This is a genomic window from Methanolobus mangrovi (genome assembly GCF_031312535.1).
GTDB lineage: Archaea > Halobacteriota > Methanosarcinia > Methanosarcinales > Methanosarcinaceae > Methanolobus > Methanolobus mangrovi.
Genome location: NZ_CP133594.1, coordinates 1,210,835 through 1,268,505 on the forward strand (window position 1 = coordinate 1,210,835; position 57,671 = coordinate 1,268,505).

The following is a 57,671-nucleotide window of genomic DNA, read 5'->3' on the forward strand; positions in this document are numbered from 1 at the left end:
GATATTTTCATTTTCTTTCGGGCGTGCAAGGTCTATTTCCTTGTGCGCAGTATTGACGTCTCCGCATATTATAAGCTTCTTACCTTTGGATTTGAGGGTATTGGCATACTCAAGGAAAGCATCATAGAATTCCATTTTGTATTCGAGCCTTTCATCGGATGCTTTTCCGTTAGGGAAGTATATATTAAAGAGAACAAAGTCCCCGTAATCAGCGATCTGGACACGTCCCTCAGTATCGAACTTATCAATTCCAAAACCACATTTAATATCGACAGGTTCTTTTTTAGTATAGAGTGCCACTCCGCTGTATCCTTTTTTCTGAGCAGAGGCAAAATAGTTGTGATAACCATCAACTTCAAGCAGTTCAGGGGGAAGCTGGTCCCTGTTGGCTTTTGTCTCCTGGATACAGAGTATATCCGGCCTTTCCTCATTAAGCCAGTCAAGAAAACCTTTTTTGTGAACCGCCCTGATGCCATTAACATTCCATGAAATAATCCTGATCTTGCTCATTCTATGCCTCCGGGAATTTGAAGAGTATTTGATAACTTATCTATTAAGTATCTTGCTCAATTGAGTACGTTTTCCCGGTTCCGGAGATTTTTTATTCCTGACAAGGAAAAATACAATATATAGTACTAAATAAGTTAAGATATTAAATGAGAATAAACTTTAAATAATAATAATTATTAGTTAGGATATGTTCTTACATAAATTATGCCAGAACACGAAAAACATAAAAGTGGGACAAAAATGAAACAGTCAGACATCAAGTACACAAACCAGCGGATCGAGATCCTGGATTTCCTCAGGGAATTTGATGGTCATCCTACCGTAGATGATGTCTATGAGGGAGTAAGGCAAAAATTAACACGGATCAGTAAGGCCACCGTTTATAATAATCTGAAATTTCTGGCCGAAAAGGGACTGATCAAGGAGGTGAACGTTAAGGGGGTTTCAAGGTTCGAATCCAATCTAATACCTCACCATCACACAATTTGTCTGGAGTGTGGAGAAATACAGGACTATGAATCGGAAGAGCTTAGCGAATATGCCATGAGCATAGCAAAAGAGATAGATGATTTCAAAATAGGATCGACAGACACTAATTTTTATGGTATATGCAAAAAATGCATGGAGATGGAGTAATATGGATGAAGAAATAGTAACAATGCCTCTTATAGGCGACGACGCACCGTCATTTAAAGCAAAAACAACAATGGGAGAAATTAATTTCCCTAATGATTACAAGGGGAAGTGGGTAATTCTTTTCAGCCACCCTGCTGACTTTACACCTGTATGTACAACCGAATTCATGACCTTTGCAACTATGCAGGAAGAATTCAGGGCCTTAAATACAGAACTTATCGGACTTTCCATCGACAGCATATATGCACACATTGCATGGCTACGGACGATCAAAGAAAAGATCGTGTACAAGGGAATGAAAGATGTCGAAGTGAATTTCCCGGTCATTGAAGATCTTAAGATGGATGTTGCAAAGAAGTTCGGAATGGTACAGCCAAATGCATCAGACACCCAGGCTGTAAGAGCAGTATTCATGATGGACCCAAAGGCAAAGGTAAGAGCGATCCTCTATTATCCACTGTCCAATGGAAGGAACATGGACGAGATCAAGAGACTTATCCTGGCAATGCAGAAGTCAGATGCTGAAAATATTGCAACCCCGGCCAACTGGCAACCAGGCGACGACGTAATCATTCCACCACCAGGATCATGCGGATCTGCAAAGGAAAGAGTTGAAACCGAAGAGGAAGGAAAGTACTGCCTTGACTGGTTCATGTGTCTCAGGAAACAGTCTTAAATACGAAGCTAAGACATTGTTCATAGGTGATTATTATGGGAACAAAAGGTGTTGAAATACTTGATCTAGATGTCAACGAATTGATTGGTTTACTGAACAAGGCACTTGCAGACGAGTGGCTTGCATACTACCAGTACTGGATTGGTGCAAAAGTAGTCAAAGGCCCTATGAGAGAAGCTACTGTAGCCGAACTTCTCCAACACGCCACAGATGAACTGCGACATGCTGATATGGTATCCAACAGGATAATACAGCTTGGTGGAACACCGGTCCTCTCTCCAATGGACTGGGAAAAATTCAGCAACTGTGGATACGAATCTCCTGAGGATCCATTTGTGAAAAAGATCCTTGCACAGAACATCAAAGGAGAACAGTGTGCAATCCAGGTGTACAACTCCATACTCGGAAAGGTCAAGGATAAGGACCCTGTTACATACGAAATGGTATTACAGATCCTTACCGATGAGATCGAGCACGAAGATGACCTGCAGGCCATCATGGAAGATATCGAGCTTATGCAAAGAATGGATTAACCATTCAATGGTTGGATAAGATTGGCATTTCCTGTTCCCGTCAAAGGGGATAGGAAATGTTCATTTACTTTTTTAATACTGTGCATTGTTGCACACGTGTTAACATTTTATAATACTGCCAGAGAGTAGTGTTTTTTCTACACACACCTCAGTTTCCGTATTTTTTGTATTTGCGATAGATATATTTAGAAGAATGTTTGTTAGATTTAATCATTAAATAACCGTGTAAAAATAAAGATTTTCTATCAGAACTATCTAATGTAACATCCAATAACACATTTATTGCACTATTCAAGAATCACGGAGATAACATGCATCTCATCATAGCAGAGAAACACATTGCAGCAAAAAGGATAGCAGCGATCCTGGCCCCCGGGAAGACCAAACAGGTTCGTGTAAGCGGAGTGGATACCTATGAATATGAATCCGAGGAAGGAACAAAGATATTCATAGGACTTAGCGGTCACATAGTTAAACTGGACTTCCCAAAAGCCTATAATAACTGGCAAAAAGTAGAGGCTAAAGAGCTCATTGACGCAGATGTAATCACGACTTCGACACAAGTGAAAATAGTAGCTGCACTGAAAAAACTGGGAAAAACAGCTACAAAAGTAACCATTGCAACTGACTACGACAGGGAAGGAGAACTCATTGGAGTTGAAGCCCTGGACATAATAAGAGAAGTCAATCCTGATGTAGTATTTGAACGTGTACACTACAGTGCCATTACCCCAAAGGCTATTGACGATGCTTTTTCAAACCCCACCAACGTTGACTTCGATCTGGCAGATGCCGGACATTCACGACAGGTTATAGACCTAGTGTGGGGAGCTTCAATGACCCGTTATATATCTCTTGCTGCCGGGCGCCTTGGGAAAATGTTCCTTTCTGTAGGAAGGGTTCAGTCACCCACTCTTTCACTAATAGTGGAACGTGAGAAGGAAAGAGATGCTTTTATCCCAAGGCCATATTGGGAACTATCAGCAATGCTGGAGAGCAAAAGCGGAGTGATTTTTAAGGCAGAACATCGTACAAAGCGCTTCTGGGAGAAAGCAGAAGTAGATGCTGCAATGGGAAATGTCTCTGTAGGTGATGATGCTCTTGTGACAGAGCTCACTACTTCCGAGAAGATAGACAAACCGCCAACGCCTTTCAATACTACAGAATTCATCGGTGCTGCTAGCTCCATCGGTTTTACAGCCGCTAATGCAATGAGAATTGCTGAGACACTTTATACAAACGGTTTCATCTCATACCCGAGAACCGACAACACCGTCTACCCTGAAAGTTTGGATCTCAGAGCACAGATAGAGATATTCAAGACCGGTGCTTTCAAACAATATGCACTCAAATTACTTGAAAAAGAAGAACTTGTCCCAACTAAAGGCAAGAAAGAAACAACAGACCACCCCCCTATCTTTCCTGCATCCCTTGCGAAAAAGTCAGAAATGAATGAGCAGGAATGGAAACTTTATGAACTCGTGGTCAGGCGCTTTTTTGCGACATTTGCAGACCCGGCCAAATGGGAGACCATCAGGTCAAAGTTCGATATAAACGGAGAGGATTTCAAAGCAAATGGTGCAAGACTCGTTGTTCCGGGATGGAGATGGTATTATCATTACAATGCACCTGAAGACAGGCTGTTACCAGAGCTGAACGAAGGCGATAAGCTCAAAGTGGACAAAGTGGAAGTTGAAGCTAAAGAGACACAACCACCCGGAAGATACGGCCAGGGCAGACTCATTAAGATAATGGAAGATATGGGACTTGGTACCAAGGCAACACGCCATGAGATCATCAGCAAGCTCTATTCCAGAGCATATGTGCATGGAAACCCCCTGCAACCTACAAAGACCGCAATTGCAGTTGTGGATACCCTTGAAACGTTTGCACCTACGATGTCCAAACCAGACATGACAAGTAAACTTGAAGCTGATATGGACAGGATAGCAGAGGGCGAGATACCGGAAGACGAAGTGTTGAATGAATCCAGGGAAATGCTAGGACTAATATTCAAAGAACTTGAAATAAACAAGGAAGATATCAGCGAATCACTGCGTGCCGGTCTTCGTGAGGACAAGATTATTGGCGTCTGTTCTAATTGCCAGTCTAACCTCATGGTAATGAGATCAAAACGAGGATCTCGCTTTATAGGATGTGACGGTTATCCGGACTGTACTTTTGCATTGCCATTACCACGATCTGGGCAGGTAGTGGTTACGGATAAATTGTGTGAGGAACATGGAATGTACCACATACGCATCATAAATTCAGGAAAAAGACCCTGGAATCTGGGATGTCCTCATTGTAATTTCCTTGAATGGCAGAAATCGCAGGAAGAAGAAAAAGAGAAGAACGGTACTGACAAGGAACGTCCGAAAACCATCAATGATATATCAGGAATTGGAAAAGTTACTGCGGAAAAACTATCCGATGCCGGAATTTGCAATGTGAATGATTTGTGTACAGCAGATGCTGTAGAACTTGCGAAAGTTACAAGTATACCTGTTAAGAAAATAAAGAACTGGCAATCTGAGATTGCATAGGAGGAGACAGGTATAATGGAACTGGAATTCAAGGGTGCATGCAGGGAAGTAGGAAGATCGGCAGTTCTTGTCGATGATAAACTGATGATGGATTACGGAGTATCTCCAGGAGAACACGTAAAGTACCCTTTGAATGGGGCACGTCCTGAGGCTGTGCTTTTATCGCATGCACACATAGACCATTCCGGTGCAATTCCAAATCTCATGGACCTTGAACCTGATGTCTACATGACACCACCTACTTTTGATTTGACACATATGCTGGCAAAGGACACATTGAGAATCGCAGAAAGAGAAGGAGAGATGCCAATATATGATTCCATTGATCTTTCAAAGTTTGCCCATCAGACAAAACAGGTGGATACAGGAGTTAAATTACACGTCCACGGATACGATGTTGAATTCCTTAGTGCAGGACACATACCCGGTGCCTCAGCAATCCATGTAAGGGATAAAGAGAATAAAAGCCTGTTCTATACAGGAGACATCAATACTGATGATACACGACTGGTTCTCGGTGCAATTGACTTTCCGGATTCAGACATACTGATAACCGAGAGCACATATTTTGGGGATGAACACCCACCGCGCAAGGAAGTTGAAAAAGAATTCATAGATTCCGTCCAGGATACACTTAACATAGGAGGCAGTGTCGTAATTCCTGCTTTTGCCATCGGGAGAACACAGGAAATACTAATGCTCCTGGATGCATACGGCATCAGGGCCTATGTTGACGGAATGGGCGTAGAGGCATACAAGATAATGTTAAGACACCCTGAATACCTGCATAATCCCACGCACCTTAAAAAGGCATTTGATAATGCAACCCTGGTAAGTGGTCACAAGAGAGATAAGATAAAACTTGAATCTTCAGTAATTGTAACTACGGCCGGAATGCTCAATGGCGGACCTGTGCTCTATTACATAAACAAACTGTACAAGGATCCAAAATCTAAGATAATACTTACAGGATACCAGGTAGAGGGCACCAACGGCAGAATGGCAATGGATACCGGCAACATAGACAATGATGGAATTATCCAGCATCTCAAACCAAAAATAGAGCAGTATGATTTTTCCGCCCATTCCGGGGACAGGGAACTCAAAGAAATGGTAAGGGATTTCTGTAACAGGGGAACTGAGCATGTCTTCACAATGCATGGAGATAACTGCGAAGGCTTTGCAGACTGGGTTAAAGAAGAAATAGGCGTTGAGGCTTTTGCACCTGAATTAGGTGAACGCTTTACTATATAAAGTAAAACTTGAGGCAATTTTTAGTTTACAGATAGGAAGAACTTTGATATTTCATATCATCGTTCATCTTTTTTGTATTTCCCATTGCAGTCTTCAGATTTTCTATTGCGTCACTGTGTTCAGGGTCTATTTTAAGGACTCTGGTAAAACACTCTGCAGCATCCTCATATTGACCGAGGCTAAAGTAAGCAAGTCCTTTTTTGTGCCACACGATTGCAAATTTATTATCCAGTTCAATTTCCTTGTGAACTCTGCTGTAGCATTCGATGGCTTCGTTATGATTGCCCATCAGTTCCAGAATATCACCTTTGTTTATCCATGCATTCTCATTGCCAGGGTCAAGGGCAAGTATCCGATTATAACATTTAATGGACTCTTCATATCGACCGATATTAAAAAGACCCACACCCATATTGCATAGAACATCAACATCATTTTTATTAAGAAAAACAGACTTCCTGAAGCACTCCACCGCTTCTTCATCCCTACCTATAAAAGAAAGTGCTATGCCTTTATTATTCCATACAAGCGCCATTGCCTCATTGCTCCAAAGTTCAGGATCCAGATGCTCATACTCCAGTATAAGCGAAAAATACTCAATCTTCTCTTCCGGATCTTCGGCATCAAATGCTAATTTGAACCATTTTTCCGGTTTATCGGGATCCATCCAGCTAACCAACTCCAGAACAAATAACACAGTATAATGTCATGTTTATACAGTATATTCTAAATTTTTATTTTTCCTTAATGCACATAACATATTAATTAAGTTATCGAAATTATTCGGATACTATAAATAGAAATGGCAACAATAAAAGAAAAAATTAGTTAAAAATGAATTTTATAAGTATATGAACGATCAACACACTAACATTTAGCCTTCAGATTTTTTCGCATATCATCTACATGCATAAGCCTGTTAGCATCTATACCCACCAAGCACATGCCTTTTTTGTCCATTGCCCATACATAATAATTATCGTCCAGGTCATCTGGAATCTCCTCAGATGGCAGTTCGGCAGGGCTAATACTACATGCCTGAAGACCTGGATATTCATCAGGATTTAGTTCCATTATTGTAACCACTTTCTTTAGCAGTGATAACAGGACATTTATATCTTCATGATCCCACTGCCGGATCCTTTCGCACAGCAGAGATATGAGAACTTTTGCCACACCGATGTTTGAGATTATTTTATTGGAAAGACATAGGGACGCATTGTCATATTTCACATTGTCATTTGGTCCCCTGAAGCAGAATATGCCTTCTGTGACCAATGTATCAAGGTCCAGTGGCTCTTCTGAAAATGTTATCGCATTCTCCACGGTCTCAACGTCGATATCATACTCTTCCGCAATTCTCCAGATCGCTTTTTCTATAACAATACCATGATCTATCATTTTGACACATCCCTGCTGGCAGAACAATCAGATATCATCCAGATTCCAGTTATCCAGTTTTACCATATCTGATGGAGTATTTATGTTGACAAAACTTTTAAGGTCTTTGTCTATTTTTTTCATTGCAGCAGCATCCAGATACATAACATCTTCCAGAGAAGATACCGGAGCAAGTATGCTCCTGTATCCATCATGCATGGCAGATTCAATTGCCTCAAGCATCTTATCCCTGCGATATACAGAATGCAGCGGCTCCTTTGTACCATACTCACTTATGGGTATCAAAGCATCATGTTCCCCCACCATATCAAACATCATATCAATTAATCGCCCGTTAAGAAATGGCATGTCACATGCTACTGTAAAAACATAGTCACCGCAAGCCTTCTCAAAACCTGCAAGCATTCCTGCAAGCGGACCTGCGTTTCGTATTTTATCGGTTACAACTTTCCTATCCCCCAGATATTCGGAAAAGTGCTCCACCTGTTCATCATCCCTCAGTGATACGATAACCTCATCTGAGACATCTTCAAGTACTGCCAGAGTACGTTCCAGCAAAGTAGTATCCTGACAGACCATCAATGCTTTTTCCCTGCCATCAAGACGGGTTCCTAAACCACCTGCCAATAATAGTGAAGACCGTATCATAAATATTAACCTCTCATTCGTTTTCCTGCAAGAATCACATCTATGCAAGTCCTCTTCTGCGTTCACTCCTGTATTCTTCCAGAATGGACTGGACCTGCTTATGCTCTTTTTCCTTACGCCGCTCATCGGCTCCTTTTTGCCATTCTGCTATCGCACTCTTAAGTATTTCCGGATTCACAGAAGCGAGATCACCGATGAGATGAATCTGTATATCTTTCAATACGGGAACCTCACCATCATAAAAGAATTCCAGTGCCCCATGTGGCATATCCTCACTTATGATAACTGCCCTTACCTTAGATTCGACAAGCAATGATGCAGTTACAGGACCTCCACCACTTGGGTCTTTCAGGTATATCACATCATTTTCCTTGATACCATAGAGCTCCTTTGTGTGTTGAATCGCTTCCCTGGTAAACGATGAGATCACTTTTACCGGAAGACCTTCACCCTTCACTTCCTTTTTGCGTATCTGTTTAAGGCTTTTATTCTGATTACGCTGGTTACGCAAGGATTTTTTCGTTTTACTAAGTTCCTTATTGAGACGCTCAATTTCGTTGTCCCTTATCTGCATCTCTTTTTCACGCCTGATCTGACGGTAAGTGGAATTTTTTACCTTCTTGATGCGCATTTCCAGATGTTCGATAAGCCTCTCCTTCTGCCCACTCTCGTATTTCAGTTCGGCAACATACTCTTTTAGCTGCTTTATCTGGGAATTCCTATTACTGAGCTCACCACGCAGCTTTTTTATTTGTTCATCCACATCTGAAGGTTCTTCTTTTTGTGGTTCTGGTTCCGGTTTTATCCTTACCTTTATCCTTGACTCGGCTGCAACTTTTTCAATGGCCTCTTCTATGGAATCACCATTGATAACATGGAACTTTATATTGTCAACATCAAGATATTTAGGAGCCCTTTTCTCAATCCTTGAGAATACATTTTTGTACGCCTTGTATGCGGATAATGCCGCAGTGAGTGAATCACGCTCATGGTCATTGGAATATCCGAATTGCCGGGCGATTGCGATCTTATCTTCAGACCTTATTTCGCCGCCCGGAGTCCAGGCAACCGCATTGAAACTGCGACGTATCTTTTCAACGGCAGATGGAACAGGATAGACATCTGTGGCTACAAGTGCAGGTTTTCCGTAATCGGATATCAGCCTGACAACCTCATCGTGCGATATACCACGTGTGCTATCAGAAAGAAGCAGTTCCCCGTCAAGAGATAGAATGGCAATTCCTACTGTTGTGCCGGGGTCGATTCCAACGATAGTATATTTACGTCCTGCTTTCTTGATTGGCAGGTACTGGATCTTGTCTCTTTCAACACTTTTGACAGTGACCTGTACATCAGCGTTTGCAGATGGTTTGACCGGTACACGTTCACGTTTTGCATTTACAGTATATTCTGCCCTGACATAACCACCGAAACCTTCAGTGATATGTTCGGAGAAAGCGAAACCTGTTTCCCGGGAGAATTTACGCAGGGTGTTCTCGACCTCCCTGCTCTTTTCCCTGACAGCACCGTGTACTTTCCTGCGATAACGGTTCTGGCTCCATCCACCTCTGCCAAGGGAGCGGGCACGACTTACTTTAATACGAGTGATGTCTTCAAAAAGAGATACTTCAACACCTACACCAAGGCTTGCAAGAATTGCACATGCTTCTGCTTCCTGATTCGGGTCGAACTGGTTTAAGGAGAGGCCGTGTTCCTGAGCCAGCCGAAGCAGCGGTTTCTGGCGAATACCTCCGGTAACCTGCACCAGTTTTGTATTCTCGGGGAGTTTTTCAAGAAAGTGTATTAATTCATTTTTATTTGCAGCAAGCTCAAAAATGTTATCAACTGCAATATAATCAGGACAATCTTTGTTCAGCATCCGGAGTATCCTGTGTAACCGGACCATAGTATAATGGTTTATTTCGCCATCCTTGAGAACGGCAACGGCATACCTGGGAACTTCCTGTGCCCTGGAAGAACCCTTTGCTATGTCAATGCCGTATATGACACCGTTTTGCATACAGTTTATTTTATGTCGTTACTGAGATATATCTATGACTCCACACCGCTTTTTATTTTTGATATGACCTCATCCAGATCCACTATTATATTGTATTTGCGCTTGAAGTGCGTGAGTACGTTGGAAACATCCCTTTCAAGCAACTCATCCGCATGAGGATGGCTTATTTCCACGCACTGCGGCCAGTCGATGAACTGCACTCCGCCATCGATAACAAATATGTTATATTCACTAAGATCAGAATGAATGTAACCTTTTTCATAGACTATGGCTACCTGCCTGAGTATCTCGTCAAGGAACCACTGTGGTTCCGCAAGCTTTGTTCTGTAGAGGAGGGTGCCTTTTGCAACTTCCATGACAAGAGCATGGCGATTGCTGTCTATTAATTTTGGAACCGACACATCAGGATAAAGTTTCCTTATGATCTCAGCCTCTCTTTTTGCTGCAAGCCTTGCTGCATATATCCAGGAAAAGTGTTCCTTCCCCTCAAGATGAGAGCGTGACCTTTTAACACTCTTAAAACTGGTCCTGCCTTCCCTGTGGAATTTCAGTATAACGCCCTGAGGTTCCCCCAGACCAAGTTCTGGTTCCCTCACCGCCTCATGGACCACAGATTCCTTTCCAACGCCTATCTCATCACCAATGGCACTGATGACTCCCTTTTTGACAAATGCATTAAGAGCAAGGGTATCGTAGCCATCGAAGTATATCTGATAACCTTCATATGGCTGGTTGGTACCGATAACCAAATTGTTCCTTATAAGTGACTTCAGCTTATATTCAAGAGATGAATACGGCAGCCGGGTAAACTTCATTAGCTCCTCCACCGGCACCCATTCAAAGTTCTTCATGCCAAGCTCAATACCAGTAAGAATGCGCAGGTCTTTGCTATCCATTTTTTTGAATAACTTCACAACGTCGTCTATCATTTGCTTTCTAATTGCCGGGATGGTTTAGATTGTTTGTGGTAGATTGGAATTTAAAAATGAAAACAAAAAAGAGGAGGAAAATAAAATATGAAGGAAAAACTACTCGAACTTCCCCCATGCCTCTTCCTCGACCCGCCTGATAATCTCTTTCAGAGGCAGACCTACCTTATCGGCAACCTTACGGCAGTCCTCATACTCAGCAGACATGTGTAATATCTCACCGGCTTTATCCTGTGCGATCTTCACCGCAACCGTGAACTCCTCGCCTTTGAGCGTGATGGTGACCTTATCCATCCTGCGATCAGCAACGAAACGATGTGCCGTTGGTATCACACGTATGCCAAGAGTACCGGTCTCTTTCATCATTTCCCTGGCAACACTTTCACTGTTCTCAGCTTTTGTAATTACCTTGATGATATGACCGGACCTGCCTTTCTTCATGATGGTAGGTGTGATTGCAACATCCCTTGCACCTGCCGCCAGAAGTTTATCGAACAGGTTCCCCAGAACCTCACCTGTAACATCGTCCACATTTGTTTCCAGAACTTCAATACGGTCCTTTGTGAGTATATCACTGGTCTCCATTAGCACAGTACGCAGCACGTTGGGATCTTCAGTATCCGCATCCCCTGCACCATAACCAACTGAAAGGACCCTGCCCTTTGGAAGGTTCTCCAGAGGTTTTGCAAAATATGATAATAAAGCGGCACCCGTTGGTGTGAGTAATTCCCTGTTACCCATTCCGTATGACAGAAGACTGCCTGACCTGAGTATCTCAAGGGTTGCAGGTGCCGGTACTGCCATTGAACCATGTGCTGCCCTTACTCTGCCACCACCCACATTCACCGGAGTACAGAATATGGAATCTGCACCGATCTCATGGATGGCTGCACAGGAACCGATAACATCAGCAAGGGCATCGTTCTGTCCGACCTCATGGAAATGGATCTCTTCCAGTGACTCGCCGTGGACCTTTGACTCCGCCTTTGCCATTATCTCAAAAACATCAAGGGCACTTTTCTCCACCCGTGAAGGAAGTCCGGCAGCTTTGATGATATCTACAAGCTCATGATAATGTCGTGAATGTTCCTCATGTGGTACATGTATATGAACATCAGTAGCATCGATACCTTTCTTGTTCACCCGGTCCACAGAGACCGATACGTCTACTGCGGATTCGATGATCTCACGTATCTTTGAGCCATCAGCACCAAGATCGATGAGACTTCCAAGTATCATATCTCCGGCTGCACCTGAGAATGGATCGAATATAAGGGACTTCATGTAATCATTTCCAAGTTGTATATTTCAAACTATAAACATTAAACAAGTGGTTACTCCGGAGGTTTAGTATTCCTTGCCTCAGCAACCCTGTTGGCTATCCTTGCTGCAAATGATCCGGCAACGAATCCTGCATCGATATTCACCACAGACAGCACTGAGCATGACTGTAACATCGAGAGCAGAGCAGCTTCACCCTTCGCACCGGCACCATAACCGGTAGATACAGGAAGCCCGATTACAGGGACATCCATAAGACCTGAAACAACGGTCGGCAGGGTACCTTCCCTTCCGGCTGCCACAACGATGGAATCCGGTTTCTTCTCCCGCAATACCTGCATCTCATTGACAAGCCTATGGAATCCGGCAACTCCTACATCATAGATAGCGATTGTCTCACAACCCATCTCAGATGCCACCATCCTTGCTTCTTCCGCAGCATCGATATCAGCAGTACCGGCAGTGATTATTGCTACAACGCCACCGGTCCTTGGCACCGGAGCTCCATTATGGACCACAACACCTTTTGAATGAAGGTCCCACTCAAGTTCTTCTGAGGAGAAACTTTCCTGGATCATTTCTCTGTGAGCATCACTGAGCCTTGTTATTAGCACCCTTCCACTTGCAGCAACCTGGACCTTTGATATTTTCACTACATCTGCAGGGTCCTTGCCCTCTGCAAGGATAGCTTCCATGATCCCTGTACGATGCTTGCGGAAAATGTCTATTTTAGCAATGTCTGTGACCGGGACATAGCCCATTGAACGGATATCAGATTCTGCAGTTTCAATATCAAGTTCATTATTTTTCAGCTTATCTAATATAGTTTTAAGATCCATTTGTTTCACTTCTGCATTGGATAACTAATATAATTAACTGAACGGAGATATTCGACTTTCCACATTGTCTATCGCTCATGGTTTTTAGTTTCCGTGGGCTTTTTCAGCGAATCGGACTCCCATCTCAAAGGCTTTTGCACAATCCTTCGGGAATTCCTCGTCCCGTTTCCTGGCTTTTTCGTCAGCATTGAAAGCTGTTGAAACGTATTTGGAGTAATCATCGAACTGATACGTATCGAATGTACATAGTGATTCTGTATATCCGAAAAACCTCTGTATCTGCATTTCCATGTTCCTGAAAATAGAAGAATCATAACCCAGCATTTTCATCTGCTGCTCGTCAACATTCATGGTGTAAATAAAAGCAGTAGCTGTCTTTTTCTGACAATGCGCAGAGTAGTTTTCATCATATACAAGGTACTGGAAAAACAATCTTTCCAGAAAAGACCTCATCTCTCCAGTCACATCACCGAAGTAAATAGGAGAACCAAAAATAAGAACATCAGCTTCTTCTATTTTCTCAAGGACATCCTTCAGGTCATCCTTCATGGTGCAAATGCCATTTTGGAAGCCTACTTTCTTGCAGGCAAAACAACTGATACAGCCTTTGAAATCCAGATCATAAAGATGAACAAGTTCTGTTTCTGCACCCCTGGACTCTGCTCCCTTAAGTGCGTGTTCAAGAAGATTTGCAGTGTTCCAGTTCTTCCTTGGGCTTCCGTTTATTGCTATTACCTTCATGCTATCATCTCATTTCTATCTATAATAGGATCCTTTCAGTTAATAGAGTTGTTAGCGATCCAATTTGTTCTTTAATTCATTTATTTTGGGAAGGGAAGAAGAAGAAGGGGTTCTTGCAGCCCCTTCTCCCGAGTAGATAGTTTTACTTATCTCTTGTTTAGGATCATACCTGTTTGAACATCTCCCTTGCCATGGCAGCTCTCTGCTCAAGGTCGGGTCCTTCAAGTTCGTTAACCACAGAATAAAGAACATTTGGTATGTCAATGTGCTGTGGACATTTCTCCAGACATTGTCCGCACTGGACACACCTGGATGCAAACTCAGGCTCTTCAAGACCAAGAGCGCCTCCCACACGTGCAGCATACATGAACTTTACTGTGTCCGGATCGCCTTCCAGGTAAAGGTTGTTATACAGCTCAAAACAAAGTGGAATATTCACACCTGCCGGACAGGGCATACAATACTGACAACCGGTACATTCTACTCTCATCAGTTCGCGGTACTTGTTTTCAACTCTCTTTATAAGTTGCAGTTCTTCTTCAGTAAGTGAATTTGAATGTGCTTCCCCTGCAATTCTGAGATTCTCTTCAACATGGACATCTTCACTCATACCGGAAAGAACCACTGTAACTTCCGGATGGTTCCATACCCAGCGCAGAGCCCATTCTGCTGGTGTTCTTTTAATTGGTGCCTCGTTCCATATCTCTTCCACTGCCTGCGGTACAGTCTTTGTGAGGCTTCCCCCACGGAGAGGCTCCATAATAATAACTCCAAGGTCTTTTGAGGCTGCATATTCCAGACCGGCTTTACCTGCCTGGTTCTTTTCATCCAGATAGTTGTACTGGATCTGACAGAAGTCCCAGCCGTAAGCATCTACTATACGGTTAAAGTCCTCTGATGCTCCGTGGAAAGAAAAACCTGCATTGATAATACGACCATCAGCTTTTGCTTTGTCAAGAAAATCAGCTACACCTAATTTTTCAACATTGTCCCACAGATCACCAACAAGAGCATGTATAAGGTAATAGTCTATATGGTCAGTGTTCAGCTTTTCAAGTTGGGCATTCAGATAATAATCCATATCCTCACGTTTCTCTATAAGCCATGATGGAAGTTTTGTTGCAACTTTTACCTTTTCACGGTAGCCATCAGCAAGAGCACGACCCAGGAATGGCTCACTTGCTCCCATGTGATATGGCCAGGCTGTATCGATATAGTTCACTCCCTGGTCTATCGCATCGCGTACCTGTCTGGTTGCTCTTTCTTCATCTATACTGCCATCCTCTTTTGAAGCAAGGCGCATACATCCGAATCCGAGTATAGAAAGCTCGTCTCCGTTCTTTGGTATTTTTCTGTATAACATTTTAGTTCTCCCTTGTTTTTGAATTGAATAAGATTATAGTATAGCGTATGACTGAACAGTCAGTCATATATGGTGCGCGAGTATATATCTGCTTTGATTGACCAATCACTCATGCAATTTTTGAATAATGTATTCCGGCCATGATCAATCTCGAATGAAGTTTGTAAAGATCATGTCTTCCTTCACCGGGAGTTGCACACCGGCCTTCATGCCAGCTTCCTTACACTTAAGGAACCATGCCATATTCCTTGCAAGTACACGCATGGTCTGCAAACCTTCAAAGTCCTTTTTTACATCTTCTGGCTGTGCCCCATGAACCATGTTCCAATATCTGGAAGAAATAATAGGCATCTGAGAAATTGTGAAATACTTATTGAGCTGATCAAGTGTGGCAGTGGTTCCGGCTCTTCTCGCCGAGATAATTGCTGCAGCAGGTTTCAGATAAAATGCATTTCTGCCTCCTAACCCATTAGTGTAGAAAGCACAGTCCATGAATGATGTGATCGCACCGGTAGCGGCTGCATAATGTACCGGAGAACCAAAAATGAATCCATCTGCTTCTATGGCAATGTCAAGAAACTCGTTGACCTTGTCGTTAAATGCACACTTTCCTGTTTTAGCACAACTCTTACAGGCAGTGCATCCGGCAAGTGGTTTTATTCCGATCCAATAGATTTCTGAGTCGATACCTTCTTCTTTCAACGTCTCTGCTACTTCCGTAAGAGCGGTATAGGTGCAACCTTTCTCATGTGGACTTCCGTTTACTAATAATACTTTCATTTAAAAATCTCCTTTCTAATTTTCTGTTAAATCATGTTGTCTCTTGTTTCTGCTTAAAGCGAAGAGTGAAATTATGCAAACTAATGCTACTAACAGGCCGTATCCAACTGCGATCTCAAATAAAGTGAAACCACTAGCTAACCGTGCTACGATCAGATTTGGGATGGCTGCACCACTATATGATATTAGATAAATGCTCGAAAGCAGACCTGCCCTGTCTTCCTGGCTGGTTTTATCCAGCAAACTGCGCATACTTCCCGTAAATCCTAAACCCTGCGATATTCCCGCAAGCACGGTTGCAATTAAGAAAGGGATCATGATGCTGACCTTCAGTGAATAGATGACAGCCGCAATACACAGGAAAAAAGCTACTATTCCAATACGTTGAGCTTCTTCAGGTTCAAAGCGACCACTCAGCCAGCCACCTATAGCGTAGGGAGTCATCAAACAGGCAAACACCGCTGCAGCTACTATAATACTATTTGTGTTAAGCAGGTCTGCTGCCATGGTAGAACTGAAAGCCTGATAAAATCCACCGATCGCCCAGGTTCCAACAAAGATACTAATTGCAGCCGGAAGAAGATAGTAAATATTCCGGGGTATGGATATTCGTGGAACCAGGGAGGTGATAACTCCTCTTGTACGTGTTACTGTTTCCGGCCCGACTGCCATCAGCATTGCACAAAAGGCAAGTAGAACAATGAATATCTCATATGTGAATGACATGGAGCCCAAACTGTACTCTTTAATGACCCCAGCACCAAAAGCACCTGCTGAAAGTCCAACCACAGGCGCTCCACTGATAACTGCCGCACTTAGCCATTTTGGAGAAGTTGGTGCATTATCCACGGTATATGCTGTAATTGTACTGGATGCCAGACCGGAAGCAATTCCCTGCACAAATCTTCCAATCAAAAGCATTGGTGCATTCTGAACGTAAATAAATATGACACATGCAATTGCAGACAGTGCTAATGTCGCAAGTGATACTGGACGTCGCCCTAAATGATTTGACACTCTGGCAAACGTCAGCAGCGATATTACACACCCAACAAAGTATGCAACTGCTGTCATGGAAAGATCTCCACTTGTAAGATCAAGAGTCTGAAGATACGTGTTTAAAAGAGGAATAGGAGCAGATGAGGCAGCATATACAACAACTAAGGAAGCAGTTCCTGCTATAAAGCCTGTCCATCTCTCGTTTAAGTTTAATTTTTTTGTCATTAATTAAATCCGATGGTATTGTTTTTGAGTTCGAATTCCAGGCTCATTTTATCATCGAGTCATGACTCAGTGGACCCGGTTTCAATGAGATTTCTTGAACACCTTTTCATTGATCATATCTGCAATATCATGTATGTCACTGGAATGCGAAAAAGTACCTATTCGAATTTTCTTTGTGTTTTTATCGAAACATGTACATTCTTTTGTAGTCACAAAAATTGTCCCCTCTGTTTACTGTATTATTTTCAAAATTTCTGGCTTCATTTACACTCTTTCTATGAGTATCGTGCCTGACATATTTTTGATATGCTCACCGCCTGATACGACATCACCTAATTCGTACAAACCGCCTGCAGAGCCGAATTTCTCATAGAACATTACCACGTCTCCCCATGGTGCATAATATGCAAGCGTTCCGGCTTTTGCATTTGCCATCGGTGTGTTAGTTGTATCGAGTTTTTTGGGCGGATAGAATATCTTTTCATTATTGCTGAAATCTTCAACATCAATCGTTAAAGGTAATTGTTCATAGAGATCTTTTGCAGCATTTCCATCATTGAGCTCAAAGATCGTTGTATTTCCATTTGCTTGAACACTGATTTGCATTTTTGTTTCCTCCTCTTCCTGGCTGGCTTCATCCTGTTCATTTTCGGATTGATTATCGATGGTGTTTTGATCCATGTTATTTTGTTCAATACATCCAATCGCTAAGAATACCAGTAAAAATACTCCCAAACAAATTAACATCCATTTTTTTCCATCATTATGTTCCAGAGTAATTTTCATAAATAAATCCTCAATTTGTTATGTTTCCTGAACAGGCACATCCTTATTGTTCAGTATATTTTCATTATAAGTCTCTGAATTTTGAATTTCTTCTTTATTCAGTTCATCCCGGACTTCGATCACACATGAATCGTCTGCCAGCTGATTATCATCCAGTATTACTTTACCAATCGAATCTGCACTGATATGTCCGCTACGTGGATTTTTTATACTTGTGATCGGACCTGCAATTGTAGCATTAACATCGCTGTATTCGAATGAAAGATCACAATCGATCATCTCGCAATCCTCAAGGACCAGACCTTTTGCATAACAAAGCGGCTGGGTTCCGATTATTTTACATCGTACAAGTTTGAGATTTTCAGAGTACCAGCCAAGATATTCGCCTTTTACGATACTGTCTGAAACTGTGACATTCTTGCTGTGCCAGAAAGCGTCTTTTGTATCAAGATGGGAATTACTTATTTCGACATTCTCTACATACTGAAAAGAGTATTTACCATTCAATACGAAATTATCAAGCAGGATATCTGTGCTGTAGAAGAATGGATATTCAGACTCGAGTTCTGAATTCTTCATGGTTAGCCTGTGTGATAACCATCCAAACTCAGGTGATACAATGTTAGAGTTTTCAATAGTGACATCCTCACATTCCCGTACAGCTTTGATACCTCCCATATGACTATATTTTATTGTCACCTGGTTACTGTACCATAATGCAGCACGGCATGTATCTGTCATTCTAATATTTTCGATCTGAGCGTTCCTTACATGCCAGAAAGGGTAGCGAAGTCTGAAATCACAATCTGAAACATGAATATCTGCGCTTTCCTTCAAAGCAGATTCTCCATCAGCCGGACCATCAAAGGTACAGTGTGAGATCATCGCGTCCTGTATAGCATACAGGGCACGCTCTTCATCCAATATCAAGTCCTTAAATTCATTAGTTTTTAGAGTCATATTAGAACCTGTTTTTCTACCATCCATTAGAATTTTTTGAACATTACAGTTAGTGACTGACTGAACAGTCAATTATGGATTGCGACAAGTTGTATAAATAGATTATGATTGACTGCTCACTCATTCCACAATATTTATATTCTAAATACTCCATCAGAATGTCACTTGCTGATATATCGCGTACCGATACATCGGCAGACGATTAACTCAGATAATAGGAGTATAAAATGGATAACGATATCAGAAGAGCATTTCTTAAATACATAGTCTTGACTGTGATAAGCAAGAAGAGCACTCATGGCTATGAGATCATTAAAACCATCGAAGCGTCTTCTAAAGGAAAATGGAAACCAAGTACCGGTTCTATCTATCCGATACTTGATTATCTGGTCTCTGAAGGATACGTTCGGAGTGAGGAAATAGATCGTAAGAAAGTCTATACGATCACACCTGAAGGATCAGTAGCTTTAGAAGAAATGACCCAAAAAAAAGCTGAGCTTCTTAATGAAATATCTATGCTTATCGATAGCATCACAGAAGGTTAATGCACATAATCAGGATCATTTCTAAAAAACGGCACACAATCCAGGATGATTACGATAACGATTTTCTGAATAATATTTTGATCAACAGAAGGTAATAGTTTGGAAAATAAAACCAATTTAAAAACAGATAATATCCCTCATGGAAAGGGACATGGTATCCCATATAAGTGGACTGCATTACTTACCGTGTTACTTGCATCATTTATGGCCACTATCAATAGTAGTATTATACTTATCTCGCTTCCTGCTATTTTCAATGGGATTCACCTGGACCCTATGCAACCGGATGCTTTCCAATACTTGCTATGGATACTAATGGGCTACGGACTTGTAACGGCTACGATCCTCCTCAGTATTGGAAGACTTGCCGATATTTACGGAAGGGTCAGGCTCTTTAGACTCGGATTTTTCATATTCATGATCGGTTCGGTCTTGCTATATCTTACGCCCGGGACCGGCAGTACCGGAGCGATAGAACTTATTCTCTTCAGGTTCGTGCAGGCGGTAGGCGGTGCACTGACCATGGCTAACGGTCCGGCCATTATTACCGATGTTTTCCCAAGCAGTGAAAGAGGAAAAGCACTTGGCATTAACACAGTAGCCCTTATGTCAGGCCAGTTCATCGGACTCTTGCTTGGAGGTATACTTGTAACCTACAACTGGCGCTATGTTTTCCTCGTAAATATCCCATTTGCCCTGATCGGAACTATTTGGGCATACTGGAAAATGGAAGAGCTTTCTTTCAAGGCAAAGAAAACCAGTGTAGACATACTTGGAAATGTATTCTTCATCGGTGGACTGACATCACTTCTGGTGGGTATCACCTATGGCCTAATGCCTTACGAACATGACGGAATAATGGATGCAATGGGATGGAACAGTCCACTCGTCCGCATTACTTCTGTAATAGGAATTATCATGCTTCTTGCATTCCCGTTCGTAGAACGCAGGGCAGAGAATCCAATGTTCCGCTTCGAGTTCTTCAAGATAAGGGCTTTTGCTTTTTCAAACCTTGCAAACTTCATGGCTGCTATTGCACGAGGAGGTATAATGTTCATGCTGATACTGTTGCTTCAGGGAATATGGCTACCACTTCAGGGCTATAGTTTTGAGGATACTCCCCTCTGGGCTGGCATTTATATGCTTCCGCTGACCATCGGCTTTATCATAATGGGACCTATATCAGGAATGCTTTCGGATAAATACGGACCCAGATGGATAGCGACTTCAGGAATGGCACTTGTGACAGTGGTATTCCTGGGCCTTGCTATGCTGCCTTACAATTTTGACTACTGGGAGCTTGGAATTCTCATTTTCCTTATGGGAATAGGTAACGGAATGTTCAGTTCACCAAACAGTTCATCCATAATGAACTCGGTACCAGCTGAGGACAGGGGAGTTGCTTCAGGTATGATGTCGACTCTGATGAACTCGGCTATGACAATGAGTATGGCACTATTCTTCACTATTGTGATCGTAGGTCTTCAGGGAACATTCCCTAATGCAATACACGAGTCTTTCACAAGTTTTGCATCTACACAGACTGCCCCTATCCTGCAGAACCTTGCAGACCAGATCTCAGAAATGTCCCCTACCAATGCATTATTCTCAGCTTTCCTTGGATATAACCCAATGGCCACAATCCTGAACGTAATGGACAGCAGTATCGTAGCCTCGATACCAGAATCTGTGGTCGAGACATTGACAAGTAACTACTGGTTCCCAGAGACTCTGCAACAGGCTTTCATGCCAGCACTCAGAGTATCCTTCATCATAGGTGCAATCCTTTCAGCAATAGCATCTCTGCTGTCTGCAATGAGAGGCCAGCACTATGTGCATGAGCTCCATAATGAGATCGAAACTGCAATGAAAGGTCAGTCTTTTGTGCATGCAATCCCTAACGAGATAGAGGAATAATGTGTTAGTGTTTAATGACATGTCTGCAAAGGCATGTCCTTTTTTACTCTATCAGCTCACAGTAGAAAACAAGGAACAACACAACCATCCGCCATAGGCGGAACATTACGATTACACCATTCTAACGACTATTGAAATAATGCAGTTATTAAAAATTGCTGAGTTTAAAGTTGTAATTAACAGAATTTCTACAGAGCCTAGAGATACACAACGCAACAGTCTGGCTTGAAAGTGGAGAGGTAAAAGGAAGTACCTTTACCTTCACCATTGAAGATCAAAAAAGCATAATCAAATAGAGAGTACTATAGTTTATTGTACTCCTCATCATTAACAGTCTCTAACCATTCGTTCCGAGTGTTTTCTCCAGGTATTTCAAAAGCAATGTGAGAGAACCAACTGTCAGCCTTTGCACCATGCCAATGCTTCACTCCTGCCGGAATATATACTACAGAACCTTCATACAGACTAACTGCTTCTTTTCCTTCTTCCTGGTACCAGCCTTCTCCGGCAGTGCAAATAAGCATCTGTCCACCACCGCTTTCAGCATGATGTATATGCCAGTTATTACGACATCCCGGTTCAAAAGTTACATTTGCTAAGAACACAGGAGTTTCTCCGGGTTTTGTTAATGGATTCAGGAAGGAATCTCCTATAAAATATTGTCCAAACATCTCATTAGGCACACCAGTTCCAAACATATTTGCCTTTTCAAATTCTTCTTTATTCATATATTTCATTTCTTTTTCCTCACATTGTTTTAATTTAGTTATTATGTCTAAGTAATTATATCAAACTGAATTTTCTAATAAGCACCTGTGGCTTAAAAATATCCACCCGATCAGGCCAATTCTATCAAAATATCAAAGCTGCCACTTAATGAATCCATAGTGGATGGGTCACAGTCAATAACACCAAGATTTACAAATTCACCATAACAATTTTCTTCGTTGTCAAACAGAATGGTAAAATAATCTCCTTGAGTAGTAAAATCAATATCACCATTTTTCCATCCCGGGACCAGGTCTTCATCACTAAATGACAATGGTTCGTCCATTACACCACAAACATCAAACTCATATCTGCTGGCGTGGACAGTATAGGGCAATCTGCTGATGAGTTCCCTGGCAGGTTCACTATCATTTAGAATTCCGGGAATGATCGTGCTACCAAAATGCATGTTGATCTTTGTTCCATTTTTAATCTCACGAGTTGTCATATCCAAATCCTCACTTGTTAGTACGATAGAAAAAAATAAAAATTAGGAAAATAGAAAAATGCTTTTCTATTTTTCCATATGCTTTTAGTTCAGGTTTTCCTTGAAGAATGATTCCAGTTTGTCAAATGGAATATAGTCATTGTCTCCGCCATCGTACAGATCGATGTGCCTTGCTCCTGGAATGATTACCAGTTCTTTAGGTTCAGCTGCTCTTTCATATGCTTCTTCAGTATAATATCTGGAGTGAGCATTCTCTCCCATGATGAAAAGTATTGGTCTTGGGGAAATTGTTTCAATATAGTTCATCAGAGGGAAGTTCATAAAGGACATACCACTCGTTGCGGTAAATGCTGCTCCTGCATTTGGATGGAATCCTCTTTCCATAGCATAGTACTCAAAAAATTCACTTGTAACAGGATCTAAACCTTCTGGAATTGCTGTTGCTGGTTCACCAGGGAATCCGACAGGTACCAATGGACTTCCATTCTCGAAGTCTACCCATCTCTGCTCAGCCATTTGGGCTAAAGCTGCAGCACGCTGCTCATCGGTCAACGAATATCCGAACCCATCTCTAAACATGCTGCTTATATCATACATACTTGCAGTAGCAACTGCTTTGATACGTGGATCGACCTGAGCTGCAGTAAGTGCAAATCCTCCACTGCCACAAATTCCAATAACTCCGATCTTCTCCCTGTCTACAAAGTCCCTTGTACCGATAAAGTCAACAGCTGCACTAAAATCCTCAACAAACAGGTCCGGGGATGAGATATGTCTTGGCTCTCCACCACTGTCTCCATTATAGGATTCATCGAATGCTAAAGCAACAAAACCTCTTTGTGCCAGTTCCTGAGCATAGAGTCCTGCTCCCTGTTCCTTCACTCCGCCATAAGGAGTTCCAACAATAATTGCAGGGTATTTTTGGGACCTGTTTATGTCTTCAGGCACGTATAAGTGTCCTGCAACCTCGGCTCCGAATTTGTTTTTGAATCGGACCTCTTCCAGAATTACATTATCACTTAGTTCGAATGTAAGATCTCCAGGATCATACCTTACTTGTTCATTATTTTCTTGTACCATATTATCTTCCTCTAAGTTTTCTTCTGTAGTAATAACTAAATTAGTGTATTGTTCATCTGTAACGTCTCCAAACCATTCTGCAGCACCTGCTCCTGGATTGGTAGTTACTCCGACATGCTCGAATGTACTATCTGCTGTTGCACCATGCCAGTGTACGACATCTGGTGGAATTTCCACAACATCACCGGCTTTCAGTAATCTTGCTGGCTCACCTTCTTCCTGATAGTAACCTTCTCCACTGGTTACGAACAGAAGCTGCCCTCCTGGGTGTGAATGCCAGTCAGTCCTTGCTCCTTATGAAAATATTACGTTATATGATGGAGAGTTGTAAGTATCGTCAGTCACAAGCATTTCGACCCATACATCTCCTGTAAAACCGTCTCCGAGTGGACTTCCGGCAACATTATTTCCTCTTGGGAATATTGTGTCATCTTCTAGTTCACTATCAGTATCACTTATGCATCCTGCTGTAAAAATGAAGATCAAAGAAAAACACAGCATCAGTAATCTGGTTTTAGTATTTTTTGACATTTTTTATCTCTCTCGTTCAATTTGTATCGTCAAGTTCCCTTTTCTGAAAGGTATTATATACTCAGCACATCGTCGTGATTGAGTAATCAGTCACTTGTTTTCTTAAACTTGTGGTTGGCCAGTATTGCTGCGAGTGACTAATCAGTCATTGCCCTATATTCGATACTAGTATATAAAACTAAGCATTACAATGTTCTGATCACCTTTGCCGGCACACCAGCTACGACTGTGTTAAGTGGGACATCCTGAGTAAAGACAGCTGCGGCTGCTATTACAGAGTTCTCTCCGACATCTTATCAAACTTATTCCGGTATCAATTCGTTCAAACATGTGATTGCATTCAATGTCCTTGGATATCCGATATATGGCAAAAGCTGTGTAACTGCACTGAGCAGCGTTCCTTTATCATTTCCAACATTGAGATTACCCATAATATGTCCCTTTAATTGAGGTTCGCATCCACCCAGTGAGAGGATAATGGAAAATGTAAGGAGTTCCCTCATTTTTACATCCAGACCTTTTCTGGTGTAGTAATCACCAAAACAGTTTGCAGACAGATACTTCTGAATATGAATCTGGTTTTCAGGCGCTGCCTCGTACATTTTATCAATCATTTCACCGAATATTTCCTTCTGCACTTCCAGTCCCTTTTCAAACCGTGTTTCAGGTGAAGTAGTGGACTGACCTTCTAATGGCAGCTCAATTCCTCTGCTTTCCAGTATTTCATTGGTGGCATGAATAAAGTCAACTGCTTTCGCAAATCCTACATATGGTATGGATTGATATACAAGCTCCTTGACCTCAATAGGAGTCACACCAATCTTAAGTGCACCGTCGAGCATTACTTTATATTCACTTAAGGTCTGACTAGCTATCAGGGAGCTCAGAATTACCATCATTCTGGTCTTTTTATCTAAATTTCCATAGCTTATTACTTCATCAAATGCAAAATTATTGAAAACTTCCATAAGTTCCTGATCTGTTTCATTCAAATCCGACTTATTTTCGGGGAATAAATCTTCCAGATTCTTTTTTGCTGTTTCACTTATACTCATAATTAAACCTCAATTTCATTCTTACTTAATTCAAAACATCCTGCTGATCGATTCCAACCAGCCTTCTACATCCTTTTTTGCCGCACTTACACGAGAACCTTGTATAGAGAAGCCTTTCAAAAGTGTTGCTTCCGGACAAAGTTTTGCAATATCATCCTCACTGCGCCCCATTCCACCTCCACCATGCGTGCAGAATGGAACAATAATCTTTCCGGAAAAGTCATATTCTTCCAGGAAAGTGAATACTGGCATTGGCATTGTTCCTAGCCAGTTGGGGTAACCAAGGAATACCACATTATAAGGTTCCATGTTCTCCACATGACTGGAAAGTTCAGGTCTGGCGTTTCCATTTAATTCCTTTTTTGCGATGTTGACTGTTGCAGAATAATCCTTTGGATAGGACTGTACTGTATCAATACTGAAAAGATTGCCATCAATTATTTCCCGGATCATGCAAGCTACTACTTTTGTGTTACCTGTTGGAAGATTCACGATCTTGCCACTGACATTATTATTGCCAGCACGCGAAAAATAGGCTACCAGACATTTCTCTTCTTTCAGATTTGCCATTTAGTATCCCTTACCTTTTTTTACTTACTAGAAGCACCATTCGTTTTTGTGAAAAAAGTAAGGACCTGGTTGGGTCCTATTACAAGTTTGACATGTCAATTACATATCTATAGCGAGCTTCTTTATTTACGACCTTCTCCCATACCTCATTGATCATTTCAGGTTCAATCATCTGAATTTGCGGATAGATCTTGTTTTCCGCACAATAATCAACTACTTCCTGAGTTTCCGGGATTCCTCCAATAAGTGATCCATTAAAGTTCACTCTGTTGAAGATCATATTGAAGTTGTTAATTGTGAGTTCTCCGCCAATTGGTTGCCCTACCTGGGTGAAATATCCGTATGGCTTTACGCAGTCAATGTATGATGACATATCGTATGCATATGGAACTGTGGATATCATGTAATCCAGTTTACCCCTTAATGGCTGCATGTCTTCTGGTGAATTAACAACAATGACTTCTTTTGCTCCGAATGCAAGACAATCTTCCTTTTTGCTTTCACTGGTTGTAAAGGCATAAACTTCAGCACCTTTTGATACTGCTAATTTAATAGCTACGTGTCCCAGTCCGCCAATTCCTACAACTCCTACTTTATCTCCTTTTTTGATACTAGCTTTCATTAAAGGTGAATAAGTAGTAATACCAGCACACAGTAATGGAGCAGCTTCCTCGAGTTTAATAGAATCAGGTATCTTTATTGCAAAATGCTCGGTGACAACAATATTCTGGGAGTATCCTCCCTGACTTATACCTGTAGGTGATGATTCTTCCAGATAACCATATGTCATTATAGTTTCACCCTTGTCGCAATGATGTTCTTCACCATTGTTACAGCTTTCACAGTCCATACAACTGTCAACCATGCACCCGACTCCTGCACGATCACCGACTTTGAATTTTGTAACATTCTTTCCAACAGCAGCGACAATACCTACAATTTCATGCCCAGGCACCTGTGGATATTGTTGTGGTCCCCAGTGTCCTTTGATCTGATGAATGTCAGAATGACAAACTCCACAGTATTTAATGTCAATTAGAACGTCATTATCACCTACAGGTCTTCTTTCAAATGACCAGGAAGACAACTTTCCAGACTCGTCTTTTCCAGCATAACCTTTTGATTGAATATTTTCTGCCATATTTTAACTCCTCTATTTATTTTGTAATTTTAAACTGCATTTCCGATTCATACTTTTTTCAGAAAGTATCATCTGCTTACAATCGATGTGATTGAGTAATCAGTCATCATTTTGTGCGCAACACTGCGTGATCCACGCGACTCCGCGAGTGACTAATCAGTCATCTACGTGTTATGTTTACTAGTATATAAGGGTGAGCATATTGGATGCTTTGTCCAAAAATAGGGTATTTATTGGGCATTTCATGCTTTCTACTGCGTTAGAAAATGTTTTAAGAGGCGTATTGAAATAGACTCAAAAATAAATTCAGTGGTTTTGCTTGGATAAGGGGGCCACTAATCCTTTATAGTAAGGTAATTATTATTCTTCTACAAAAAAGATAACTCTAAACAAAATGATATTATAATGTATGGGGCTTTTTAATGAACATATATCGAACGAAAGAAAAAATTATGTATTTCACTCTAATCCTAATTGTATGTGCAGTGTTAGGATACTTATTTCATGATTTAACAACTGGAATACGTAGTGGAATTCTCATAGGAATTGGATTTGCTTTTATTGGCCCAATCGTTTTTAAGAATATACTTAAAAAAAATAAAGAAAGGATTGGTTATATGCTGATCTTTTCTAATATCTTATTTGGACAAAGCGCATATAGGAGATAAATTGACTGTGAGTCTTAATTACAGTTCTTATTTTTTCCTGAATAATACGAGACACTTTTCACTCTCAGCTTACCGATATAATCAGATAAACTTTCATTTTCTTATCAGAAATCCCACCATGAAGTTGAAGACGTTTCCAGCTCTGAATCTAAAAAAACGGTCTCACCAATCATTGGAGCAATTATGTTCACTTCTCTTTCATTTGCTTCTTCAAGTACCCTTTCTATTGGTTCATTCCAGGCATGATTAGCCAGTGTAAATGCTCCCCAATGCATCAGCATCATGGTCTCACCATTTACATCAAGATTGGCCTTTACTGCCTGTTCCGGAACCATATGGATCTCAGCCCATCTCTGGTCATATTGAGCACCTTCCATCAGGGTGATATCAAAAGGCCCGTATTTGTTTCCAATTTCCTTAAAATGCGGACCATATCCTCCATCTCCGCTGGTATATACACGGGTTTTGCTTCCCAGAATGACCCATCCGCCCCATAGTGTGGTATCAATGCTAAATGGATCTCTTCCAGAGCCATGTCTTGATGGTGTCAAAGCAACAGTCAAGTCCTGATACTCTATTTCTTCCCACCAGTTGAGTTCTGTGATCTTCTCTTCTGGAATTCCCCATCTGATCAGATGAGCACTACACCCAAGAGGAACAAAGAAATACGACACTTTGCTGTTTAGTTGCACAATGGATTGGTAGTCCATGTGATCGTAATGGTCATGTGAAATGAAAACTGCATCAATTGCTGGCATTTCATCAATGATATTCAACATGACATCTTCACCATATTCATATCTGTTAATTCCCACAAACGAAACCGGTGAAGCCACAGGACTCAACATAGGATCAAGCAATAGCTTTTTGTCATCAATACTAAGCAGGTAAGCAGAGTGTCCTAACCATGTCAAACTATCGTTTTTATTGTTAATCTGGTCCCAGTCTATCGTAGAAACAGGGATTGGACTTGCAGGATCACGGTCTACAACTTCGGAAACAGAAAGATCATTTGAAGCTGAAGCATCTGATAAATCTACAAAAACACTGGTAGGTATTTCATTTACAAAACGTCCGTCAACATAGTTGCTTAATTGTTGATAGGCTTCTTTTTGTTCTGATGTCGGATCCCCACCGAAAGCTGGAGCTACATTCATGAACAATATAATGCCTGCACAAAATAGTATCATAAGCAGGAACGAATGTAACACAATCTTTTTTAGTTTGATCTTTTTTATCTTTTGAATCACAAGAACACCAATTTTTCTAACACCTTGCTTGTATAACTCCACTATAAGATATTACAGGGAGATATCTATAAAAATACCTGTTACGATAGCAAACAAAATTGTATATGCCAGATAGATACTGAATTGTCTTTTACCCAGGACAATTTTTACAGCACCAAGATTCGTTATTTTTGTTGCAGGCCCGGTAATCATAAATGCTGCAGCGGCACCCAGACTCATACCATGTCGTAACCATTCCAGCAGTAAAGGAATGGTGCCTCCACCACATACGTATAAGGGAACACCTATGGTTGCTGCCAATAACACGCCAAATCCTTGCTGGTTTCCGAAAAGGCCGGCAAATGCATCAGGAGATATATAGCGTTGAAACATTGCTGAAAGCACGATACCAAGAAGAAAATACTTACCAGTTGCCTTGATATTTCTCCATACATTCTTTAACAGGCGCATTAGCATATTAGGGTCGGTATCCCTGCTTTCCGGCAATACAAGCGTTGAAAAATTAAAGAATCCCCTGTCCCGGAAAAATAACCTGACGCAGAGACCGGCCAGGATTCCACAAATAATAGCTAAAACTAAACGTATGGAAAAAACGGTTGTGCCAAGAGCAGCGCTGTAAATGAGCAGTTGTGGATTCAGTAAAATAGAGCTCATCATAAACGCAGCAAGCCAGTCATCCCTCATTCCTTTTTCTGAGAATGAAGCTGCGATAGGGATGGTTCCATACATGCAAAGGGGAGAGGCGATTCCCAGCAAGCTTGCTGGAATCACCCCGAATATTCCAAGACGCTTGTTCTGTATGGAAACAAACAGCCTGTGGATCTTCTCTTTGCCAAATACGGAAATTACTGAGCCCAGGAATATGCCAAAGACCCAGTATATAGCGATCTGATTGAACAGAACACTGGAATAATACCAGAGATATATGAACTCTCTCTGAAGTATATCAAGCATCCAGATTCACCAATTCATATTCCTGACTGCCCAGACCTAGCCCGGCACCATAATCAAGGATATGTGTAGCATTTCTTGATTCCATGCGCTCGATAAGATCCTGTCCTTCAGGAGCTGCATAGATCTGATCAACACTTGCCTGATCTAATGCAATTGGGTCTAAAGAAGCCATAATTCCAATGTCAGCCATTGTTGGCTCAGAGGGACTGGAGTCACAATCACAATCCACAGATAATCTGTTCAGAACATTGATGTAGACCACATTGTCCCCTACTTCATTCATAAAAGCTCCATTTGCCTCTGCCATAGATTCTAAGAAATCATCCTGTTCCGCTAAATTTCCCCATAAACCACTAACTTCTTTACTCACTCCTGCTGTATGGACATACGATTTTCCATTAGCAGATGAAATACCAATTGCTACATTCTTCAGAGCACCGCCAAAGCCTCCCATAGCATGACCTTTAAAGTGGGAAAGAATAATCCATGAATCATAATTTTCAAAATGGGAACCTACAATAAACTCATCAAGATGTTCTCCAACCGTAACAGGAAGAGATATCTCACCTTCTTCATCCATTATATCTGTTGGAGCTATCGCAGCAAAACCATGATCGATCATAACCTGTTTGTGCATTAATGTTTCAGCGCGGCCGCCACCATAAGCAGTATTACATTCGACGATGGTACCATTAACTGACTGTACGAGATCTTTGATCAGATCGGGCTTAAGATAATTGTCACCGCCCGGCTCACCGGTACTGATCTTTACCGCTACATTTCCAGTAAGGTCACGGCCCATTGCATCGTACACTGCCATTAAACCTTCCGGACTTATGTCAGTGGCCATATAGACTTTAGGAATTTCAGTAATTGTGTTGTCTGGAACAGTTGTCTCCTGAGAATCTTCATAGAGATTGTTGCTATCGACTTCGAGTGTTTTAGAATCAATTCCTGATGTGCTGTCAGCCGTGATACATCCTGCAATTAAGGAAAACATCAGGATCGAAACCAGCAAAATAGTAACATGCTTTTTCATTTTCATTTCCTCTCCATTTTCGGTATATGATAATTTGCTACTTTTATTGTGAAAGTGGGTGTGGATTTTAAGTTCGGTGAGTGACCGGTCACTCACTTATGTGGCGAAAAAAATATTATTTTTTAGCCAGCCCTTTCCAGACAACCTGAAATCCATTTTCTATAGCTTTACTTCGATCCTGTGGTTCTGAATAAAGAATATAGTCAACTATTGTCCTGCTTGACTGATAGAACATTGAAGTTATCATTTCTGGCGGGTAGTCCCCAAGCTCTCCATTTGCTAATCCTTCTGTCACAAGATCATGGAAGAAAACATACTCTTCCATAACTACTTCACGAGTATGGCTTGTAATATAAGGAGATGAACAGAACTGTCCGACAAAAAGGAATTTATCCTGATTCTCTGTCCCCCATTCGACCAGATTATGCCACATTTTCCTTAACTTTTCTTCGTAATTTTTTTGTGTCTGGACATCTTTTCCCATTTTCCGGCTTAATTCTTCTTTTACCTCGAAATACAGACCATTGATGAGATCCTCTTTTGTAGGGAAATAATTGAATAAAGTGCCTGTGGCTACACCTGCCTCTTTTGAGATCTGGGCAGTGGATGTGCCATGGAAACCCCTTTCAGTAAAGAGCTTCAGGGCAGCTTCTAAAAGGGCAGCTTTTTTGTCTTCTATCTGTTTTTTCATAAATTTTCCCTATTGTTGACTAGTTAGTCATTTTTAATTTGAATTGACATTATACATATAAATACTTATGGTATATTTTACAGACCCACCACAAATAAAAGATTACACCAGGATGAACTCACAATGAATAGAAAACTATAATATGGATAGAATATTGTACCAACTATGGAAGGACCGCTTGGGAAAATTTATAGAATGCCATCTGCCATATTACTGGTAATAGGCATGGCTTTGAGTGCTTTCCTTTTCTATAGCCTCATGAAGGCAGCAGAAAACGGAAACTTGTTGATGGTAATACTGCTTGCAGTAGCAATATCAATTGTAGCTTTTGTGGTGAGCAAAGCAATTAAATTTGAGAAAATGAAAGAATTTAGATGATTAATGAGATTAATAAAATCATTTCATTTTTCTTCTTGATTCTTCCACTTCATCAATAACACCAGGATACTCCCTGAACATCACCAGGATATCAAGGGCTGCAACAAGGTCAACAACACCTATCGCACCAATAACTTCCCCACTGGGTGCCCTTATAGGAGCGACCACAACTGACTTACCCTTATAAACACCGTCCTTTGGCACTGCCCTGATACTTATGTTCGTCCTGAGGACCTCTTCAAGTATTGGACCCGAGTATTCCTTATCAATAATCATTCCTCTTTCCATCCGAATCCCTTTACAGTTGAGACTGCGAATGGTTGTCGGAATCCCAAGAAGAGTGTGTATTGCAATTGCTATTGGTTCCAGATCATCAGCCGTGGAATCTGAGCATATCTTCAGGCAAAATGCACCATTGAATTCTTCATCGCATATCATTTTTGATTCACCTTCTTAAATAGAATGGAAAGGAATTCTATTTATCGAATTTAAGAGATGTTATGTATTCATGAGCAGATATAGCGGCTACTGCACCATCAGAAACCGCTGTGACTACCTGCCACATGGAAGTTCTCCGACAATCGCCTGCTGCAAATATCCCGTTTACAGAACTTTCCATACGATCATCGGTCACAATGAATCCTACATCGGTCTTATCAACATCCACCATTGCAGTGTTGGGGTTAATGCCCACATAGATGAAGATACCATCAATACCCATCTCTGTCAGTTCATTGGTCTTAACATTCCTGAGAACTACCTTCTCAACAAATTCATCACCCTTGATCTCCTGCACAACAGTGTCCCAGATAAAGCTGATATTCTCCGTCTCAAAAGCCCTTTTCTGAATAAGGGAACATGCTCTTAGCTCATCACGTCTGTGCACCACATAGACCTTACTAGCTATACCTGACAGGACAAGAGCATCCGTTATCGCAGACTCACCACCGCCTACGACAATAACCTCCTGATCCGCATAGAACGGACCATCACATGTAGCACAATAGGAAACTCCTTTTGTCAGTAGTTTATCCTCGCCCGGAACTCCCAGACGTTTTGGATTTGCACCGGTAGCAACTATCACTGCAAGGGCTTCAAGCTCACTGTCATCTGTCACGATAACTTTCCTGTCGTCTTTATCCCGAACAGTTAGTACATTAGCACTCTGTATCTTCACGCCAGTGTGTTCTGCATGCTCCTTGAACTTCTCCATGAGTTCCATTCCGGAGATCGATGGAAAACCCGGATAGTTCTCAACCCTTTCTGCAGTGGCTATCTGACCGTGGATCACATTCTTTTCGAGCACGAGAGTGTCAAGACCATAACGTACTGCATATATACCTGCAGTTAGCCCTGCAGGACCTCCCCCTATTATGATAAGATCATGCATAGTGATCAACTATCATTACAAACATTGCTTGTCTGAGATTTGTCAGGAACTCCCACAAAGGCAATCTTGTCATCAATGATCGTTGTAGGTATTGAACGGATCTTAAACTTTTTTGCAAGCTCTTTTCCTTCAGGAGTGTCCAGTTCTACTTCCTCGTACTCAAAATCGCACTGTTCTTTTAAGTCTCGCCACATTTTCTTTGCAGTCGGACAAAAGTGACACCATTCAGAATGAACTAAAGTAACCTTTACCATATTATTCCACACTCCTTTTTATTGGTCAATATTCTATTAGCTAGTAGAGTATATCAAATTAATGACTGTAAAAAGTTAGTTATCGCCGTTAACAGGTTCAATTGACATATCATCTTTTGAAAATGGAACATCTTTCCGTTTGTTGAAGAATCTATAGAAGAGTTAGATCATTGTATTTGTATGGATCTCTTAAAGTATACTGTATCAGATAAATTGGTGAGTCCATGTCTTGATTGAACCATTCGTTTGCATCACTCTTGCAAATATTAAGGTATTAAATAATTATTTTAGAGTTTATATTACAATTATGACAAAATATATCATTTTGTTACAAATGATAGATAATGTATATACATTTACAGATAGTGATGCAGTAAATATAAAAGCAATGCAGTCATAAATTAACAGTGTGAACACTGGGGAGTGTTCAGTAGCATATCTAGTGAATATGCAGGAGTGATGTATATACAGATTTGGCAGAAGTATTTAGCCAAATGATAATGTCAACAGAGCGTTAGCTTTGTTAGAATATGATCTTTGGTGTTATATTTGACCGATTATTATCGGCATCGATACAGAATACCAAATATGTAATACGGATACCTCCAGAAAAACCTCAAACTTAAATTGTAAAAAATTAGATGGTGGTAGAGTAATGATAAAATCAACATGTTTGTTCGCAGTGATATTGATGATATTGTTGTCAATTCCTGCTGCAACTGCAATCACCGTGGACGGAGCCAAGTCCGTGGGAGAATGGGATGAAGATTGGGCATTCGGCCAGTATAATGCCTCAACATACAATTCAAACGGACCATTTGGAGACAGAATGGTGGTCAGACAGGGAACTTATGCAGCAGATACCGGACTATGGTATGATACTGATCCTAAAAATGATGCAGGTCCTAGTTTTAGTGATGGAATGGCCGTTAATGGAGATGCTTCAACGAACAATTCAAGCGGTCTTGACCTTGCAAGGTTCTACGGACATTATGACCCAATAGAGGACAAGCTTTACGGTATGGCGGAAGTTTATGGTATCCCCGGAGACAGTGATGGAGATGGCGATACAGGAACTATAACCCCTCCAGACGCGAACGGAACTGCAGGTCCAGTTGGATTTGGTCTTTCTGGCGCGGAAGTCTTTAGTATATATGTATCCCAGGATTCTAATCCTGCAAATTATACAATTATCAGTGTAACTAACAACGACTGGTCAGTTAGTTCAACTGTTGGACTAACGTATGGAGAGATAGATGCCAGACTTACAAGCGATGCATTCAATGTAGCAGATCCGAACGAACTGCCAAAATCTGTCTATGAGATCAGCATTGCAAACTTCAGTCAGCACTACGATCTGAGCCCAGGAAATATTCTGGCTGTTCAGGTAGGTGCAGGTAATAACCTGGATGGACCTGGTGAAGATAGCGCAACTGTATTTATAGAGATTCCAACTCCTGCCATTGATATAGAGAAGGCGACCAATGGAGAGGACGCAGATAGTCCGACAGGACCTTACATCATCGTTGGAGATCTGGTGACATGGACATACAATGTGACAAACACAGGTAACGTCCCACTTGTCAACGTCAACGTGACCGATGATATGGAAGGATACATAGGAACCATTGCGTACCTTGGTGTGGGCGAATCCAATACAAGCCTGTTTGCTACAGGAACTGCAGCTGCAGGACAGTATGCAAACAATGCAACTGCAACAGGATACTATGGTCCTATAGAAGTTTCTGATACGGATCCAAGCCACTACTTCGGTGCCGCTCCAGCAATTGACATAGAGAAGGCAACCAATGGAGAGGATGCAGATAGTCCGACAGGACCTTACATCATCGTTGGAGATCTGGTGACATGGACATACAACGTGACTAACATTGGTAACGTTCCACTTGTCAACGTCAACGTGACCGATGATATGGAAGGATACATAGGAACAATTGCATACCTCGGAGTGGGTGAATCCAACACAAGTCTGTTCGCTACAGGAACGGCAGCTGCAGGACAGTATGCAAACAATGCAACTGCTGAAGCTGTATATGATGGTCAGCCTGTAAATGATACAGATCCAAGCCACTACTTCGGTGCTGCTCCAGCAATTGACATAGAGAAGGCAACCAATGGAGAGGATGCAGATAGTCCAACAGGTCCTACTATCCCTGTGGGAGATCTGGTGACATGGACATACAACGTGACTAACATTGGTAACGTTCCACTTGTCAACGTCAACGTGACCGATGATATGGAAGGATACATAGGAACAATTGCATACCTCGGAGTGGGTGAATCCAACACAAGTCTGTTCGCTACAGGAACGGCAGCTGCAGGACAGTATGCAAACAATGCAACTGCTGAAGCTGTATATGATGGTCAGTCTGTGAACGACACGGACCCAAGCCACTACTTCGGTGCTGCTCCAGCAATTGACATAGAGAAGGCAACCAATGGAGAGGATGCAGATAGTCCAACAGGTCCTACTATCCCTGTGGGAGATCTGGTGACATGGACATACAACGTGACTAACATTGGTAACGTTCCACTTGTCAACGTCAACGTGACCGATGATATGGAAGGATACATAGGAACAATTGCATACCTCGGAGTGGGTGAATCCAACACAAGTCTGTTCGCTACAGGAACGGCAGCTGCAGGACAGTATGCAAACAATGCAACTGCTGAAGCTGTATATGATGGTCAGTCTGTGAACGACACGGACCCAAGCCACTACTTCGGTGCTGCTCCAGCAATTGACATAGAGAAGGCAACCAATGGAGAGGATGCAGATAGTCCAACAGGTCCTACTATCCCTGTGGGAGATCTGGTGACATGGACATACAACGTGACTAACATTGGTAACGTTCCACTTGTCAACGTCAACGTGACCGATGATATGGAAGGATACATAGGAACAATTGCATACCTCGGAGTGGGTGAATCCAACACAAGTCTGTTCGCTACAGGAACGGCAGCTGCAGGACAGTATGCAAACAATGCAACTGCTGAAGCTGTATATGATGGTCAACCTGTAAATGATACAGATCCAAGCCACTACTTCGGTGCTGCTCCAGCAATTGACATAGAGAAGGCAACCAATGGAGAGGATGCAGATAGTCCAACAGGTCCTGCTATCCCTGTGGGAGATCTGGTGACATGGACATACAACGTGACTAACATTGGTAACGTTCCACTTGTCAACGTCAACGTGACCGATGATATGGAAGGATTCATCGGAACAATTGCATACCTTGGTGTGGGCGAATCCAATACAAGCCTGTTTGCTACAGGAAATGCAGCTGCAGGACAGTATGCGAACAATGCAACTGCTGAAGCTGTATATGATGGTCAGCCAGTAAATGATACGGATCCAAGCCACTACTTCGGTGCTGCTCCAGCAATTGACATAGAGAAGGCAACCAATGGAGAAGATGCAGATAGTCCGACAGGTCCTGCTATCCCTGTTGGAGATCTGGTGACATGGACATACAACGTGACCAACATTGGTAACGTTCCACTTGTCAACGTCAACGTGACCGATGATATGGAAGGATTCATCGGAACAATTGCATACCTTGGTGTGGGCGAATCCAATACAAGCCTGTTTGCTACAGGAAATGCAGCTGCAGGACAGTATGCGAACAATGCAACTGCTGAAGCTGTATATGATGGTCAGTCTGTGAACGACACGGACCCAAGCCACTACATCGGTACAGAAGCACCTGGTGTCGGTACTCCAGGTTACTGGAAGAACCATCCTGATGCATGGCCAGTCGAAGAGATAGAGATTGGTAACGTCACCTACAATGTAAGTGAAGCAATTGCAATCATGGAGGAACCCACAGCTAAAGACAAGACGTACAATATGTTCGAACAGCTCGTGGCAGCTAAGTTGAACGTCCTTGTAGGCAACCCATACGGTTCATGTGTAATAGAAAGTGAAGAAAATGGACTTCCTTTTGGAGTCGATTTCATTGCTGAAGCAGATGAATGGATGGAAATGTATGGTCCTGCAGGTTCTGGAGTCGAAGCAAAGAGTGACGCATGGAAGTATATGACAGACGGAATCCACTCAGGAAGTGATCTTCTCGACTGGCTTGACGCCTACAACAACGGATACTTCTCGTGTGCTCCTCACAGGGACTGAAAGACGTAAATATTGAAGAACAGGGCTTTCTTTTCCCTGTTCCACTTTTCTATTTTCAACCTACCTAATTCTGTAAAATCTCCTATGGATGATTCTCATCGAAGAATGACAATATATTAGAATCTGACTTCTTAGAATCAGGATCTGATCATTAAGGAGCTAACATTTGATAAATATGCAATTCCATGAAGATAAGACTCATTCAGGATATGTTACAAATATAGATATCCAGAGAAGAATGAAAGGTTGCAGATTATCTTCGTGGAAATGTTCTGTCAAGATATAGTCTTAAAAGCATAGCATCAACCTTTTGTAATACACTCGTACCTGACATCAGCTCTTTTAAGTTCAGGCACATCACCCCAGAATCCCATATACTCGCCCTGGATGACAATTGCACCTGTTATCCCTGGAACATCTTTCACAACATCAAATGACCTTTCAACAGCATCTTTTCCAATGTCAGTGGCATTTCCAAGAGCTGTGGCTGCTGAATCAGCCAGTGATACATTATCAGAGAAAACAACGGCTGCATCTGCCATACCAAAACTTATGGAGGGGCCAACACTGCCCGAAGAAGTGCACACACCTGTAATAGAATCCCTCGATTCCATAACAAAACCAATATCTTTCAAAGGAGAATTGCCGGCATAGATTCCCATCACCACCGGACGGTCATTGATAATGGAAATATCCCCGCCATTGTCCACGATTGCAAAAGTGGCACCAGCATCTGCCATGGCCTCAACTGCAAGAGCAGAGATAGTACCGGCAACAGCACTCATAGGACCAATACCCATTGCATTTCCAGCTTCAACCATCCTCCGGACAACCTCAGGGAAGTCACCGTCCATGTCATAGGGTTCCAGAGTACTCTGGAAAAATGGATCAGAAACGATATATGATTCCAGCTCCCTGCGTTGTGCCCTTATAGACTCGCGAGCCACCTCTATGTAAGAAGGAGTATCAGCCTGGATAGTTACAATGGTCTCTTTCAACCTGAAATGTTCTTTCATGGTAAATAAAAAAGAAAAAAGGAGTATCACCTGTTATTCTTTCCAAGTGACAGGGCATTGTGGGGACACATGTCAACACAGGTTCCACACTGGATGCATTTTGATTCATCTACAACTAAACTGAAATCGTCATCCAGGGAGAAAACTTTTGTCGGACATACGGAAATACAGGCACTGCATTCAACGCATTCGTTTTCATCCCACTTTATAGGAGTATTCAATTTTGTGACCCTTGCACCTTTGTTTGTCAAAGATTTACACATCAGGTCGAATTTGTCTTCATCCACATCAGCAACGACCTCTCCCTGGGAGCGGTCAAAATGAGCCTGGGAGATATTCAGCAGAACGCCAGTTTCAAGTATCGATTCTGCCATGATCGGCTTTGTGAGTATATCACTTGAAATATTGATCTTGATCTTCATGTTCATGACCTCCTGGCATACAATTTGCTGATATCATCACTCGTTATCATACCTATGATATGCCTTTCCTTATTTATCACAGGCATTGCGGAAACGGAATCCTGGTCCATCCTTCTTGCTACAACAGCCACCCTTTCATCAGCACTGGCAGTTATGACCTTACGCGTCATGATATCCTCAACAAGATCGAACTTGTTCTGTGAAACAGCCTTTGAGATATCCCAGGCAGTAACAACACCGACAAGGGCATTGTCGGCACTGACAACAGGAAGATGGTTAAAAGCAGTTTCCATTATGGTCTTTGCAGCATCGTAAACGCTTGCATCCTTACTAATAGTTACAACATTGACTGCCATGATATCAGAAACAAGAGCTATACCTTCTGTCTGCTTCATTGGTTTTGCGGATATATCCTTTGGAAGCCTTTCAACAGGCATTGACACAAAGAATTCACCTTTGGAAATCCAGTCCTTTAACTCAGATGCAATTATCCTTGATTTCTTAAAACTTGAGAGGGAAGATGTAGGAACATCACGTCCGTTGATATCAACAGAACCGCTGCGCAATTCCTCGTAGGTTACATCACGTACTGCAGCCCGGTCCCTGCTTGGAATACCATAGTCCAGTATCTTAGTAGTGACACCTGCATCAGTAACAGCAGTAGCCTGTGCTATCTGTTCATTAAGGATTGGGATTGGAACACCCATTCCAACGTAAAGAGAAGTACCGTAACCGGTGAAATTTGCAGCTCTTATATAATCAGGACTCATGTGCTTGAGATCTCCCTGAACCATTAGGGTACCAAAACCACCACCTGAAGAGTGCTGAGTTCCCTGGCCTACTATATATCCCTGGGCACCTCCCAGAAATATTCTCGTTCCCGTACCAATGGTCATGTAATCAGGATCGTTGGAAAGCGGCGAGAGGACACCGGCACCTGAATAGGTGACATTTCCAAATGAAGGAAGTAAAGAGCCCATGTAAGTGTGTATCGTATTCTTAGTACCGTTGGTCGCAGCATTGTATTTTTGATACGCATTGCGAGGATTCATCATTATGGCCTGGTTCATATCTTCAAGGGACAGGGTAGTATCAAGCACTTTTCTCGGATAACAGTCAGTTCCGTGAGATGTCGCATGAAGATGGACAGATTTTCCCCTTATCAGGTCCTCTATGACATGGGCACCGCCATATTCCATACCTAATGACTCGGATAATTGAGTAGCTCCGATGAAAGCATCCACAGCCGCAACACCGGTGTAGGCTTCAACGTCGTTCAAAAATACCTTCTGCATCTTAATAGGTGGTTCCGAATGACCGAAGTTCAACCAGACGCCTGATGAACACATTGCGCCGAAAGTACCGGTAGTTACTACATCAACTTCCTTTGCAGCATCTTCTGCACCCAGTTCACCAACTATGTGAACCATTTCTTCGGCAGTAACTACATTGACACTTCCATCTCTTATTCTACCGTTGATTTCATGAATTGTTTTTTTGACCATTCGATAACCTCTAAGACCAGAAAAGTAATTTTTTGGCAACTATATATTACTTATGGTAATTTGACTTTGAAAGAACACATTCAGGAATACACAGAAACAACAGATAGGGGATATAATTGCAGTTCTTAATAAAAGTTGTCATTTTAAATTTGTTGTTTCAAACTTCCAAATTGGTCAGAAACTTGTACAGTGAACCAGAAAGTACTACCCTTACCTACCTCATTGTCAATAACATGAAGTTCTTCCCCGTGACACTTCAATGCCATTTTAGCTATTGCAAGCCCAAGTCCTTTTCCATTGATATCCGAAGGTCCTGCTCTCTTGAATCTGCCGAAAATACGTGCTTTATCCTCATCAGATATACCCCTACCAAGATCCGATATACTGACCTTCCATTTCCCACCTGTCTCACTTATATCCACAGTCACCTCACCGCCTTCAGGCGAGTATTTTATGGCATTTGATACCAGATTGAAAAACACTTCCTCAATAATCGGATTTACATGGGAAGGACAGAACTCAGGAGAGTTTATTATGACTTTAATATTACTGTCCATAACTTTAGACTGAAGTCTCTCAAGAGAGCTATCAATAAAATATCGCAGATCATGTGTCTGAATATCAAGATCTTCTGAATAATTTAATCTTGCAAAAGCTGAAGCTGAATCTATTGTTTTTCTTAATTTCTCAGTTCCTTTACAGATATTATCAAGAATATGTCTTTTCTTTTCATCATCTTCGATATCAGACAAGTATCCAAGAAATCCTTCAATTATTGAAACTGAACTTATGAGATCGTGACTCGTAACATCAGCAAACATGTCTTTTATCTCATTGGAATATTCCAGTTGCTCCGAATGTTCCTTAATCGCCTTTTCCAGTGCTCGTCTTTCACTGATGTCCCGCCCTATCAACACCATATATACATTCTCTTCGTCCCCTACAAATGCAAAACTTATGCCCACATGGAATGAAGTGCCGTTCTTTCGCACAAATTCACATTCTACCAACAGGGAACCACCAGCAGATATCTTTCTGGTGATTTCGAACATATCGAGTCCTTTTATAAAGCAATCCGGTTCAAAGATATTCTGATCCATTATTTCAGATATGGAATAACCAAGGTCCCTATATACCCTATCACTTACATAAATGAAGTTCTTGGATACTGCATTCAAAACCATGATGTAATCATTGCAATGATCCATAAGATTCCTGTACAACTCTAACGAACTGAATGATTTTCTCAATCGTATGGTTTCTGCAAGTATAGTTGAAACAGACTGAAGGAAATTTACTTCATGTTCCGTAAACCTCCTTTTTCTATCAGTATGAACACATAATATCCCAAAAGGCTCATCTCTGCTGCCGATAAGAACACTGGCACCACTTAATATCCCATTTTCACGAAGAAAAAAAGGTACTTCAAAACGAGTTTCGCTACTCATATCTTCGACAATGACCGGTTCACTGGAAAACATTGTATAGCCTGCCTGAGAACCCCGGTCTTTTTGTACAATGACTGAACCAATGAGCCAATTACACCACCCATAACCATACCTCAGGAGAAAACGTTCATCAGGAAGCATTTCCATTATCGTACAATATTTCATACCAAGAGCATTTGCAACAAGCTTCACTGAATAATTCATCAGTGCATTTATATCAGTACAGGAAAGAGCTTTTTCCCCAAGTTTTGAGAGAGACCTGTTTTGAAGGTTCATATCCTCAAGTTCCTGCTCAAACCTTTTCCTTTCATCAATGTCAAGGATAGCACCGTGGAAATGAGTTATGTTATTTGCTTCATCGCGAACTGCATACGATCTTTCAAGAACCCATCGAGACTCACCATTTGCAGTAGAGAGCATATATTCTTTTGAGAACTTGTTTCCAGTGCATTGCTCAACTGACTCTCTTACGTTATCCAGATGAACAGGGTGTATAATATCGGCATATGAAAGCTTTCCGGATTTAAAAATATCAGGGTCATAACCAAATTGGACTATGTTATCTGAAACATATTCTACAGACCACACATCATCCCCTTTCCACACAAATGATACAAATGGAAGATGAGAAATATCCAGTTCATCATTACCACAAGAATATTCATTTGAGCAAACGGTTTTAATTGTTTCATCTTTCAGAAAACATATCATACCATTGTAACTATCCCCATTTTCAAAATATGGAATCATTTTACAGGAAAAGTACTTGAGGTCACCATCAGGAGTTACTATTTTAACAGGACCACGATCATCATAATCTCCCAACTGTTTTGCTGAAAGCAAGCAATTAAAGAGTGATGATAAATCTTTAACCGTGATTGAAGAAATATGACTCAGGTCCTTCCCTATAACATCCAGGGACATCGTGCCTGTGAGTGCCTGAAATAATGTATTACAATAAAGGACTTTGTCTTTCTTATCCAGGCATATAATACCAATATCCAGCTCAGAAAGTACATCTAAGTGAATATTCTGCAACATTTCGGGTAAGACACATGAATTACACCCCATATTAACTGAATTAGCAGACATTTATAACCCAACCATTTACTCTGCAAAACTAAATATAGATTATATGTTGAACATATATACATATTGGTAGAAAATAAGGAAGTTATATTAAAGCAAAAAAAAAATAGAAATATAAATTACTCAATATGAACTGAGCGAGCTAATCCTAACTCTTTCATATCCATAACAACTTCAAGGACACCATTGAGGTATGTTGCCTTTGCGGAATCAGGATCCACACTTGAAGGGAGTTCGATACTTTCTGAATAAGAAGTGTCTTCATGCTTTGCATTCAGTTTTAGCAATGTTTCAGTAACATCCAGGTTAATGTCATCCTTTTCTACATCCGGAAGTTCTGCCATCACGTGGACCTTCTCATCGATTTCAAAAACATCTATCAAAGGCTTTCTTTCAGTTACTCTGAACTGTTGTCTTATGGACTCAAAATCATCATCTTCATCATCATCGTCAGGGAAGATGTTACCAAATTCCTTGATCTCGGGTTCTTCCCCAGGATGCCTGGTCACGGAAAAACCATAGAAGAAGGGTTGTGTTTCAAATTCATTGAGGTCAATACCAAATTTATCCATCATGCGCTCAATGATATCCTCGATGTCAGTAAAGTTACCTTTATCAAAGATGTCATCAAAAAAACCTCGCTTTTTTCTTTTATCAGCCATTGGTAAACACCTCTTTGGTAGGTAGATGGGATTGGCACTATTTATCTTTTGGCAACTATTCCATTCTTTCGGAATATATAAATAAATTAAGATTGGGATACCCAATCAACACATATATTAAAAATTAATTGAATGATAGTATTAATTGACAATAAATGGCAGGATGAAAATGCAATCATTTATTCTTAAAAATTTCATGGGGAAGGATGTTACCGTGTATTGCGGAGGTATCCTCACATTCCGAGGAAACGTAAAAGCATGCAATGACGGAGTGCTTACACTGGAGATAACAAACCAGCGTTATTCGCACATCTCTGTCAGCAAGATAATTACTATCCAGCCAAATGAAAACGCCGATGATGCATGATATCTTTTCCGATACATGTTTAGCATTATTACACGATTTGTTAATTACACTTTCTGGTTTTCGTTATAGCCTCAATTATGAACTTTTCAAAGGCTGAACTAATAATAGTGTATCAGAAAGTTATGATGAGCATCTGCAAACACCATACACTAAACAGCATCTAAGGAATGAGCCAATGGATACAGATTATGACGCTTTTGTAATAGGCACAGGAGTTGCAGGTTCTTCACTTGCATACAAACTCAACAACGCCGGAATGAAAGTTGCTATTGCAGACAAAGACAGGTACGGAGGTATTTGCGCATTACATGGATGCATTCCTAAAAAAATACTTACCGGTGCCGCTGAGATAGTGGCAGCCGGTAACAGGATGAATGACAATGGCATTAAATGCAGTGATCATCTTGAATGGTCCGCCCTCATTGGATTTAAGGATAAACTGGTGCATTCCCTAACAAGCCCTAAGGAAAAAGCATTCAGGAATGCAGGGATAGATACCTATCACGGTAAAGTTAGTTTCCATGACAGCAATACACTGGCAATAGGAGGAAAACTCATATCTGCAAAGTATATCCTTGTCACAATTGGAGCAACATCAAGGACTATTAAAATACCCGGTGCAGAATTTCTTACAACCAGTGATGAATTCCTTGATCTGAAAGCACTTCCAAAGAAGATCATTTTTGCAGGTGGCGGATATATTTCATTCGAATTTGCACACATTGCTGCAAGGGCAGGAGCAGATGTTACGATCATCCACAGGGGAGAGAATCTTCTTAAGACCTTTGACCCGGACCTTGTGAACATAATGGTAGAAGCATCAGAAAAAGCAGGCATCAAAATCCTCACAGGCCAGGAAATTCTAAGAATAGAAAAGAAGAATGATTCTCTTGAACTTACTACCCATGACAGTAACAAACAGGAAGAGATAATTCATAAATGTGAAATGGTAGTCCATGGTTTGGGCAGGGTCCCTGCCATAGATGGCCTTGAACCTGAAAAAGGAGATGTGGAAATTGAACATGGTGCCATTGCAGTAAATGAACATCTGCAAAGTATATCGAATCATTCAGTATATGCTGCAGGAGACTGCATACTTCCCGGACCGGCACTCACCCCTACTGCCAGTCTTCAGGCAAATGTGGTTGCATCCAACATACTGGAAGGAAATAAGTATACAGCAGATTACACAAAGATAGCTTCTGCAGTATTTACTATACCCACACTTGCAGCAGTAGGAATTATGGAAAAGGATGCCGCCGATAAGCACAAGGTTTTATTCAATGACATGAGTCAGTTTTACTCATCCAGAAAAACAGATCTTGGATATGCTGCTTCCAAGATAATTATTGAAAAAGATACGAGAAAAATTGTTGGAGCGCATGTCATAGGCCCAAATGCCGAAGATACGATCAATCTTTTCACTCTGGCCATAAACACAGGACTTACAGTAGAACAGGTAAGAGAAGCATTGTATGCATATCCTGCAAGCAGCTATGATGTAAAGTATATGCTCAAATGATCTCATTTTTGTTTTTGCAAATTCATTCATTTGAAACATCAAAGGAACGAAGACGCAGAGAGAGCGCAAATACAACATAAATAATAAGTGCGGATACTATGAATGACCCTCTTCCCATAACTTCATAGATAAAACCGCCACCTATGAGTCCCAGAATACTGGCAATGCTCACAAAACTCCCTGAAACCCCCTGCACAAGGCCCTGATTATCTTTTCCTGCAAGCTTTGACAACATCGACTGTATTGAAGGCCACATGAAACCGTTGCCAAGAGCAAAAAATATGGCTGCTACATACGTAAGTAATGTACTGCCAAAAGCCAGAAGCACAAAGTTGCTTCCAAGTATCAGGCTGCCTGAGATAATAAGGAATGGGTCGGAGTACCTTTTGGAAACATACGTAAGTACAGGACCCTCAACTATGACAAGCATGATGCTCAGGAAAGAAAAGAAGAAACCCAGTTCTGCAATACTCCATTGAAGGTCATTCGCTGCGTGTACAGGAAAAGCCGTATAGAAAGTGTTGAAGCCAAGGAAGATGAGGAAGTATATTAAAAACATGTAAGGTATGTGCTTCAACCCCATCACATCCCTGAACTTCTGCTTTTGTATTGGAGTAGTATCAGCACACCCACCAGGTTTATCGGATGTTATGGACAATTCCGACAGGATCTTCCTCCCCAGGACACACCTGCGGGATTCAGGGACGTAGAGAGCTATCAGGATAACACCCAACAGTGATATGAGAATGGCTGCAAGTACCGGGAGGGCTTCACCATATATTGTCACACTGAGAATACCGGCAAGTGCAGGCCCTACTATGAAACCAAGATTTGTGGAAACGGACATTTTCCCGAAATTCTTACTTCTGTCCTTGTCTTCGGTAATATCGGCAATGTAGGCATTTGAAACGGAAACGTTACCCCCGGTAAGTCCGTCAAATCCCCTTGCAATGAAAAGGAGGATGAGTGGAACCGTTATTACGAAACTACCTAGTATTCCGGAACTTACGGGCATCAGCACAGTTACCGGCACAAAGAGAGCAATGAAGAAAATAATCCATGACAGGAGTGTTCCTGCCTGGCTTAGAAAAAGGACCTTCTTTCTGCCGTAGATATCTGACCATCGTCCCAGCAATGGAGAACCTATCAACTGGAAAATAGGATACATTGAGGACATGATACCGTATATCAGTGCATTGCCACCGAACCTTGCAACAAGAAAAATAAGGAAAGGAAGAACTAAACTAAGCCCCATGGTACCGATAAAATTCACAAGAAGAAGAGGATAGAGCGATATCTCTTTTGTTCCTTTGTCAACCATTTTCTCAATAATTTTAGGGTGCAGCTAATATATGATGTTTTTGTGACCCTGCAGAATATGCAAAAAATTAATCATGAAAAGGACCTTTACCTGTATCTATGAAAGAACTGTACCTTACTGACTGTTACGTGAAAGAATTCGATGCAACTGTTGAAAGCGTTAAGGATGATAAATTTATAGTACTTGATAACACGGCATTTTATCCTAATTCCGGTGGCCAGCCCCATGACACAGGAATGCTTGTAAAAGAGGATGGAACAGAGTTCCCTGTGAACTACGTTGCTAAATTCGGGGACAATATCAGTCATGAAATCACAACACCAGGATTGAAAGCAGGAGATAAAGTAAAGGGAATCATTGACTGGAACAGAAGGTACCTGTTCATGAAATACCACACAGCATGCCACATATTAAGTGCCATAATCCACAATGAGACGGGAGCAAAGATATCAGGCAACCAGCTTGGGGAAGACAAGACACGTGTGGATTTCAACCTGGAGGATTTTGACCGGGAGCAGATAAAATCCTATGAAGGCAAGGTCAATGAGATAATAGACCGCAAGATACCTGTGAGTATTGATATTATGCCAAGGGAAGAAGCCTTCAAAATCCCTTCTGTGGTTAAGCTTAAGGATGCATTCCCCCCGGAAATAGAGGATATAAGAGTCATCAGCATTCCCGATGTAGATACACAGGCATGTGGCGGAACCCATATTGCCAATACCGGAGACATACCCCATATTGAGATAATCAAAATTGAGAATAAGGGAAAGAACAACAGAAGAGTATATTTTAAGTTCGTGGAGAACTGAGGGAACATTCTTTTTCCTAATCGTGAATATCAGAATCGTATAGAGGGAGGGATATATGGACAACTGTGCCAACGCCTTCCTCACTTTTAAGTTCAATTGTTCCGGAATGCAATTCCACTATATTTTTTGCAAGATATAGACCCAGTCCGTTTCCTCCGTGGATACGGGTGGCTGAACCATCCACCTGATAGAATCGGTCAAATATTCGGTCCATGCAATTTTTGGGGATTCCCAGACCATGATCACTTATGTCTACACAGATGTTACGATCGTCCTCATTAATAGAAACAGATACTATGGAACCTCTGGAAGAGAATTTTATCGCATTGTCCAGAACATAAACAAAAAGATATTTTAGAAATTCACAGTTACCATATACCAGATTCATATCAAATGAGTAATCGGTGTTTAATTGGATGTCCTTATCCTCCATCCTTGTAGAGAGAGTGCTTATAGCATTGTCAAGCACGTCTTTGAGATGAATTGGTGACAATACATGATATTTTTCAAAATAAAGAGAATTCATGTTAAGCAGAGATTCTATTAACTGCTCCAGGCGTTCTGAATTAGAAACAACGATTTTCATACATTGTCTTTGTTTTTCATCAAGCTCGCCAAGAAGTCCGTCATAAATAGCCTCACTATACCCTTTAATGGAGATAAGAGGTGTTTTGAGCTCATGGGTGATATTAGCTACAAATTCATCTTTCATCCTGTCAAGGGATTTAAGCTCCTCATAGGCTTTTCGGGTTTCTTCCACAAGGCGTATGTTCTCTACAGTTATTCCAACCTGGTGACCTACATTGCCGAGTATGTCAAGATCAGTGTTTGAGATAATAGTTCCACGATCAGGGAACAACAATACAATGCCAACAAGGTCTTCCCTTGAAATAACAGGGATAAAAACAAGCCTACCGACATTTTCATTCATGACGATATTTTTCAAGCTACCTGAAATGTCATTTAATTCGTCTGTGACCCAGGTGCTTTTTATGTCGGGCACTATTTGGAACAGAGGGTCATTGAAATTGATGCAGGTGATTTCTTTTTTCAGCTCATCTTTTATCCCATTTGATGAGCATATTCTGAAACTTTCATCGTTGGAAGAAAAAAGACAAATTAATCCAGAATTACATTCTGCATAAGAAAGTATCTCCATAAGAATATCATCCAGAAAATCCTGCATTTCCAGTGAACTTGCAGCAATCAGAGCTGTAGACTGTAATATGAGCAGGTTGCGATTCTTTCTTTGAAGGTCCTCTTCAGCAAGCGATATGTCAGTGATGTCCTGGGTTGTGCCCTGAAAAAGCACCTGTTTTCCTTCACTATTCCATGTTACTTCACCAAGGGAATGAAGAATGCAAACTGAGCCGTTTTTCTTTATGACCCTGGTTTTCACTTCAAACTTATATCCAGGTATTGAAAGCGCTTTGTCTACACATGAATTAAATAAACTCCGGTCATTAGGATGTATTAGAGTGGAATAGATTTCTTTGTTAATTGGTATTTCATCAGGTGAAAAACCCATGATACGATACATTTCCTCGGACCAGAAATGCTTTTTTGTACGCAGATCAATTTCCCAGCTCCCTGTATGGGATATTTCCTGCGCCCTTGTAAGCCTGTCCTTGTGTTTCAGAACAGACTCTTCAGCTTTTTTTCGTTCTATGCTGTCCACAAATATGTCACCAACAACCCTCATCAACTTAATGTAATTTGCTGGCCAGACCTTTTTCTTTCCGAAGGAATCAAATCCCAGAAAACCAATCAATCGACCATTGGATTGAAGCGGAATAGAAAGTACAGATGTGATACCTGCTTGTTGCAAAGCATCTTTTTCTTTACTTGCCGCAGATGGTAATTTTGATACATCGGATATGTGCACTATCTCTGGATTTTGTAGTTTTTCCATCCACCATGGAAAATATCTGACAGGGACATAATTTATATTAGTATCATCTACGTGCTCTGCATGCCACTTGTAGATAGTATCATTTTCTCCCCGGTAATTGGAGAAAAGTACTAAATAACTACGATCAGCATCTGCAAATTCAGCTATCTGTTTAAGAGAAAGACGTATCCCATCATCGATATGGTATGATTTTTTTCCAATGAAATTTGAGGAGATATCCGCAACAATGTTCTCAAATTTTAACTGGGAAAGTAGTTCGCTCTCTGCACATTCACACTTTTGAGCCATTTTTGAAACAGTCATACCGAATAAAAGAAAGGTGATAGCAACAAATGACCTGAAATAAATATGATGAAATATTTCTTTTTCTGCTAAATAAGCGGGTAATATGTCTGCAGTAAATAAAAGATGTACCAGATAGGTATCAGCTAGCCAGAATACAAGCCCGAATAATATTGACACCAATAGTATTTTTACGTCTTTTCTCATATCCAACCCTGCTATGAAAAGAAACTACCATTTTGGCATATTAAATGCCAGAATTCGTTTTTACTGCTATTTAAAGCTAATATAGAGGCATTTATAAATATGTTCCTATTTATTCCGGGAAAAAAAGCCAAAAGAAGTTTGGAATTGAATCAGCTCATACTACGCATTTAAAATAGTAAAGAGACAAGTATATGTAAAATGGCGCATTTTCAAAATAGATTAAAATAGGTTGAAAAGAACTAGGGAAGCACAGGACGATATGTAGAAAAACATATAATTCCAGTAGTCCTTAAACCTATAGAATCAAAATACGCAATTACCTATATTGCATTTATCTGCGGAGACATACAAAATGAAAGTACTAGTTAGTGATCCATTATCAGAACAGGGATTAACAATACTCCAACAGCATTTCACAGTTGATGTCCTTACCGGACTTTCCGAAGAGGAACTAGTTGAGAAGATACCGGAATATGATGCACTTGTTATCAGAAGTGGAACACAGGTTACAAGAAAGGTCATAGAGGCAGCTGACAAGCTAAAGATAGTAGGCAGGGCAGGAGTTGGAGTCGATAATGTAGATGTAGAGGCAGCTACTGAAAAGGGAATCATAGTTGTCAACGCACCTGAAGGAAATATGCTCTCCGCAGCAGAACACACTATTGCAATGATGATGGCTCTGGCAAGAAATGTTGCACAGGCCAATGAGTCACTCAAATCCAAGAAATGGGAACGCAGCAAGTTCATGGGCGTAGAGGTAAATGGTAAGACTCTTGGTGTTATCGGACTTGGACGCATTGGAGCGGAAGTCGCAAAGAGGGCACAGGGACTTAACATGAATATCCTGGCATACGATCCTTTTGTCTCAGATGAGAGAGCAAAAGAGATGGGCGTAACTATGATGTCCGTACAGGAGATCGTGAAACTGGCTGACTTTATCACTGTCCATACACCACTCACTAAAGAGACAAGGAACATAATCGATGCTGAAGAGTTCGCCTTGATGAAAAGCAATGCAAGGATCATCAATTGTGCACGTGGCGGAATCATCAATGAGGAAGCACTTGCAGATGCATTGAACACTAATAAGATAGCAGGCGCTGCAATTGATGTGTTTGTGAATGAACCACCTTTTGACAGCCCGCTTATTGACTGCAAGACCCTGATAGCTACACCGCATCTTGGTGCTTCTACCGAGGAAGCGCAGATAAATGTAGCTGTTTCTGTTGCTGAAGAAGTAGTTTCCGTACTTAATGGCGGAACTGCAAAAAGTGCTATTAATATACCATCCGTCAAGCCGGAGGTCATGACCATGCTTGCACCTTATATCCAGCTTGCTGAAACAATGAGCAATGCATGTGCACAGCTTCTTGGTAAGAACTATGAGAAAATAGAGATCTCATACAACGGCGATATTGCAGAGAAGGACACAAGACCGGTTACTGTTGCCGCAGTGAAAGGTATGCTTCAGGTTGCACTCGGTTCAGCTGTCAATTATGTTAATGCAGGCTCCCTTGCAAAATCAAGAAAGGTAGAAGTTGTTGAAAGTAAGTCAGAAACCACAGAAGAGTTTAGTTCAACAATTAAAGTCGAAATAACAATCGGTGATGAGAAAGCATCTATCGCCGGTACAGTCGTTGGTGGCAAAGGAAAGGTCATCAAGATCAACGGGGAACACGTTGATATGATACCAACCGGATATATGATAGTAGCAAAACACATTAACAAACCTAATGTGATCGGACCTTGCTGCATATTGCTTGGAAAGAACAACATCAACATATCAGGAATGCAGGTTGGAAGAGCTGAAATAGGCGGAACGACCATAATGGCACTCAATGTGGATTCAGAGGTTCCTGAGGAAATACTGAAAGAGATGAGGGCGGTTGAAGGCATTATAGATGCGAAACTCATCAAATTTTAAGTATCAGAAAGCAGATATTTTGTAAAACATAAAGGATGGCAGCAGTTCAATGATGCGAAAACGCATATATCATAAGTTTCCCCACAGGACGGTGGAGTTTGAACAGAAGTACCGCTACCATTCTGACCTTCCTTTTTTTGTGAAAGTGATGGCAAACATAGACGGGAAATTCGGTATGTTTGTCACTGAATCCGTTACCCAGAGAGGACATCGCATACAGGCGAAAAGAGAGATTACAGTGGAAGTAGTATCCAATGGAATTGATTTTTCCCCACTGAACTATGATACTGTGGATGATGTACTGGACACCATTGAACAAGAAGGAATCATGGACTTCAAAGTACATTTAAGGTATAGTTATCTCGACGGGAAATATAATCGCGTACCATTCAGGGGAGACATATATCTTGTGAGAGCTATTCTTGAACATGAATTACTTGTACTCCAGATCAATCACATCGACGGACCGAAGAGAACGGAGTGCGGGCGCGTTGCTGACACCATTATTGACGAACTTCGCAGAGGCTCATGAATGGACGAGTTGATGCTTGTAGCTGCAACGCCATTCAAAAGAAATAACAAGAATTCACTTTCCATCAAGGATTTTGAATTCGTACTCTCTTTTGACCTTAAGTGGATGGCACCTGATGTTGCATCAAAGGTAAGGGACAGGGCCATAGGTGCCCACTTATTAAAATTTAGTGGAGCAGAGTTAGTTCCCAATTTTGACATGAGCAAGATAGAGATACCACATGGTTTCAAGCCTTCTGGATCTATTTTTAAAGAGCGATCGACCATTGAGGACATAATTGCCATGATAGTCGCAAATTGCGGGAAGAATGCAAGGGATACAACTGCACTTATCAATAAAAAACAGGAACAATTCGATGATCTTGTAGATATTGAAGTGGCTGGCCTGCTAACCGCAAAAGAGCTTGGTTGTGACATAGACCCACTGTATGACAAAGTGTACGGCAAGGTTTTCAGTAAAGATGAAAATACCACATAATCTTTATGTACTATTAATGTTATTCAAGAGCAGTCTGATTCTACAGACAACTCATGTTCTTACTTAATTGACACCTTACGGATGTTCGAACGCATATAATGCGTGAGTGAGACATACTCTTGCGGAGGAACAATATGAGCAAGACTACACAAGTCAAAATCGAAAGAAAGACAAACCCTCGTACTCCTGTGCTTATTGCAGCACTGAAAGAAGGGTCACGTCAGAACGAAGCTGCTATCTGGAGAGATGTGGCAAAGAGGTTAGAAAAGCCTGGAAGGAATTACGCACAGGTGAACCTCAGTAAGATCAGCAGGTATGCAAAGGATGGGGAAACAGTCCTTATTGCAGGTAAAGTACTTGGTGCAGGACTCCTTGATAAGGCAGTCACTGTTGCAGCATACAATTTTAGTGTAACTGCAATAGAAAAGATCACCAGTCTTGGCGGCAAATGCCTGACAATTGAACAGATATTGGAAGAGAACCCCAAGGGATCTGGAATAAAGATCTTACAGTAGGTGAAGAAGATGACAATTATCGATGCAGACGGACTCATAATGGGTAGGCTTGCAAGCACTGTGGCAAAAAAATTGCTTGCGGGTGAACAAATTGATATCATCAATGCTGAAAAAGCAGTCATTTCCGGTTCAAAATATTCAACATTAAGGGAATACGATGTAACTATGCAAATAGGTAAGCCCGAGTTTGGACCATACTTCCCGAAGAGACCGGACAGAATCCTCAAAAGAACCGTAAGAGGAATGCTGCCTTACAAACGTGCAAGAGGGAAAGACGCAATGGGTCGCCTGAAGGTGTACGTTGGAGTTCCAATGGAATTCAAGGACAAGGAAAGTATACAAATTGTTGATGCAAGCATGGACCGCCTGAGCTCAAACAAATATCTCAGACTTGGCGATCTCAGTAAAAAACTGGGTGCTAAGTTCTAATAAGGAGGAAGATTAGAATGTCCATTAAAGTAATAACCTCATCAGGTAAGAAGAAGACAGCTATTGCACGTGCAACTGTGAAGAAGGGAACCGGAAAAGTGCGCATAAACAAAAAACCACTTGAAATATACTCCCCTGATTTTGCAAAGTTCAAAATATATGAAGCAGTTATGCTTGCAGGCGAAGCTATTGAAGGAATTGACGTAGATGTTGTTGTCAGCGGTGGCGGAATCATCGGTCAGGCAAGTGCTGTAAGGACTGCAATTGCAAGAGGCATTGTAGACTGGACCAACGACACAAATCTCAGAGATACATACATGGCATACGACCGTAACCTCCTGGTAAATGACTCCAGGCAGAAGGAAACCAAGAAGTTTGGTGGACCAGGTGCACGTGCCAAATATCAGAAATCATACAGGTAGGCAATAGAATATGTTACCAGTTCGATGTTTCAGCTGTGGAAAGGTAGTCTCAAATTGTTGGGAAGAGTACAAACAGCGTGTAAATGAAGGGGAAGACCCTGCAGCAGTGCTTAATGACCTTGGCGTCACAAGATATTGTTGCCGCAGGATGATCCTTTCACACGTCGAGCTAGTAGATACGCTTGCCCCATACCAGTAGGAACCCCGTAGGTTGCCAAGACCATCCTTCGACGTTTGGGACATACATATTTACTATGCAAAACACGCAGGAAACTGGGTTTTAAGCTCAGTGGCCATGGCACCTTACAGGAAACTACTGTTTAGGACACATATACGACCACATTCGGAGGGATTCCGAATAAATTTATTTATAACAACTATCTTTAACCCCATTAATGGCTATCCATACAGGAATACTTTTTGTAAGCAATAGGAGTAGCTGTCGATAAATGGACTATTGATACATTCAATATAATTTTGATAAGGTGATCTATTGACTACGGAACACTATACCAGGTATGAAAAGGCAAGAATTGTCGGTGCCAGAGCACTGCAAATTTCAATGGGAGCTCCGGTTCTTATAGATGATCCAAGCATGAACTCACTGTTCCTTGCTAAGAGAGAGTTCGAACTAGGGGTTACCCCGATTACTGTTAAACGAAACTTAATAATTAGGTGATATTTTATGGATTCAACTGAGGAAACTATAATCAATGAAGTGACAGAGGAAGTAAGCGAAGAGGTAAAAACCACATCCCTTGTCCCAATAGATGAATATCTTGCAGCAGGCGTACACATTGGTACACAGCAGAAGACAGAGAACATGATGAAATTCGTCTACCGCGTAAGGACAGACGGTCTTTATGTACTCGACATCCAGGCAACCGATGAGAGAATAAAACTCGCAGCCGGATTCCTTGCAAAATACGACCCACAGAGAGTTCTTGTAGTATCTGCAAGACAGTACGGCCAATTCCCTGCAAAGATGTTCGCAAAAGCTATCGGTGCTAAGTCAATGGTTGGAAGATTCATCCCAGGAATACTCACAAATCCTAAGATAGAGGATTTCTACGAACCAGATGTAGTAATTGTTACCGACCCAACCGGAGATGCACAGGTTATCAAGGAAACCGTAAACATCGGAATTCCTGTTGTTGCACTCTGTGACACAAACAACATGACATCAAACGTAGACCTTGTTATCCCAACCAACAACAAAGGAAGAAAAGCACTTTCCCTTGTCTACTGGTTACTTGCAAGAGAGATAGCAAAGGCCAACGATTCAGTGTTCACTTACGAACTTGAAGACTTTGAAGTAGGAGTCTGAACCGACAACTGAGTGTGAAGCATACTACACATATATTAAAAACCCTTATTAGAATATGGGGTGATTAGTAGTATGAGACAAACAACCGTTGCTGGTCAGTTCTATCCGCTAAATCCAAAAAGTCTTAAGAAGGAACTTAGCAGGTGCTTTAAGGATCTGGTTATTTCAGAAAAGCCAATCCTTGGTGCTGTCGTACCTCATGCCGGATACATGTATTCAGGCCAGGTGGCAGCACATGCATATGCCCAATTACCCAGGGCAGATACCTACATCCTGTTTGGCCCAAACCATACAGGATACGGATCTGCCGTGGCAATGTCCCAGGATACCTGGACGACTCCACTAGGAGTTGTTGAAACTGACAGGGAAATTGGAAAGCTGCTTGCGGGGACCATCATAGACTTTGACGAGCTTGCACACCATTTTGAACATTCCATCGAAGTTCAGATACCTTTTTTGCAGCACAGATTCGGCAGTAATTTCAAGATACTTCCTATTTGTATGGGACTTCAGGATGAAGAAACCGCAATCGAAGTAGGGAAGGAACTTGCAAGAGCAGTTAAGGCTTCTGGAAAGAAAGTAGTGTTCATCGCATCAAGTGATTTTACACATTACCAGTCTGCCACAGTTGCCAGCGATAACGATCATTATCTTATCGAACCAATCCTTGAAATGGATATTCCTGAATTTTACAGACGAAGAGAAGAAAGGAATATCTCAGCATGTGGTTTTGGCCCTATCGCAGCAATGTTATCAGCCACAATGGAATTTGGTGCTAAGAACGTCTCACTGCTGAAATATGCAAACAGCGGAGATGTGACCGGAGATACATCAGGTGTTGTCGGATACGCGGCAATTGTCCTGGAATAAAAACACTACCAATAGGACGTTCTATGATCACATGTTCTGCACCCGGAAAAGTTTACCTTTTTGGTGAACATGCAGTAGTGTACGGCGAGAGTGCCATATGCTGTGCAGTAGAACTTCGAACAACAGTTCATGTAAATAAAGCCGAGGAAGTGATCATAGAATCAGTTCTTGGCAGCACCGGACTGGATTTTGAAATACACCCTTACGTATCCCATGCTATTGAAAAAATGCGCCAGTTCACAGATATAGAAGGAGTGGCAATCAAGGTCGAATCTGAACTACCTGTAGGTTCCGGACTCGGATCTTCAGCTGCAGTTACCATTGCAACTATTCAGGCATTAAACTATTTATATAAATGTGGTCTTTCCCTTGAAGACATAGCAAAGACCGGACATGAGATTGAAAAGATGGTGCAGGGCAATGCAAGTCCAACAGACACATATGTGAGCACAATGGGCGGCGTTGTGATGATACCTCAACGAAAGAAACTTCAGCATCTTAAATGTCCAATTATCATAGGCAACACAAACAAGTTCTCCTCTACAAAAGAACTGGTGGGAAGTGTTGCAAAACTTCGCAGTGAATTCCCTTCTATTATAGACCCCATACTTGCCAATATTGGCCAGATGTCCATACTTGCTGAGAAATACG

58 protein-coding genes and 1 pseudogene (2 of these 59 running past the window's edge) are annotated in these 57,671 nt (G+C 41.4%); 23 read left to right on the forward strand and 36 right to left on the reverse strand.

Going from position 1 to position 57,671, the window contains the following annotated elements; all coding sequences use genetic code 11:
- Window positions 1–510 carry the 5' portion of an exodeoxyribonuclease III gene (xth, locus tag RE476_RS05765; RefSeq protein WP_309309442.1) on the reverse strand. 264 nt of this gene lie to the left of the window's left edge, so 510 of the gene's 774 nt are visible here — the first part of the coding sequence; its start codon is at window positions 508–510; its stop codon lies beyond the left edge, outside the window.
- A gap of 240 nt (window positions 511–750) precedes the next feature.
- Here xth and RE476_RS05770 point away from each other — a divergent pair, with 240 nt between their 5' ends.
- From RE476_RS05770 to RE476_RS05790, 5 genes are all read left to right on the forward strand, one after another.
- On the forward strand, window positions 751–1,146 hold the full coding sequence (locus RE476_RS05770) for a Fur family transcriptional regulator (RefSeq protein WP_309309443.1): 396 nt from the start codon (window positions 751–753) through the stop codon (window positions 1,144–1,146).
- 22 nt (window positions 1,147–1,168) lie between these two features.
- Window positions 1,169–1,822, forward strand: coding sequence for a peroxiredoxin (locus RE476_RS05775; protein ID WP_309309562.1), 654 nt, complete (start codon window positions 1,169–1,171; stop codon window positions 1,820–1,822).
- Between the two features lie 35 nt (window positions 1,823–1,857).
- Window positions 1,858–2,355: a ferritin-like domain-containing protein gene (locus RE476_RS05780; protein WP_309309444.1), complete on the forward strand. Its 498-nt coding sequence runs from the start codon at window positions 1,858–1,860 to the stop codon at window positions 2,353–2,355.
- 311 nt (window positions 2,356–2,666) lie between these two features.
- Entirely contained in the window at window positions 2,667–4,901 is a 2,235-nt protein-coding gene (locus tag RE476_RS05785) for a DNA topoisomerase I (protein ID WP_309309445.1), read from the forward strand.
- A gap of 15 nt (window positions 4,902–4,916) precedes the next feature.
- Window positions 4,917–6,155 carry an MBL fold metallo-hydrolase gene (locus RE476_RS05790; protein ID WP_309309446.1) on the forward strand — a complete coding sequence of 413 codons (1,239 nt, stop codon included), beginning with the start codon at window positions 4,917–4,919 and terminating at the stop codon, window positions 6,153–6,155.
- 25 nt (window positions 6,156–6,180) lie between these two features.
- On the opposite strand, the gene RE476_RS05795 is transcribed toward RE476_RS05790, so the two are convergent.
- From RE476_RS05795 to RE476_RS05855, 13 genes are all read right to left on the reverse strand, one after another.
- Complete coding sequence (locus RE476_RS05795) at window positions 6,181–6,822, reverse strand: tetratricopeptide repeat protein (protein WP_309309447.1); 642 nt, start codon at window positions 6,820–6,822, stop codon at window positions 6,181–6,183.
- A gap of 200 nt (window positions 6,823–7,022) precedes the next feature.
- A complete protein-coding gene (locus RE476_RS05800) occupies window positions 7,023–7,556 on the reverse strand; it encodes a hypothetical protein (protein WP_309309448.1) in 534 nt (177 codons plus the stop codon).
- A 27-nt stretch (window positions 7,557–7,583) separates the two neighbouring features.
- Window positions 7,584–8,204 carry a molybdenum cofactor guanylyltransferase gene (gene mobA / locus RE476_RS05805; protein WP_309309449.1) on the reverse strand — a complete coding sequence of 207 codons (621 nt, stop codon included), beginning with the start codon at window positions 8,202–8,204 and terminating at the stop codon, window positions 7,584–7,586.
- A 40-nt stretch (window positions 8,205–8,244) separates the two neighbouring features.
- On the reverse strand, window positions 8,245–10,224 hold the full coding sequence (locus RE476_RS05810) for a DUF460 domain-containing protein (RefSeq protein ID WP_309309450.1): 1,980 nt from the start codon (window positions 10,222–10,224) through the stop codon (window positions 8,245–8,247).
- Window positions 10,225–10,256: 32 nt separating this feature from the next.
- Window positions 10,257–11,153: a serine/threonine-protein kinase RIO2 gene (locus RE476_RS05815; RefSeq protein ID WP_309309451.1), complete on the reverse strand. Its 897-nt coding sequence runs from the start codon at window positions 11,151–11,153 to the stop codon at window positions 10,257–10,259.
- Between the two features lie 99 nt (window positions 11,154–11,252).
- Window positions 11,253–12,437: a nickel pincer cofactor biosynthesis protein LarC gene (gene larC / locus RE476_RS05820; RefSeq protein ID WP_309309452.1), complete on the reverse strand. Its 1,185-nt coding sequence runs from the start codon at window positions 12,435–12,437 to the stop codon at window positions 11,253–11,255.
- 50 nt (window positions 12,438–12,487) lie between these two features.
- A complete protein-coding gene (gene larB / locus RE476_RS05825; RefSeq protein ID WP_309309453.1) occupies window positions 12,488–13,273 on the reverse strand; it encodes a nickel pincer cofactor biosynthesis protein LarB in 786 nt (261 codons plus the stop codon).
- An 84-nt stretch (window positions 13,274–13,357) separates the two neighbouring features.
- Window positions 13,358–14,014 (reverse strand): flavodoxin family protein, encoded by a 657-nt coding sequence (locus RE476_RS05830; protein WP_309309454.1) that lies wholly within the window; start codon window positions 14,012–14,014, stop codon window positions 13,358–13,360.
- 163 nt (window positions 14,015–14,177) lie between these two features.
- Window positions 14,178–15,377, reverse strand: a complete 1,200-nt coding sequence (locus RE476_RS05835) for an aldo/keto reductase (RefSeq protein WP_309309455.1) — start codon at window positions 15,375–15,377, stop codon at window positions 14,178–14,180.
- Between the two features lie 144 nt (window positions 15,378–15,521).
- Entirely contained in the window at window positions 15,522–16,157 is a 636-nt protein-coding gene (locus RE476_RS05840; RefSeq protein WP_309309456.1) for a flavodoxin family protein, read from the reverse strand.
- Window positions 16,158–16,172: 15 nt separating this feature from the next.
- On the reverse strand, window positions 16,173–17,381 hold the full coding sequence (locus RE476_RS05845; RefSeq protein WP_309309457.1) for an MFS transporter: 1,209 nt from the start codon (window positions 17,379–17,381) through the stop codon (window positions 16,173–16,175).
- 264 nt (window positions 17,382–17,645) lie between these two features.
- Window positions 17,646–18,062 carry a cyclophilin-like fold protein gene (locus RE476_RS05850; RefSeq protein ID WP_309309458.1) on the reverse strand — a complete coding sequence of 139 codons (417 nt, stop codon included), beginning with the start codon at window positions 18,060–18,062 and terminating at the stop codon, window positions 17,646–17,648.
- A 123-nt stretch (window positions 18,063–18,185) separates the two neighbouring features.
- Entirely contained in the window at window positions 18,186–19,127 is a 942-nt protein-coding gene (locus tag RE476_RS05855; protein WP_309309459.1) for a DUF3737 family protein, read from the reverse strand.
- A gap of 227 nt (window positions 19,128–19,354) precedes the next feature.
- Between RE476_RS05855 and RE476_RS05860 the strand changes: the two genes are divergently transcribed.
- Together RE476_RS05860 and RE476_RS05865 are read left to right on the forward strand one after the other, a co-directional pair.
- Window positions 19,355–19,672 (forward strand): PadR family transcriptional regulator, encoded by a 318-nt coding sequence (locus RE476_RS05860; RefSeq protein WP_309309460.1) that lies wholly within the window; start codon window positions 19,355–19,357, stop codon window positions 19,670–19,672.
- A 99-nt stretch (window positions 19,673–19,771) separates the two neighbouring features.
- Window positions 19,772–21,589 (forward strand): MFS transporter, encoded by a 1,818-nt coding sequence (locus RE476_RS05865; RefSeq protein ID WP_309309461.1) that lies wholly within the window; start codon window positions 19,772–19,774, stop codon window positions 21,587–21,589.
- A 302-nt stretch (window positions 21,590–21,891) separates the two neighbouring features.
- Here RE476_RS05865 and RE476_RS05870 read toward each other — a convergent pair whose 3' ends face one another.
- The 12 genes and pseudogenes from RE476_RS05870 to RE476_RS05925 form a co-directional block, all read right to left on the reverse strand.
- Complete coding sequence (locus RE476_RS05870; protein ID WP_309309462.1) at window positions 21,892–22,326, reverse strand: cupin domain-containing protein; 435 nt, start codon at window positions 22,324–22,326, stop codon at window positions 21,892–21,894.
- Window positions 22,327–22,427: 101 nt separating this feature from the next.
- Entirely contained in the window at window positions 22,428–22,805 is a 378-nt protein-coding gene (locus tag RE476_RS05875) for a cyclophilin-like fold protein (protein ID WP_309309563.1), read from the reverse strand.
- A gap of 84 nt (window positions 22,806–22,889) precedes the next feature.
- On the reverse strand, window positions 22,890–23,885 hold the full coding sequence (locus RE476_RS05880) for an alpha/beta hydrolase (RefSeq protein ID WP_309309564.1): 996 nt from the start codon (window positions 23,883–23,885) through the stop codon (window positions 22,890–22,892).
- 129 nt (window positions 23,886–24,014) lie between these two features.
- Window positions 24,015–24,167 (reverse strand): annotated as a pseudogene (locus tag RE476_RS05885) (cupin domain-containing protein); the annotation flags it as partial.
- 12 nt (window positions 24,168–24,179) lie between these two features.
- Window positions 24,180–24,416: a cupin domain-containing protein gene (locus RE476_RS05890; RefSeq protein WP_309309463.1), complete on the reverse strand. Its 237-nt coding sequence runs from the start codon at window positions 24,414–24,416 to the stop codon at window positions 24,180–24,182.
- A 302-nt stretch (window positions 24,417–24,718) separates the two neighbouring features.
- Window positions 24,719–25,471, reverse strand: coding sequence for a carboxymuconolactone decarboxylase family protein (locus tag RE476_RS05895; protein WP_309309464.1), 753 nt, complete (start codon window positions 25,469–25,471; stop codon window positions 24,719–24,721).
- 30 nt (window positions 25,472–25,501) lie between these two features.
- On the reverse strand, window positions 25,502–26,041 hold the full coding sequence (locus tag RE476_RS05900; protein WP_309309465.1) for a flavodoxin: 540 nt from the start codon (window positions 26,039–26,041) through the stop codon (window positions 25,502–25,504).
- Window positions 26,042–26,120: 79 nt separating this feature from the next.
- Window positions 26,121–27,182, reverse strand: coding sequence for an NAD(P)-dependent alcohol dehydrogenase (locus RE476_RS05905; protein WP_309309466.1), 1,062 nt, complete (start codon window positions 27,180–27,182; stop codon window positions 26,121–26,123).
- 772 nt (window positions 27,183–27,954) lie between these two features.
- Window positions 27,955–29,040 carry an MBL fold metallo-hydrolase gene (locus RE476_RS05910; protein WP_309309467.1) on the reverse strand — a complete coding sequence of 362 codons (1,086 nt, stop codon included), beginning with the start codon at window positions 29,038–29,040 and terminating at the stop codon, window positions 27,955–27,957.
- Window positions 29,041–29,151: 111 nt separating this feature from the next.
- Complete coding sequence (locus RE476_RS05915) at window positions 29,152–30,054, reverse strand: permease (protein ID WP_309309468.1); 903 nt, start codon at window positions 30,052–30,054, stop codon at window positions 29,152–29,154.
- The gene (locus RE476_RS05920) at window positions 30,047–31,099 is read right to left on the reverse strand and encodes a DUF362 domain-containing protein (protein ID WP_309309469.1); all 1,053 of its coding nucleotides are present in this window, start codon (window positions 31,097–31,099) and stop codon (window positions 30,047–30,049) included. The genes RE476_RS05915 and RE476_RS05920 overlap by 8 nt, the downstream gene beginning before the upstream one ends.
- 109 nt (window positions 31,100–31,208) lie before the next feature.
- Window positions 31,209–31,784 (reverse strand): TetR/AcrR family transcriptional regulator, encoded by a 576-nt coding sequence (locus RE476_RS05925; protein ID WP_309309470.1) that lies wholly within the window; start codon window positions 31,782–31,784, stop codon window positions 31,209–31,211.
- Window positions 31,785–31,949: 165 nt separating this feature from the next.
- On the opposite strand from RE476_RS05925, the gene RE476_RS05930 reads away from it, so the two are divergent.
- Window positions 31,950–32,162, forward strand: coding sequence for a hypothetical protein (locus RE476_RS05930; RefSeq protein ID WP_309309471.1), 213 nt, complete (start codon window positions 31,950–31,952; stop codon window positions 32,160–32,162).
- Window positions 32,163–32,180: 18 nt separating this feature from the next.
- On the opposite strand, the gene RE476_RS05935 is transcribed toward RE476_RS05930, so the two are convergent.
- From RE476_RS05935 to RE476_RS05945, 3 genes are read right to left on the reverse strand one after another with little or no spacing between them, the layout of a single operon-like run.
- Entirely contained in the window at window positions 32,181–32,600 is a 420-nt protein-coding gene (locus RE476_RS05935) for a DUF2111 domain-containing protein (RefSeq protein WP_309309472.1), read from the reverse strand.
- A gap of 37 nt (window positions 32,601–32,637) precedes the next feature.
- The gene (gene trxB / locus RE476_RS05940) at window positions 32,638–33,552 is read right to left on the reverse strand and encodes a thioredoxin-disulfide reductase (RefSeq protein ID WP_309309473.1); all 915 of its coding nucleotides are present in this window, start codon (window positions 33,550–33,552) and stop codon (window positions 32,638–32,640) included.
- Window positions 33,553–33,557: 5 nt separating this feature from the next.
- A complete protein-coding gene (locus tag RE476_RS05945) occupies window positions 33,558–33,806 on the reverse strand; it encodes a glutaredoxin family protein (protein ID WP_309309474.1) in 249 nt (82 codons plus the stop codon).
- A 655-nt stretch (window positions 33,807–34,461) separates the two neighbouring features.
- Between RE476_RS05945 and RE476_RS05950 the strand changes: the two genes are divergently transcribed.
- Window positions 34,462–37,959, forward strand: coding sequence for a beta strand repeat-containing protein (locus tag RE476_RS05950; RefSeq protein WP_309309475.1), 3,498 nt, complete (start codon window positions 34,462–34,464; stop codon window positions 37,957–37,959).
- Between the two features lie 302 nt (window positions 37,960–38,261).
- On the opposite strand, the gene RE476_RS05955 is transcribed toward RE476_RS05950, so the two are convergent.
- The 5 genes from RE476_RS05955 to hsp20 all read right to left on the reverse strand — a co-directional run bounded on the left by RE476_RS05955 (window position 38,262) and on the right by hsp20 (window position 44,101).
- The gene (locus RE476_RS05955; protein WP_309309476.1) at window positions 38,262–38,975 is read right to left on the reverse strand and encodes a UPF0280 family protein; all 714 of its coding nucleotides are present in this window, start codon (window positions 38,973–38,975) and stop codon (window positions 38,262–38,264) included.
- A gap of 26 nt (window positions 38,976–39,001) precedes the next feature.
- A complete protein-coding gene (locus tag RE476_RS05960) occupies window positions 39,002–39,397 on the reverse strand; it encodes a 4Fe-4S binding protein (RefSeq protein ID WP_309309477.1) in 396 nt (131 codons plus the stop codon).
- A 2-nt stretch (window positions 39,398–39,399) separates the two neighbouring features.
- On the reverse strand, window positions 39,400–40,902 hold the full coding sequence (locus tag RE476_RS05965) for a homocysteine biosynthesis protein (RefSeq protein ID WP_309309478.1): 1,503 nt from the start codon (window positions 40,900–40,902) through the stop codon (window positions 39,400–39,402).
- A 143-nt stretch (window positions 40,903–41,045) separates the two neighbouring features.
- On the reverse strand, window positions 41,046–43,442 hold the full coding sequence (locus RE476_RS05970) for a PAS domain S-box protein (protein ID WP_309309479.1): 2,397 nt from the start codon (window positions 43,440–43,442) through the stop codon (window positions 41,046–41,048).
- Window positions 43,443–43,558: 116 nt separating this feature from the next.
- Window positions 43,559–44,101 carry an archaeal heat shock protein Hsp20 gene (gene hsp20 / locus RE476_RS05975; RefSeq protein WP_309309480.1) on the reverse strand — a complete coding sequence of 181 codons (543 nt, stop codon included), beginning with the start codon at window positions 44,099–44,101 and terminating at the stop codon, window positions 43,559–43,561.
- Between the two features lie 145 nt (window positions 44,102–44,246).
- On the opposite strand from hsp20, the gene RE476_RS05980 reads away from it, so the two are divergent.
- Both RE476_RS05980 and RE476_RS05985 read left to right on the forward strand, forming a co-directional pair.
- The gene (locus RE476_RS05980; protein WP_309309481.1) at window positions 44,247–44,468 is read left to right on the forward strand and encodes an MM0924 family protein; all 222 of its coding nucleotides are present in this window, start codon (window positions 44,247–44,249) and stop codon (window positions 44,466–44,468) included.
- A gap of 175 nt (window positions 44,469–44,643) precedes the next feature.
- On the forward strand, window positions 44,644–45,990 hold the full coding sequence (locus RE476_RS05985) for a dihydrolipoyl dehydrogenase family protein (RefSeq protein WP_309309482.1): 1,347 nt from the start codon (window positions 44,644–44,646) through the stop codon (window positions 45,988–45,990).
- 22 nt (window positions 45,991–46,012) lie between these two features.
- Here the strand turns inward: RE476_RS05985 and RE476_RS05990 are convergent, their stop codons facing one another.
- The gene (locus tag RE476_RS05990) at window positions 46,013–47,311 is read right to left on the reverse strand and encodes an MFS transporter (protein ID WP_309309483.1); all 1,299 of its coding nucleotides are present in this window, start codon (window positions 47,309–47,311) and stop codon (window positions 46,013–46,015) included.
- A gap of 98 nt (window positions 47,312–47,409) precedes the next feature.
- Here RE476_RS05990 and alaXM point away from each other — a divergent pair, with 98 nt between their 5' ends.
- Window positions 47,410–48,123 carry an alanyl-tRNA editing protein AlaXM gene (alaXM, locus tag RE476_RS05995; protein ID WP_309309484.1) on the forward strand — a complete coding sequence of 238 codons (714 nt, stop codon included), beginning with the start codon at window positions 47,410–47,412 and terminating at the stop codon, window positions 48,121–48,123.
- Window positions 48,124–48,139: 16 nt separating this feature from the next.
- Here alaXM and RE476_RS06000 read toward each other — a convergent pair whose 3' ends face one another.
- Window positions 48,140–50,338 (reverse strand): ATP-binding protein, encoded by a 2,199-nt coding sequence (locus tag RE476_RS06000; protein WP_309309485.1) that lies wholly within the window; start codon window positions 50,336–50,338, stop codon window positions 48,140–48,142.
- Window positions 50,339–50,876: 538 nt separating this feature from the next.
- On the opposite strand from RE476_RS06000, the gene serA reads away from it, so the two are divergent.
- From serA to RE476_RS06055, 11 genes are all read left to right on the forward strand, one after another.
- Complete coding sequence (serA, locus tag RE476_RS06005; protein WP_309309486.1) at window positions 50,877–52,448, forward strand: phosphoglycerate dehydrogenase; 1,572 nt, start codon at window positions 50,877–50,879, stop codon at window positions 52,446–52,448.
- Between the two features lie 91 nt (window positions 52,449–52,539).
- Window positions 52,540–52,980, forward strand: coding sequence for a hypothetical protein (locus RE476_RS06010; RefSeq protein WP_309309487.1), 441 nt, complete (start codon window positions 52,540–52,542; stop codon window positions 52,978–52,980).
- Window positions 52,981–53,457 (forward strand): DUF2240 family protein, encoded by a 477-nt coding sequence (locus RE476_RS06015; RefSeq protein WP_309309488.1) that lies wholly within the window; start codon window positions 52,981–52,983, stop codon window positions 53,455–53,457.
- A 134-nt stretch (window positions 53,458–53,591) separates the two neighbouring features.
- Window positions 53,592–53,972, forward strand: a complete 381-nt coding sequence (locus RE476_RS06020; RefSeq protein ID WP_309309489.1) for a 50S ribosomal protein L18e — start codon at window positions 53,592–53,594, stop codon at window positions 53,970–53,972.
- A 9-nt stretch (window positions 53,973–53,981) separates the two neighbouring features.
- A complete protein-coding gene (locus RE476_RS06025; protein ID WP_309309490.1) occupies window positions 53,982–54,401 on the forward strand; it encodes a 50S ribosomal protein L13 in 420 nt (139 codons plus the stop codon).
- Window positions 54,402–54,418: 17 nt separating this feature from the next.
- Entirely contained in the window at window positions 54,419–54,823 is a 405-nt protein-coding gene (locus RE476_RS06030) for a 30S ribosomal protein S9 (protein ID WP_309309491.1), read from the forward strand.
- A 10-nt stretch (window positions 54,824–54,833) separates the two neighbouring features.
- Window positions 54,834–55,022, forward strand: a complete 189-nt coding sequence (locus RE476_RS06035; protein WP_309309492.1) for a DNA-directed RNA polymerase subunit N — start codon at window positions 54,834–54,836, stop codon at window positions 55,020–55,022.
- A gap of 294 nt (window positions 55,023–55,316) precedes the next feature.
- Entirely contained in the window at window positions 55,317–55,502 is a 186-nt protein-coding gene (locus tag RE476_RS06040) for a DNA-directed RNA polymerase subunit K (RefSeq protein ID WP_309309493.1), read from the forward strand.
- Window positions 55,503–55,508: 6 nt separating this feature from the next.
- The gene (gene rpsB, locus RE476_RS06045; protein ID WP_309309494.1) at window positions 55,509–56,150 is read left to right on the forward strand and encodes a 30S ribosomal protein S2; all 642 of its coding nucleotides are present in this window, start codon (window positions 55,509–55,511) and stop codon (window positions 56,148–56,150) included.
- Between the two features lie 72 nt (window positions 56,151–56,222).
- The gene (locus RE476_RS06050; RefSeq protein ID WP_309309495.1) at window positions 56,223–57,020 is read left to right on the forward strand and encodes an MEMO1 family protein; all 798 of its coding nucleotides are present in this window, start codon (window positions 56,223–56,225) and stop codon (window positions 57,018–57,020) included.
- Between the two features lie 23 nt (window positions 57,021–57,043).
- Window positions 57,044–57,671, forward strand: the 5' portion of a protein-coding gene (locus RE476_RS06055) for a mevalonate kinase (RefSeq protein WP_309309496.1). The gene runs 278 nt beyond the window's last position; 628 of the gene's 906 nt are visible here — the first part of the coding sequence; the start codon lies at window positions 57,044–57,046; its stop codon lies beyond the right edge, outside the window.

Excerpts from the sequence above, each read along its gene's own strand:
- RE476_RS05770 (WP_309309443.1), top strand. The coding sequence starts at position 751 with ATGAAACAGTCAGACATCAAGTACACAAACCAGCGGATCGAGATCCTG.
- RE476_RS05775 (WP_309309562.1), top strand. The coding sequence starts at position 1,169 with ATGCCTCTTATAGGCGACGACGCACCGTCATTTAAAGCAAAAACAACA.
- RE476_RS05780 (WP_309309444.1), top strand. The coding sequence starts at position 1,858 with ATGGGAACAAAAGGTGTTGAAATACTTGATCTAGATGTCAACGAATTG.
- RE476_RS05785 (WP_309309445.1), top strand. The coding sequence starts at position 2,667 with ATGCATCTCATCATAGCAGAGAAACACATTGCAGCAAAAAGGATAGCA.
- RE476_RS05790 (WP_309309446.1), top strand. The coding sequence starts at position 4,917 with ATGGAACTGGAATTCAAGGGTGCATGCAGGGAAGTAGGAAGATCGGCA.
- RE476_RS05795 (WP_309309447.1), bottom strand. The coding sequence starts at position 6,822 with ATGGATCCCGATAAACCGGAAAAATGGTTCAAATTAGCATTTGATGCC.
- RE476_RS05800 (WP_309309448.1), bottom strand. The coding sequence starts at position 7,556 with ATGATAGATCATGGTATTGTTATAGAAAAAGCGATCTGGAGAATTGCG.
- mobA (WP_309309449.1), bottom strand. The coding sequence starts at position 8,204 with ATGATACGGTCTTCACTATTATTGGCAGGTGGTTTAGGAACCCGTCTT.
- RE476_RS05810 (WP_309309450.1), bottom strand. The coding sequence starts at position 10,224 with ATGCAAAACGGTGTCATATACGGCATTGACATAGCAAAGGGTTCTTCC.
- RE476_RS05815 (WP_309309451.1), bottom strand. The coding sequence starts at position 11,153 with ATGATAGACGACGTTGTGAAGTTATTCAAAAAAATGGATAGCAAAGAC.
- larC (WP_309309452.1), bottom strand. The coding sequence starts at position 12,437 with ATGAAGTCCCTTATATTCGATCCATTCTCAGGTGCAGCCGGAGATATG.
- larB (WP_309309453.1), bottom strand. The coding sequence starts at position 13,273 with ATGGATCTTAAAACTATATTAGATAAGCTGAAAAATAATGAACTTGAT.
- RE476_RS05830 (WP_309309454.1), bottom strand. The coding sequence starts at position 14,014 with ATGAAGGTAATAGCAATAAACGGAAGCCCAAGGAAGAACTGGAACACT.
- RE476_RS05835 (WP_309309455.1), bottom strand. The coding sequence starts at position 15,377 with ATGTTATACAGAAAAATACCAAAGAACGGAGACGAGCTTTCTATACTC.
- RE476_RS05840 (WP_309309456.1), bottom strand. The coding sequence starts at position 16,157 with ATGAAAGTATTATTAGTAAACGGAAGTCCACATGAGAAAGGTTGCACC.
- RE476_RS05845 (WP_309309457.1), bottom strand. The coding sequence starts at position 17,381 with ATGACAAAAAAATTAAACTTAAACGAGAGATGGACAGGCTTTATAGCA.
- RE476_RS05850 (WP_309309458.1), bottom strand. The coding sequence starts at position 18,062 with ATGGATCAAAACACCATCGATAATCAATCCGAAAATGAACAGGATGAA.
- RE476_RS05855 (WP_309309459.1), bottom strand. The coding sequence starts at position 19,127 with ATGACTCTAAAAACTAATGAATTTAAGGACTTGATATTGGATGAAGAG.
- RE476_RS05860 (WP_309309460.1), top strand. The coding sequence starts at position 19,355 with ATGGATAACGATATCAGAAGAGCATTTCTTAAATACATAGTCTTGACT.
- RE476_RS05870 (WP_309309462.1), bottom strand. The coding sequence starts at position 22,326 with ATGAAATATATGAATAAAGAAGAATTTGAAAAGGCAAATATGTTTGGA.
- RE476_RS05875 (WP_309309563.1), bottom strand. The coding sequence starts at position 22,805 with ATGACAACTCGTGAGATTAAAAATGGAACAAAGATCAACATGCATTTT.
- RE476_RS05880 (WP_309309564.1), bottom strand. The coding sequence starts at position 23,885 with ATGGTACAAGAAAATAATGAACAAGTAAGGTATGATCCTGGAGATCTT.
- RE476_RS05890 (WP_309309463.1), bottom strand. The coding sequence starts at position 24,416 with ATGTCAAAAAATACTAAAACCAGATTACTGATGCTGTGTTTTTCTTTG.
- RE476_RS05895 (WP_309309464.1), bottom strand. The coding sequence starts at position 25,471 with ATGAGTATAAGTGAAACAGCAAAAAAGAATCTGGAAGATTTATTCCCC.
- RE476_RS05900 (WP_309309465.1), bottom strand. The coding sequence starts at position 26,041 with ATGGCAAATCTGAAAGAAGAGAAATGTCTGGTAGCCTATTTTTCGCGT.
- RE476_RS05905 (WP_309309466.1), bottom strand. The coding sequence starts at position 27,182 with ATGGCAGAAAATATTCAATCAAAAGGTTATGCTGGAAAAGACGAGTCT.
- RE476_RS05910 (WP_309309467.1), bottom strand. The coding sequence starts at position 29,040 with ATGATACTATTTTGTGCAGGCATTATATTGTTCATGAATGTAGCTCCA.
- RE476_RS05915 (WP_309309468.1), bottom strand. The coding sequence starts at position 30,054 with ATGCTTGATATACTTCAGAGAGAGTTCATATATCTCTGGTATTATTCC.
- RE476_RS05920 (WP_309309469.1), bottom strand. The coding sequence starts at position 31,099 with ATGAAAATGAAAAAGCATGTTACTATTTTGCTGGTTTCGATCCTGATG.
- RE476_RS05925 (WP_309309470.1), bottom strand. The coding sequence starts at position 31,784 with ATGAAAAAACAGATAGAAGACAAAAAAGCTGCCCTTTTAGAAGCTGCC.
- RE476_RS05930 (WP_309309471.1), top strand. The coding sequence starts at position 31,950 with ATGGAAGGACCGCTTGGGAAAATTTATAGAATGCCATCTGCCATATTA.
- RE476_RS05935 (WP_309309472.1), bottom strand. The coding sequence starts at position 32,600 with ATGATATGCGATGAAGAATTCAATGGTGCATTTTGCCTGAAGATATGC.
- trxB (WP_309309473.1), bottom strand. The coding sequence starts at position 33,552 with ATGCATGATCTTATCATAATAGGGGGAGGTCCTGCAGGGCTAACTGCA.
- RE476_RS05945 (WP_309309474.1), bottom strand. The coding sequence starts at position 33,806 with ATGGTAAAGGTTACTTTAGTTCATTCTGAATGGTGTCACTTTTGTCCG.
- RE476_RS05950 (WP_309309475.1), top strand. The coding sequence starts at position 34,462 with ATGATAAAATCAACATGTTTGTTCGCAGTGATATTGATGATATTGTTG.
- RE476_RS05955 (WP_309309476.1), bottom strand. The coding sequence starts at position 38,975 with ATGAAAGAACATTTCAGGTTGAAAGAGACCATTGTAACTATCCAGGCT.
- RE476_RS05960 (WP_309309477.1), bottom strand. The coding sequence starts at position 39,397 with ATGAAGATCAAGATCAATATTTCAAGTGATATACTCACAAAGCCGATC.
- RE476_RS05965 (WP_309309478.1), bottom strand. The coding sequence starts at position 40,902 with ATGGTCAAAAAAACAATTCATGAAATCAACGGTAGAATAAGAGATGGA.
- RE476_RS05970 (WP_309309479.1), bottom strand. The coding sequence starts at position 43,442 with ATGTCTGCTAATTCAGTTAATATGGGGTGTAATTCATGTGTCTTACCC.
- hsp20 (WP_309309480.1), bottom strand. The coding sequence starts at position 44,101 with ATGGCTGATAAAAGAAAAAAGCGAGGTTTTTTTGATGACATCTTTGAT.
- RE476_RS05985 (WP_309309482.1), top strand. The coding sequence starts at position 44,644 with ATGGATACAGATTATGACGCTTTTGTAATAGGCACAGGAGTTGCAGGT.
- RE476_RS05990 (WP_309309483.1), bottom strand. The coding sequence starts at position 47,311 with ATGGTTGACAAAGGAACAAAAGAGATATCGCTCTATCCTCTTCTTCTT.
- alaXM (WP_309309484.1), top strand. The coding sequence starts at position 47,410 with ATGAAAGAACTGTACCTTACTGACTGTTACGTGAAAGAATTCGATGCA.
- RE476_RS06000 (WP_309309485.1), bottom strand. The coding sequence starts at position 50,338 with ATGACTGTTTCAAAAATGGCTCAAAAGTGTGAATGTGCAGAGAGCGAA.
- serA (WP_309309486.1), top strand. The coding sequence starts at position 50,877 with ATGAAAGTACTAGTTAGTGATCCATTATCAGAACAGGGATTAACAATA.
- RE476_RS06015 (WP_309309488.1), top strand. The coding sequence starts at position 52,981 with ATGGACGAGTTGATGCTTGTAGCTGCAACGCCATTCAAAAGAAATAAC.
- RE476_RS06020 (WP_309309489.1), top strand. The coding sequence starts at position 53,592 with ATGAGCAAGACTACACAAGTCAAAATCGAAAGAAAGACAAACCCTCGT.
- RE476_RS06025 (WP_309309490.1), top strand. The coding sequence starts at position 53,982 with ATGACAATTATCGATGCAGACGGACTCATAATGGGTAGGCTTGCAAGC.
- RE476_RS06030 (WP_309309491.1), top strand. The coding sequence starts at position 54,419 with ATGTCCATTAAAGTAATAACCTCATCAGGTAAGAAGAAGACAGCTATT.
- RE476_RS06035 (WP_309309492.1), top strand. The coding sequence starts at position 54,834 with ATGTTACCAGTTCGATGTTTCAGCTGTGGAAAGGTAGTCTCAAATTGT.
- rpsB (WP_309309494.1), top strand. The coding sequence starts at position 55,509 with ATGGATTCAACTGAGGAAACTATAATCAATGAAGTGACAGAGGAAGTA.
- RE476_RS06050 (WP_309309495.1), top strand. The coding sequence starts at position 56,223 with ATGAGACAAACAACCGTTGCTGGTCAGTTCTATCCGCTAAATCCAAAA.